Annotated in this window: 58 protein-coding genes, 1 pseudogene and 1 riboswitch (1 of these 60 running past the window's edge); of the genes and pseudogenes, 17 read left to right on the top strand and 42 right to left on the bottom strand. The window is 36.2% G+C overall.

Annotated elements, in window-relative coordinates:
• The 3 genes from ADJ83_RS13615 to ADJ83_RS13605 form a co-directional block, all read right to left on the bottom strand.
• On the bottom strand, positions 1-664 hold the 5' portion of the coding sequence (locus ADJ83_RS13615; protein WP_048717996.1) for a phage antirepressor KilAC domain-containing protein. The gene continues 89 nt to the left of window position 1, outside the view; only the first 664 of its 753 coding nucleotides appear in the window; the start codon lies at positions 662-664; its stop codon lies off the left edge, out of view.
• 385 nt (positions 665-1,049) lie between these two features.
• Complete coding sequence (locus tag ADJ83_RS13610; RefSeq protein WP_000658732.1) at positions 1,050-1,268, bottom strand: hypothetical protein; 219 nt, start codon at positions 1,266-1,268, stop codon at positions 1,050-1,052.
• A 25-nt stretch (positions 1,269-1,293) separates the two neighbouring features.
• Positions 1,294-2,007 carry a GAP family protein gene (locus tag ADJ83_RS13605; RefSeq protein WP_048717993.1) on the bottom strand — a complete coding sequence of 238 codons (714 nt, stop codon included), beginning with the start codon at positions 2,005-2,007 and terminating at the stop codon, positions 1,294-1,296.
• A gap of 103 nt (positions 2,008-2,110) precedes the next feature.
• Between ADJ83_RS13605 and ADJ83_RS13600 the strand changes: the two genes are divergently transcribed.
• The 4 genes from ADJ83_RS13600 to ADJ83_RS13585 all read left to right on the top strand — a co-directional run bounded on the left by ADJ83_RS13600 (position 2,111) and on the right by ADJ83_RS13585 (position 4,373).
• On the top strand, positions 2,111-2,710 hold the full coding sequence (locus ADJ83_RS13600; RefSeq protein WP_015926218.1) for a TetR/AcrR family transcriptional regulator: 600 nt from the start codon (positions 2,111-2,113) through the stop codon (positions 2,708-2,710).
• A 456-nt stretch (positions 2,711-3,166) separates the two neighbouring features.
• Positions 3,167-3,697: a TetR/AcrR family transcriptional regulator gene (locus ADJ83_RS13595; RefSeq protein ID WP_048717991.1), complete on the top strand. Its 531-nt coding sequence runs from the start codon at positions 3,167-3,169 to the stop codon at positions 3,695-3,697.
• Positions 3,698-3,701: 4 nt separating this feature from the next.
• Positions 3,702-4,016: a DMT family transporter gene (locus ADJ83_RS13590; RefSeq protein ID WP_048717989.1), complete on the top strand. Its 315-nt coding sequence runs from the start codon at positions 3,702-3,704 to the stop codon at positions 4,014-4,016.
• Positions 4,017-4,028: 12 nt separating this feature from the next.
• Positions 4,029-4,373: a DMT family transporter gene (locus ADJ83_RS13585; protein ID WP_082169273.1), complete on the top strand. Its 345-nt coding sequence runs from the start codon at positions 4,029-4,031 to the stop codon at positions 4,371-4,373.
• 193 nt (positions 4,374-4,566) lie between these two features.
• Here ADJ83_RS13585 and ADJ83_RS13580 read toward each other — a convergent pair whose 3' ends face one another.
• From ADJ83_RS13580 to rlmD, 14 genes are all read right to left on the bottom strand, one after another.
• Complete coding sequence (locus ADJ83_RS13580; protein WP_048717987.1) at positions 4,567-5,595, bottom strand: IS1595 family transposase; 1,029 nt, start codon at positions 5,593-5,595, stop codon at positions 4,567-4,569.
• A gap of 303 nt (positions 5,596-5,898) precedes the next feature.
• Positions 5,899-7,833, bottom strand: coding sequence for a DNA polymerase (locus ADJ83_RS13575; protein ID WP_048717986.1), 1,935 nt, complete (start codon positions 7,831-7,833; stop codon positions 5,899-5,901).
• A 72-nt stretch (positions 7,834-7,905) separates the two neighbouring features.
• Positions 7,906-8,454 (bottom strand): DUF2815 family protein, encoded by a 549-nt coding sequence (locus ADJ83_RS13570; RefSeq protein WP_001064737.1) that lies wholly within the window; start codon positions 8,452-8,454, stop codon positions 7,906-7,908.
• Positions 8,447-9,595 carry a DUF2800 domain-containing protein gene (locus ADJ83_RS13565; RefSeq protein ID WP_048717985.1) on the bottom strand — a complete coding sequence of 383 codons (1,149 nt, stop codon included), beginning with the start codon at positions 9,593-9,595 and terminating at the stop codon, positions 8,447-8,449. The genes ADJ83_RS13570 and ADJ83_RS13565 overlap by 8 nt, the downstream gene beginning before the upstream one ends.
• Positions 9,588-9,911 carry an rRNA biogenesis protein rrp5 gene (locus ADJ83_RS13560; protein WP_048717983.1) on the bottom strand — a complete coding sequence of 108 codons (324 nt, stop codon included), beginning with the start codon at positions 9,909-9,911 and terminating at the stop codon, positions 9,588-9,590. Before ADJ83_RS13560 ends, ADJ83_RS13565 begins: the two co-directional genes overlap by 8 nt.
• A complete protein-coding gene (locus ADJ83_RS13555; RefSeq protein ID WP_048717981.1) occupies positions 9,886-10,104 on the bottom strand; it encodes a hypothetical protein in 219 nt (72 codons plus the stop codon). The genes ADJ83_RS13560 and ADJ83_RS13555 overlap by 26 nt, the downstream gene beginning before the upstream one ends.
• A gap of 46 nt (positions 10,105-10,150) precedes the next feature.
• Positions 10,151-10,684, bottom strand: a complete 534-nt coding sequence (locus tag ADJ83_RS13550; RefSeq protein ID WP_239687080.1) for an RNA polymerase sigma factor — start codon at positions 10,682-10,684, stop codon at positions 10,151-10,153.
• A 472-nt stretch (positions 10,685-11,156) separates the two neighbouring features.
• Positions 11,157-13,025 carry a helix-turn-helix domain-containing protein gene (locus ADJ83_RS13545; protein ID WP_048717977.1) on the bottom strand — a complete coding sequence of 623 codons (1,869 nt, stop codon included), beginning with the start codon at positions 13,023-13,025 and terminating at the stop codon, positions 11,157-11,159.
• 17 nt (positions 13,026-13,042) lie between these two features.
• The gene (locus ADJ83_RS13540; RefSeq protein ID WP_048717975.1) at positions 13,043-14,503 is read right to left on the bottom strand and encodes an LlaJI family restriction endonuclease; all 1,461 of its coding nucleotides are present in this window, start codon (positions 14,501-14,503) and stop codon (positions 13,043-13,045) included.
• Positions 14,500-16,719 (bottom strand): AAA family ATPase, encoded by a 2,220-nt coding sequence (locus tag ADJ83_RS24420; RefSeq protein WP_053094372.1) that lies wholly within the window; start codon positions 16,717-16,719, stop codon positions 14,500-14,502. Before ADJ83_RS24420 ends, ADJ83_RS13540 begins: the two co-directional genes overlap by 4 nt.
• A complete protein-coding gene (locus ADJ83_RS13530; protein WP_048717973.1) occupies positions 16,706-17,794 on the bottom strand; it encodes a DNA cytosine methyltransferase in 1,089 nt (362 codons plus the stop codon). The genes ADJ83_RS24420 and ADJ83_RS13530 overlap by 14 nt, the downstream gene beginning before the upstream one ends.
• Positions 17,784-18,515: a DNA-methyltransferase gene (locus ADJ83_RS13525; protein WP_082169272.1), complete on the bottom strand. Its 732-nt coding sequence runs from the start codon at positions 18,513-18,515 to the stop codon at positions 17,784-17,786. The genes ADJ83_RS13530 and ADJ83_RS13525 overlap by 11 nt, the downstream gene beginning before the upstream one ends.
• Positions 18,516-18,535: 20 nt before the next feature.
• Positions 18,536-18,724, bottom strand: a complete 189-nt coding sequence (locus ADJ83_RS13520; RefSeq protein ID WP_035198876.1) for a helix-turn-helix domain-containing protein — start codon at positions 18,722-18,724, stop codon at positions 18,536-18,538.
• 414 nt (positions 18,725-19,138) lie between these two features.
• Positions 19,139-20,536, bottom strand: a complete 1,398-nt coding sequence (rlmD, locus tag ADJ83_RS13515; protein ID WP_048717971.1) for a 23S rRNA (uracil(1939)-C(5))-methyltransferase RlmD — start codon at positions 20,534-20,536, stop codon at positions 19,139-19,141.
• 268 nt (positions 20,537-20,804) lie between these two features.
• Between rlmD and ADJ83_RS25630 the strand changes: the two genes are divergently transcribed.
• Positions 20,805-20,945 (top strand): hypothetical protein, encoded by a 141-nt coding sequence (locus tag ADJ83_RS25630; RefSeq protein ID WP_155986746.1) that lies wholly within the window; start codon positions 20,805-20,807, stop codon positions 20,943-20,945.
• Positions 20,946-21,070: 125 nt separating this feature from the next.
• Here ADJ83_RS25630 and ADJ83_RS13510 read toward each other — a convergent pair whose 3' ends face one another.
• Positions 21,071-21,529 (bottom strand): RrF2 family transcriptional regulator, encoded by a 459-nt coding sequence (locus ADJ83_RS13510; RefSeq protein ID WP_031537450.1) that lies wholly within the window; start codon positions 21,527-21,529, stop codon positions 21,071-21,073.
• A gap of 170 nt (positions 21,530-21,699) precedes the next feature.
• On the opposite strand from ADJ83_RS13510, the gene hmpA reads away from it, so the two are divergent.
• Positions 21,700-22,908, top strand: a complete 1,209-nt coding sequence (gene hmpA, locus ADJ83_RS13505; RefSeq protein ID WP_031537449.1) for an NO-inducible flavohemoprotein — start codon at positions 21,700-21,702, stop codon at positions 22,906-22,908.
• An 87-nt stretch (positions 22,909-22,995) separates the two neighbouring features.
• On the opposite strand, the gene ADJ83_RS13500 is transcribed toward hmpA, so the two are convergent.
• From ADJ83_RS13500 to ADJ83_RS13475, 6 genes are all read right to left on the bottom strand, one after another.
• Positions 22,996-23,829, bottom strand: coding sequence for a YitT family protein (locus ADJ83_RS13500; protein WP_048718026.1), 834 nt, complete (start codon positions 23,827-23,829; stop codon positions 22,996-22,998).
• Positions 23,830-23,965: 136 nt separating this feature from the next.
• Positions 23,966-24,832: a DNA-3-methyladenine glycosylase family protein gene (locus ADJ83_RS13495; protein ID WP_031537446.1), complete on the bottom strand. Its 867-nt coding sequence runs from the start codon at positions 24,830-24,832 to the stop codon at positions 23,966-23,968.
• Between the two features lie 109 nt (positions 24,833-24,941).
• Complete coding sequence (pdaA, locus tag ADJ83_RS13490) at positions 24,942-25,691, bottom strand: delta-lactam-biosynthetic de-N-acetylase (RefSeq protein WP_081836630.1); 750 nt, start codon at positions 25,689-25,691, stop codon at positions 24,942-24,944.
• Positions 25,692-25,867: 176 nt separating this feature from the next.
• Complete coding sequence (locus ADJ83_RS13485; protein WP_048717969.1) at positions 25,868-27,409, bottom strand: fumarate hydratase; 1,542 nt, start codon at positions 27,407-27,409, stop codon at positions 25,868-25,870.
• 189 nt (positions 27,410-27,598) lie between these two features.
• Positions 27,599-27,784 (bottom strand): SE1561 family protein, encoded by a 186-nt coding sequence (locus ADJ83_RS13480; RefSeq protein WP_048717967.1) that lies wholly within the window; start codon positions 27,782-27,784, stop codon positions 27,599-27,601.
• Between the two features lie 210 nt (positions 27,785-27,994).
• Positions 27,995-28,480 carry a YtxH domain-containing protein gene (locus tag ADJ83_RS13475; RefSeq protein WP_048717965.1) on the bottom strand — a complete coding sequence of 162 codons (486 nt, stop codon included), beginning with the start codon at positions 28,478-28,480 and terminating at the stop codon, positions 27,995-27,997.
• 354 nt (positions 28,481-28,834) lie between these two features.
• Between ADJ83_RS13475 and yfkAB the strand changes: the two genes are divergently transcribed.
• A complete protein-coding gene (gene yfkAB / locus ADJ83_RS13470) occupies positions 28,835-29,956 on the top strand; it encodes a radical SAM/CxCxxxxC motif protein YfkAB (RefSeq protein ID WP_048718025.1) in 1,122 nt (373 codons plus the stop codon).
• Between the two features lie 210 nt (positions 29,957-30,166).
• On the opposite strand, the gene ADJ83_RS13465 is transcribed toward yfkAB, so the two are convergent.
• From ADJ83_RS13465 to cax, 3 genes are all read right to left on the bottom strand, one after another.
• Positions 30,167-30,991: a YfkD famly protein gene (locus tag ADJ83_RS13465; protein ID WP_048717963.1), complete on the bottom strand. Its 825-nt coding sequence runs from the start codon at positions 30,989-30,991 to the stop codon at positions 30,167-30,169.
• Positions 30,992-31,089: 98 nt separating this feature from the next.
• Positions 31,090-31,701 (bottom strand): YczE/YyaS/YitT family protein, encoded by a 612-nt coding sequence (locus tag ADJ83_RS13460; RefSeq protein ID WP_048717961.1) that lies wholly within the window; start codon positions 31,699-31,701, stop codon positions 31,090-31,092.
• Positions 31,702-32,115: 414 nt separating this feature from the next.
• A complete protein-coding gene (gene cax, locus ADJ83_RS13455) occupies positions 32,116-33,180 on the bottom strand; it encodes a calcium/proton exchanger (RefSeq protein ID WP_048717959.1) in 1,065 nt (354 codons plus the stop codon).
• A gap of 238 nt (positions 33,181-33,418) precedes the next feature.
• Here cax and ADJ83_RS13450 point away from each other — a divergent pair, with 238 nt between their 5' ends.
• Positions 33,419-34,594, top strand: coding sequence for an MFS transporter (locus ADJ83_RS13450; protein WP_048717958.1), 1,176 nt, complete (start codon positions 33,419-33,421; stop codon positions 34,592-34,594).
• A gap of 195 nt (positions 34,595-34,789) precedes the next feature.
• Positions 34,790-36,721, top strand: a complete 1,932-nt coding sequence (locus ADJ83_RS13445) for a heavy metal translocating P-type ATPase (RefSeq protein WP_048717956.1) — start codon at positions 34,790-34,792, stop codon at positions 36,719-36,721.
• A gap of 353 nt (positions 36,722-37,074) precedes the next feature.
• Here the strand turns inward: ADJ83_RS13445 and ADJ83_RS13440 are convergent, their stop codons facing one another.
• The 3 genes from ADJ83_RS13440 to ADJ83_RS13430 form a co-directional block, all read right to left on the bottom strand.
• Positions 37,075-37,896 (bottom strand): YihY/virulence factor BrkB family protein, encoded by an 822-nt coding sequence (locus tag ADJ83_RS13440; RefSeq protein ID WP_031537430.1) that lies wholly within the window; start codon positions 37,894-37,896, stop codon positions 37,075-37,077.
• A gap of 255 nt (positions 37,897-38,151) precedes the next feature.
• A complete protein-coding gene (locus ADJ83_RS13435; protein WP_031537428.1) occupies positions 38,152-38,526 on the bottom strand; it encodes a YtxH domain-containing protein in 375 nt (124 codons plus the stop codon).
• 52 nt (positions 38,527-38,578) lie between these two features.
• On the bottom strand, positions 38,579-39,052 hold the full coding sequence (locus tag ADJ83_RS13430; RefSeq protein ID WP_031537427.1) for a low molecular weight protein-tyrosine-phosphatase: 474 nt from the start codon (positions 39,050-39,052) through the stop codon (positions 38,579-38,581).
• Between the two features lie 154 nt (positions 39,053-39,206).
• Between ADJ83_RS13430 and ADJ83_RS13425 the strand changes: the two genes are divergently transcribed.
• Positions 39,207-39,431, top strand: a complete 225-nt coding sequence (locus tag ADJ83_RS13425) for a DUF1128 domain-containing protein (RefSeq protein ID WP_031537426.1) — start codon at positions 39,207-39,209, stop codon at positions 39,429-39,431.
• A gap of 124 nt (positions 39,432-39,555) precedes the next feature.
• Here ADJ83_RS13425 and map read toward each other — a convergent pair whose 3' ends face one another.
• The 3 genes from map to treR all read right to left on the bottom strand — a co-directional run bounded on the left by map (position 39,556) and on the right by treR (position 41,894).
• Positions 39,556-40,308 carry a type I methionyl aminopeptidase gene (map, locus tag ADJ83_RS13420; protein WP_048717953.1) on the bottom strand — a complete coding sequence of 251 codons (753 nt, stop codon included), beginning with the start codon at positions 40,306-40,308 and terminating at the stop codon, positions 39,556-39,558.
• 274 nt (positions 40,309-40,582) lie between these two features.
• The gene (locus ADJ83_RS13415; protein WP_048717951.1) at positions 40,583-41,101 is read right to left on the bottom strand and encodes a type 1 glutamine amidotransferase domain-containing protein; all 519 of its coding nucleotides are present in this window, start codon (positions 41,099-41,101) and stop codon (positions 40,583-40,585) included.
• A 76-nt stretch (positions 41,102-41,177) separates the two neighbouring features.
• On the bottom strand, positions 41,178-41,894 hold the full coding sequence (gene treR, locus ADJ83_RS13410; RefSeq protein WP_235248711.1) for a trehalose operon repressor: 717 nt from the start codon (positions 41,892-41,894) through the stop codon (positions 41,178-41,180).
• A 274-nt stretch (positions 41,895-42,168) separates the two neighbouring features.
• Between treR and ADJ83_RS13405 the strand changes: the two genes are divergently transcribed.
• Positions 42,169-42,492, top strand: a complete 324-nt coding sequence (locus tag ADJ83_RS13405; RefSeq protein WP_031537421.1) for a helix-turn-helix domain-containing protein — start codon at positions 42,169-42,171, stop codon at positions 42,490-42,492.
• 152 nt (positions 42,493-42,644) lie between these two features.
• Here the strand turns inward: ADJ83_RS13405 and ADJ83_RS24930 are convergent, their stop codons facing one another.
• Positions 42,645-42,794 (bottom strand): anti-repressor SinI family protein, encoded by a 150-nt coding sequence (locus tag ADJ83_RS24930; RefSeq protein WP_082138297.1) that lies wholly within the window; start codon positions 42,792-42,794, stop codon positions 42,645-42,647.
• A gap of 32 nt (positions 42,795-42,826) precedes the next feature.
• A riboswitch (cyclic di-GMP riboswitch) is annotated at positions 42,827-42,911 on the bottom strand.
• Positions 42,912-43,108: 197 nt separating this feature from the next.
• Positions 43,109-43,315, bottom strand: a complete 207-nt coding sequence (locus ADJ83_RS13400) for a hypothetical protein (protein WP_048717946.1) — start codon at positions 43,313-43,315, stop codon at positions 43,109-43,111.
• Between the two features lie 380 nt (positions 43,316-43,695).
• Between ADJ83_RS13400 and ADJ83_RS13395 the strand changes: the two genes are divergently transcribed.
• Complete coding sequence (locus tag ADJ83_RS13395) at positions 43,696-44,025, top strand: helix-turn-helix domain-containing protein (RefSeq protein ID WP_081836628.1); 330 nt, start codon at positions 43,696-43,698, stop codon at positions 44,023-44,025.
• A gap of 307 nt (positions 44,026-44,332) precedes the next feature.
• On the opposite strand, the gene ADJ83_RS13390 is transcribed toward ADJ83_RS13395, so the two are convergent.
• From ADJ83_RS13390 to ADJ83_RS13370, 5 genes are all read right to left on the bottom strand, one after another.
• Positions 44,333-45,244, bottom strand: a complete 912-nt coding sequence (locus ADJ83_RS13390; RefSeq protein ID WP_048717945.1) for a pseudouridine-5'-phosphate glycosidase — start codon at positions 45,242-45,244, stop codon at positions 44,333-44,335.
• A 13-nt stretch (positions 45,245-45,257) separates the two neighbouring features.
• Positions 45,258-46,361 carry a carbohydrate kinase gene (locus ADJ83_RS13385; RefSeq protein WP_048717944.1) on the bottom strand — a complete coding sequence of 368 codons (1,104 nt, stop codon included), beginning with the start codon at positions 46,359-46,361 and terminating at the stop codon, positions 45,258-45,260.
• Between the two features lie 208 nt (positions 46,362-46,569).
• Positions 46,570-47,370: a flagellar motor protein MotB gene (gene motB, locus ADJ83_RS13380; protein WP_048717943.1), complete on the bottom strand. Its 801-nt coding sequence runs from the start codon at positions 47,368-47,370 to the stop codon at positions 46,570-46,572.
• The gene (motA, locus tag ADJ83_RS13375; protein WP_048717941.1) at positions 47,363-48,163 is read right to left on the bottom strand and encodes a flagellar motor stator protein MotA; all 801 of its coding nucleotides are present in this window, start codon (positions 48,161-48,163) and stop codon (positions 47,363-47,365) included. The genes motB and motA overlap by 8 nt, the downstream gene beginning before the upstream one ends.
• A gap of 250 nt (positions 48,164-48,413) precedes the next feature.
• Positions 48,414-48,794 (bottom strand): DUF1992 domain-containing protein, encoded by a 381-nt coding sequence (locus ADJ83_RS13370; protein WP_048717939.1) that lies wholly within the window; start codon positions 48,792-48,794, stop codon positions 48,414-48,416.
• Positions 48,795-48,907: 113 nt separating this feature from the next.
• On the opposite strand from ADJ83_RS13370, the gene ADJ83_RS25850 reads away from it, so the two are divergent.
• From ADJ83_RS25850 to ADJ83_RS13355, 4 genes and pseudogenes are all read left to right on the top strand, one after another.
• On the top strand, positions 48,908-49,066 hold the full coding sequence (locus tag ADJ83_RS25850) for a hypothetical protein (protein ID WP_162837578.1): 159 nt from the start codon (positions 48,908-48,910) through the stop codon (positions 49,064-49,066).
• A 241-nt stretch (positions 49,067-49,307) separates the two neighbouring features.
• Positions 49,308-50,399: pseudogene (locus tag ADJ83_RS13365) on the top strand (DNA topoisomerase); the annotation flags it as partial.
• A gap of 698 nt (positions 50,400-51,097) precedes the next feature.
• Entirely contained in the window at positions 51,098-52,924 is a 1,827-nt protein-coding gene (gene ltrA / locus ADJ83_RS13360; RefSeq protein ID WP_031537410.1) for a group II intron reverse transcriptase/maturase, read from the top strand.
• A gap of 103 nt (positions 52,925-53,027) precedes the next feature.
• A complete protein-coding gene (locus ADJ83_RS13355; RefSeq protein ID WP_109769036.1) occupies positions 53,028-54,017 on the top strand; it encodes a DNA topoisomerase in 990 nt (329 codons plus the stop codon).
• A gap of 50 nt (positions 54,018-54,067) precedes the next feature.
• On the opposite strand, the gene pgmB is transcribed toward ADJ83_RS13355, so the two are convergent.
• The gene (gene pgmB, locus ADJ83_RS13350) at positions 54,068-54,733 is read right to left on the bottom strand and encodes a beta-phosphoglucomutase (protein ID WP_031537409.1); all 666 of its coding nucleotides are present in this window, start codon (positions 54,731-54,733) and stop codon (positions 54,068-54,070) included.
• Positions 54,734-54,946: 213 nt separating this feature from the next.
• On the opposite strand from pgmB, the gene ADJ83_RS13345 reads away from it, so the two are divergent.
• Positions 54,947-56,179: an aminopeptidase gene (locus ADJ83_RS13345; protein WP_048717937.1), complete on the top strand. Its 1,233-nt coding sequence runs from the start codon at positions 54,947-54,949 to the stop codon at positions 56,177-56,179.
• Between the two features lie 107 nt (positions 56,180-56,286).
• Here the strand turns inward: ADJ83_RS13345 and ADJ83_RS13340 are convergent, their stop codons facing one another.
• Complete coding sequence (locus ADJ83_RS13340; protein WP_048717935.1) at positions 56,287-57,405, bottom strand: DUF4309 domain-containing protein; 1,119 nt, start codon at positions 57,403-57,405, stop codon at positions 56,287-56,289.
• Between the last annotated feature and the right edge of the window lie 266 nt (positions 57,406-57,671).

The following is a 57,671-nucleotide window of genomic DNA, read 5'->3' as shown; positions in this document are numbered from 1 at the left end:
TATGGACTTTTGTATGCAGTTCACCGTTACTACCAATGTAGCTATGTGTCTTGGTGCTGGTATACCCTTTTTCTGCATACTTCTGATATAAAAGCCAGATACCACCTTGTTTAAATTGGATGCCCTTTTTATTAAGATAGCGGTTCATCCAAATAGCTGACTTGCCGTAATCTTTGGCAATTGCTGATGTAGAAATGAGGTCTTTGCAATTTAAAACCACATCATAATAGGAGACTTTTGGTTTCATTTCTGCAATTTGCTGATTCTGAACAGCAACCGTACCTTCAAGCACTTTATTTTGTTTCCTTACTTGAGTTAGCTGTTGATTGGCAATCTGTAGTGCCCTTGCCATGATTGCCTCTGGTGAATTCCATCTTCTTTCTATTTCAAGAAAGTATTGGCGACACTCTTTCCCTTTTGGAGTACGCTGTATCATGCATAGCTCTTTTGCCATGTCAATTGTTATTTGGTGGTCAACAGCTGGTCTTCCACCTGTACTTTCCGACAGAAATGTCGAAAAGTCCGTACCCTCCACAAATCCATACTCACACATTCTTGGAAACCATTTATCATAGGGTGTTTTCACTTCCAAAACTGCATGCAAATCACGGCCAAGCACTGTGGGGCGGTCATTTTCATAATTGATTCTTACTAATTCGTCCATACGAATTACCTCCTGCAATATAGTCAGAGAGGAAACCCCTCTACCTAATAGCCACAGGAGGTAATGAATGTTGAGGATTTTGAAAAAATAAATTATACATCCGGATTTTTGTTCGAAATTTGTGTATGTAAAATAGATTTAAAAGCTGATTCAGTAATTTTCTACTTTTACAAACGGACTAGATTGATGAACAAAAAATGGTAACGTAAACTGTAATAGGCCTATAGGATTTGGAGCTAATAAGAGAAGAGGAAAACAATCATTTTGGTATCATATTTTATCTATGACCTGGATGAGTAAGGTTGGTAGAGCCTCGAGGAGAATCAATTAAAATAAAAAATACAGAGCGAGAAATTCTCACTCTGTATTTTTTATTTTACATCATTCACTTATTGCTTTTACTTGATGTTATTTTACGAGTGGCTAAAGCTATGATTCCACCAACTGCAATAAATACAATGTCCAAAACGATTTCAAACCCTTGAAACGCATCAATATAATTTACTAAAAACCAACTTTTTCCCCCATTAGTCAAATGATTGATTAATCCGCCTATTCCCTGAATAATAAAAAGTAGACTGAGACCACTGATAATTTCTTTCATGATGAACACCTCTTTAATATTTTTTCTAATTTAATATGCCTCTAAGACCGATATTAAAAAAAACTGCACCTATGACTCCTGTCGCTACCAAGAGTGAAGAGATTGGAGCTTCATTTAATTTTGACCTGATTTTAATAAGAAATTGTTGCAATCTTTCTTTAAATATAATATTAACCCCTAACAGTAATAGAGAAGGAAGCACCATTACTAGATTGTATCCAATTATAATTAAGATAGCAGGTGTAGTCTCAATTGTTTGATGATTCATTAAAAAGATTGAATAAAAGTAAGGCAATGCCGTTACAAATTCAATTAGGAAAACAATGATTCCTAGTATAATCATCCCTTTAATTGTTGTATTTTTGGGGATAAATGAAATTAAACGTTTTTTTGTAGTCTCTTTTGGTTTACTGAAGCTTATTAGAACAAGAACTGCTCCAAGTAGGATATAAAACCAATTGATAAAGTCAAACTGAGACAATTGTTCTATTCTCTTCAATAATGAATTTCCACCAAAGTAGAGTAATAAACCCGTGATGAAATAGCCTAACTGCGTGATGAATAAAAACACAAATAAACGAGAAGATAACTGATTCGGTTGTGTCAGTAATAAATAGGCTGTTACAGTCAGTACACCGGGACTTAAAATATCAATTAAAGCACACAAAGAAATAATCAATAATGCTGAAGAAATGTCTAATGATGAAGAAGGCATCAATGCTTCAATAGTTTCGATCAAACAAACTAGTCCTCCTTTAAATGTTGTGGTATTATCTATTTAACACATCGTGCTATAAAAAGATAATAACACACTGTGCTAAATAAAGGAAGTGATTTTTATAATGCCAAAAATTGTTGATCATGATGAAAAGCGCAAACAAATTGCTGAGGCTGCATGGAATATTATTAGGAAAGAAGGGGTTGAGAAAGCGTCTATACGAAGAGTTGCAGCTGAGGCAGGGATGTCTTCTGGTGCGTTAAGACATTATTTTTCAACTCAAGATGAAATGTTATTATTTATTATGAATTACTACTTAGAAGAAGGGAAAAAACGTTCTCAAAATAAAGAATGGTCAGAAAACCCAGTGCAGGCAGTAGAAGAAGTTTTATTAGAGCTAGTACCAATAGATGAAGAAAAGAAAATTGAAACGAGTGTTTGGTGGATTCTTGCATTACGTTCACTTACAAGTGATACAATAAAGGACAAAAAAGATGAAATGACGGACGGTACATATGAATTAGCAAATTCAATGATTGAAATCTTAGCTCTAAAAGGCGTATTATCAGATTCAATGAATGCAGAATTAGAAAAGAGTAGGTTAACGGCATTAATAGAGGGATTGTCGATTCATGCTTTATTAAGACCTGATGTATACTCTCCAGAAAAGGTGAAGGAAGTTATTCGTTATCATTTAGAGACACTCTGCAATAAAATCAATTAAGCTAATCGGTCGATGTATCAATTATTGTCCCATTTGTTTTTAATAGATTTAGTCTTACCCCTTGATTTATTATTAACTTGGCTCTGTTAAATTTAATTGTTGTTTTTTAAATAAATAATTGGGGGAACTTGATTTATTGTGGTTCCCCCATTTTAGGTATAGTAAGAGAAATATGTATTTACAACAATAAGGAATATACACAATTTTATGCAAGATAGCGAAAATACCCATCAAGTACAAATACAGTTGCATCAACAATTTGAGCCATCTGTATAAAATACGGTATAAACAATGTTCACAAGAAAAGGCACGAAACGATGTTAAATCAACGTTCGTGCCTTTTTAAACTGTCCCTAAACTTTGATTTGGGAACGTTATTTTGAATACGGATGATTTAAAAGGCTTGAAAAAAGACCGTCCAGACGGTATTATAGAGATTGGAGAAGGAGGTTTTGTATGAGTCAAAAAGCAAAAGAAAAACGCGAAACACTAATAAATAGTGCAATTCAATTATTGCAAGAAGAAGGTGTAAATGCTCTAACACTTGATGCTGTTGCAAAAAAAGCGAACACAAGTAAGGGTGGGCTACTGTATCATTTTCCAAATAAACAAGCATTGATTGAAGGCATAGTGCAAGATATTTACGAAAAGTTTTCGGAGGAATTCTTTATTCTAGTTGAAAAAGAAACAAGAAATCGTTATACAAAAGCATTCATTGAGTTATGCTTCAATGATTTAAGTAAACACAGCGACTTATATGTTGGTTCGATGGAGGTACCATTTTTAGAAAATAAACAGGTGCAGGACATTTACCAAAACATCCTAGAACATTTGAAAAAAGATGAATTAGATGAGACAACAATCAATTTAATTCGTCTAACAATCGATGGTGTTTATTACAACAAATTTTCAACAATCGCACCCTTAACAGCGGTCGAAATGGATGAAATCAAGCAAAAATTATACCGTTTAGCAGAAGGAGAATAAGGAAATGACATATGTTTTATTAGGTATTGCAATTCTTTTTGAAGCCTTTGGAAGTGCGATGTTAAAAGTGACAAGTATGACAAAGAACTATGGTCCATACATTGGTGTTGCAGTTGGCTATGCAGCAGCGTTTTATTTTCTATCTTTAACTTTAAAAGAACTTGAGATTGGTGTAGCATATGCCATTTGGTCAGGGGTCGGTACAACTTTAGCTGCTACGATAGGTGTCGTCATATTTAAAGAAGGATTTGACAGAAAAAAACTAATTGGTATTGCAATCATCATTTTAGGTGTTGTACTGCTAAATTTAAGTAAGTAAGGGGTTGTATTCGTGGCAAAATATATATATTTAGTATTAGCGATTGTTACAGAGGTATTTGGCACAACAATGATGAAATATTCAGAAGGATTTACAGTCTTATTACCATCAATAGGCTCAGTTGCTGGTTATTTATTATCATTCACATTTTTAGGGTTAACCTTACGAGGAATGTCGCTAAGCGTTGCTTACTCGGTGTGGGCGGGTGTAGGTACAGCTCTTACAGCCTTTGTTGGATTCCTTATTTGGGATGAACCATTAGGATTGTTAAAGGTGTCTGCGATTCTACTAATTATCGTGGGCGTTGTGATTTTAAACTTTTCAAATCAAGAGGAACCAGTTGTAAAATCAAGTTAAATAAAAATCACAGTAGCACTCTACCTTTTGAAATTGAGAGCTATTGTGATATTTTTTTCTCGATGCATTACTAAAACACCTTCAAAAATATTCCCAAAGTGTCGTTTGTAAACTTTATTGTTTAACGTTGTAAATCCGCAAAAATTTGCCAGAACTCTATTTTGATTTAGTCACCCTAACAGTCAAATAAGCATTACATATTGAATTTCGATAGCCTTAAACTTCGATAGGTTTCTGTCATTTCAAAAACAAAGGATGTCAAAAGTAATTCTTTGATATTGTGTTTTGTACTTTCATTGCTATGACTATCTACTAATAAAAACCAAGCAAGGTAATTATCAAGGTATTTAGAAGCAACACCTTTAAAACGATGTATCCAATGTTTTAAACGTGAATGGAGTCCATTTACATTTTGGATATGGTATAAGCCTTTAATAACGTGTTTTCCATCGTCAGACTTAATGCGATAATGTTCTATCCCTCTTTCATCTGCATAGGTTTTATAGGCTCTCCAAGCGTCTGTTACAAGTACATTATTAGGTGTTAGTTTAGACCCAATCATACCATCAACTTTGGTTTTAACAACACGCCCCATACAGGCTACCTTTGAAACTGTTGCTTTTGTTCGGTCTCTAGCAACTAGAACACAGACTTGTTCCTTACTAACTCCTCTTAGTGTTGATTTACCGCCTCGCTTACGTGGTTTACGTTCACTAATGCCACGTTGACCTTTTTGAGAATACAAAAAATAAGTCTCGTCCACTTCAACGATACCATCAAATTGTTCAAAACCCATTTGTTTAAGAGCTGATAACAGCTTATGTCTCCAATAGAATAATGTAACCCAAGTAACGCCCACAATTTTTGCTGATTTACGCAAGGAATATCCTTTAAACATACATTCAACAAAAGTAATCCATTCATTACCTTTTCGAGTGCGATAAAGAATTGTATTTGTAGTATCCATAAACGTTTTACGACAAGCCTTACAGCGATATCGTTGGCGACCATTAACTTTACCGAATCGATTAATGTGTTCTGAAGTGCAATGAGGGCATTCAAAACCTTCTTTATAACGTACTTCCCGCATTTCATCGATTAAGCGACCATCAACAGTTAAAGAAGGTTCAACATAGTGTTTTACCCATTGAAACACTCGTTCTTTATCTGTATGCGATAATTTATCGATATGTTTTAATAAATTGCTAAACGCTTTACTCATCCTTTGGACCCTCCAAATAAGAATGTTTGTTCTTATTATAACTACTTTTTTGAAGGTAATCAATTTTCAACATCAACCTTTAACAGAGCCATTAACTTTATAGAGAGAGGAGTCAAAATCGGTTCTTTCACTATATTTCTTCAAGATTCGAATTTTAACCCTTTATTCCACAAAAATGGAGCGTTTATTAAACAAACAAGATAGCACGTACCGGTCATAAAATAAGTGCTATCCTGTTTTCATTATTTAAAAATTGAAGGTCTTTTAACCTCCTCCCACACGATTATCCGATTACCAATTAATTTAATCTTTTTGATAAAACTGACACTCATAGCCATCAGCACTGAGTAACAGACCATTCGCCCAGGTTGGTGTCCTTGCCATTTGCTCACAGACAGCAGAAATTGACATACCCATTTCCGCCTCGATGATAATTTCATCGTGTACATGGGCCACAATGGAACAATTCTTTAATGTCTGCATGGCATGACACAAAATGTCACGACTGATTGCTTGAACAATATTCTCTACAAATTTGGGACCGTAGCTTTCGATTCTTTCCCATTTCTTTGTCCCGCCGATACCTTCATAAGTAACTGACTCACCACCAAATACGTTCTCTCCCATACGAGGTTTTACATAGGAAAGCCGCCTGCCGGAAGGAAGGACAATAAAGAGCATTCCACTTTGATATATAAATTTAATACCGTGTGTTTCTGTAGGAGTTTTCTGCTTAACACAAGTTTTTACTGCTCGGTCAACATCCCACCACAGTTTTGTAATATTGGGATTGGATTGTCTCCAAGCCGTTACAAGAAGCTGAAGTTCCTCTTCTTCAATCCCCATCTCTAAAGCTCCCATTGATTTTAATGCCCCAACCGATCCGCCATAACCGAGAGCAAGTTCGGCAATTTTCCCTTTCTGACGAAGATGGCCATTCACACCATGCTTCTCAACAGGTACATTAAACATCTGAGAGGCACTGGCACAGTAGATGTCACCGCCGTTTTGGAATACATCTATTCTCCATTTTTCACTTGCAAGCCAAGCAATGACGCGAGCCTCAATCGCTGAAAAATCTGCCACAATGAACTTCATACCTTCTCGCGGTATAAAAGCAGTACGGATAAGTTCCGACAGTACCTCTGGGATTGAATCATAGAGTAAAGTAAGAGCATCAAAGTTTCCGCTTCGAACTAAAGCACGAGCCTGTTCCAAATCGGGCATATGGTTTTGGGGGAGATTTTGCAACTGAATCAGCCTGCCAGAGAATCTGCCGGTTCTGTTGGCTCCGTAAAACTGAAACATTCCTCTTGCACGACCGTCACTACATACCGCATTTTCCATTGCCGTGTATTTTTTCACCGATGATTTTGCAAGCTGCTGGCGAAGTTCCAAAACAGTGCCTAGTGGTTCAGGAGCCGTCTTTAACATCTCAGCAACCGCTTTTTTACCAAGGGTATCTGTTTCTAGCCCATTGTCGGCAAGCCAGTCTTTCATTTGTTGTACAGAGTTTGGATTCTCCAAATTAGTTATATCTTGCATCGTAGCCATTAGCTTTTCACGAGAATGTTCATCCATCTCTACAGCCTGTTTTACGAAAGTCATGTCAATGGCAATGCCACGATCATTGATTACCTGGTCGAGATGATATTCCTCCCAGATGTTCTCTGGTACTTGAAACTTGGATAATTTCTGTTGTATTGACATCTCGGATTCCACATCGCGAATGTTATATACTTTAAACCGCTCCCATTTATCCATGTCGTGTTCTGGTAAATTACGAACTCGACCACCATTAGATTTTGTAGGGGAGCAAGGTGTACAGAAATATTTGATGAGGTCTTTACCCTCTGTTAGCTTTTGTTTCTCCAAACCTAGAACTGCACCGACTCCCTCCAAAGAAAGAGGAAGTCCCATATATGCCGACCATATCATGGAACATTTCCAGGATGCGGGGTCAAGATATTCAGTAAGGTTAAGCCATTTTGATAGACACACACGCTCAAACATTGCATTGAAAGCCCACTTTGTAACGGAATCATCCATAAGTGCGTTTATAATTTCAGCTGGGATTTCCTCTCCGCAGGCAAGATCAACAACTTGTACTTCACCAGAATCTACCGAATAGCCAAATAGTAGAATTTCAAAATCATCACTCTCGGCATAACGGTAAACTCCAGACTTTTGAAGATTGGCACTACTAAATGTTTCAATATCAATAGAAATAGAATTCATGTATTACCGCCCCTTCCAATACAAACGAGGTGGCAGAAGAACAACCTCCACCACCTCGTTTGTATTTATTCTTTATGCTAGAAAATCATCATCTTCAATAGTTGTGAAGTCATCAGCTGCATTGGTTCTTCCGCCTAAAGGCTCTCCATCTCTTATCTTCTGGATGTTGCCAAGACCACATGCTACACCCTTATTGCCATTAGAGTTAAAAGCGTAGAAATTTAGGGATACTCTTGCATAACAACCGCTGTAAACCTCGTTACGATCCAGGATAGGTCTAACCGCTTTATCTACTATTTGGGGTGGAGTCTTGCTGTTGGCATTTACAAAGTAATGTCCTTTGTAAGCCTCGTCATCACGTTCTACGTCACCATCTCGAAGTGGCAGTTTAATAGCCGCCTTATTCGGCTTTTTACCACCAAACTTTGCAATGCCCTCTTCAATGGCTGCATCTACTGCTGCATTGATAGCATTGATGGTTTCCTTATCTGTTTTGGGAATCAATACGGATACGCTGTACTTTTCCGCTCCGCCATTGATGGATACCGGCTCCCAGCCGTGAAAGTAGCTAAGACGTGTGTTGACGCTTGTAACAACCTTAGTTCTGTTTTGATTATTCATATTCCAATTCCTCCGTTATTTCGTTAAATTCGTTTTTTACGTTTGATATATTCATAGCTGGCCGCTTATCCGAATTTGGAACCAGCATTGGCTTGCCCGGTGGTTTATGTATGAGACCACCGAGAATTTGCTCAAATTTCTTTTTACCCATCAGCTTCTGCATTTCCGTAAGGGTAATGAGACTCTGACGATAGATATCCTTATAGCCATTTGCCTTGGCTACTTCAGCCACAGCCTCTTCGTCTTTATATTTACGGATAGACCTGCCCTCGACTACCTTAAAACCGTGCCACTCTTTCCCGTGATTAACAGCAGCATCCGTGGCATAAGCAATGATTTCATTTGCCCACTTTGTAAGGTCAGACAGTTTAGAAAGAACTTCTTCAATTTCGGAGTCCAGAAGTAGGGGTGGCAGTTTAAACTCCATCTGTGCTAATTTCAGCTTTTCTTCAGCCCTTGCACGGCATTTAACAGCCGCTCGGCAGAAAGTACACCACTCACCGGTCAGATATTCACCTTCACCGTCATAGGCCTTTTTCGCCTTTGGTTTCAGTTCATTTTCTGCCCAGTCCTTTAATTCCTTTACCGGGATTGTCCATGTGCTGACATTTTCCCTGCGGGGTTGGAAGATGGTCATGGAAACCTCCTCGATATCGTACAAGCTATCGTAGATTTCTAAAGCACCAAGGGCATACAATTTCATCTGCGGGTTTTCCACTGCATCTACTAACACTCCCATGCCATACTTAAAATCGATAATATGAAGCTTTTTATCGCCAATAATGATGCAATCACCAGTTCCGAACCCCTGGGGTACATAGCAAGAAAAATCAAGACGTTGTTCAATAAGTATTAACGGGTCCGTACAGCTTTGTTTCGCCAGTTCAAGCTGCTCCATTACAAATTCCACATAGGCATCGCTGTGTTCTTCCATTTCATCAGAGTTATACACCGAGACTGGCCGTTTACTTCTCATGTGAAGTGCTTTTTTAAGTTTATGTTCACAGAGAGCATGAGCGGCGGTACCTTCAGCGGCTGCATTGGATTCACTATTTTCAAATTCCAGTTCCAATCTTGCAGAAGGAAGGCAATTAAGCCACCTATGGGACCCCGATGCGGAAAGTACTGCGTGATCACTCATTACCTAGTACCTCCTCATCTTTCAACATATCTGCATAATGTTTCGGGTCAACTTCGCTTAATTTAGAGCCACCGTATTTTTGGATGATTTCTCTCACTTGGTCAGTAAGACCAGCTTGACTCTTCTCAGCGAGTTTTGCTCTGACTTCCTCTAGAGTGATTTCCTTTTTCTTTGGTTCTGGCTCTTTTACAGTTGTGGTCGGTTCTTTTGCTTCGACAGGCTCACTACCCGCCATTGCATCAGCAACCGCTTGTATGCTGTCTGCCAAAGAGCGCATATCAGAAACCACATCAAGAAGTAGTTTGATTTTGCTCATGGTTTAATCCCCCCTCCTTAATCTCACTGATGGCGAGTTCCTGTACGGTGTCACCCGGAACAAGAATAGTCAGCTTCTGCTTATCACCAAGTAAGAAACGAAGGAAGCGCTCCCTTATGGTGACATTACGGCAAGTTACAATCCCGCCAGACTGTGGAGTTTTTGAAACACTGATTTTCAAGTTGTGTTTCATGTTCTTCACCTCTTTCCGAGAGCGTTTATGTACTGCCCTCTATCTATTAGCCGTGGCAAGAGGGGAAAGTTGAGGATTCTGGAAAAACTTTTTTTAAATTCTTCTTGGCTGTATTTAAACGGTGTGAAATGGCGCTTTTACTGACACCTTCACGCTCTGCATACTCAGTCATTGTCATGCCATCAAGATATACAGCAATAAAAGGTTCTGAATGTTTTGGCTTGAGAATGGAACGAATAATCTCACAGTAATATTCATAATCTTCCTTTTTAATTCGTGCCACTTCATGGGTATTATCGGGGAGATAGTCCATATGATCCGTTGCATCCTCGGATTCGTCGTCCTTACGGAATGGTTTTTTTGGCATCCCTCTATGTCTGTCAAATTTATGCCAGTTATTGTAGTCGGGCTTGTTAAAACGCTCGTCCATAATCTCCTGTGGTGAACGTCGAGTCACAGTTTCCTTATCTTCGGCACAGGACAGCCTGTCCTCATAGTCCATATCAATCATTACAGTGCAGTCCTCGTCTGGTACCTCCAAATAGGTAGGTTTGTTGTCGTACATAATTCTAATTTTCATTTTGCATCCTTTCCGCCGGACTGCATTGGCGGCAAAGGATACAAAAATAGGTCTGTGCCTCGAAGTACACAGACCCTTTGTCCTGAAAATGAGCGCAACAAGGTAAGGTACTTCTATTGCAACGCATAACAATCCTAAACGGACTGAAACGTAGCAATATGTATCCTTTGCCCTTATTGCAAATCAGGCATTTGATATTTTTTTGTAGACGAGGAATGGTCTAATTCTTGCTAACTACGAAGGACCTTTCCTTCATCTATCATTATTGTAGGTGAGAATTGGACAGCCTTGGCGGACACCTCATGCCCGTTAATTTCAGGCTCAAAATGACGCTTTTCCCAACAAAAACACCTAAAAACAACAATAAAAAAAGCCATACACAAACCCTTAAAAGGATTCATGTATGGCTTACTTAGTTAATAACTAAAAAGCGGACATCCTGTGTCCGCTTTTTCAAAAATATTATTGAATTTTATAATGGCTCTGCGCCATGTTCCTGTAAAAACGTTCTAATCTCATCCATCGATTTTGCATATAGGTGAGTTAATGCAAAGTTATACCAAATATGACTGTTATTATTGAAATTCAATGAAAATGGTGAGTTGCGAATTATATGACTGCTAATATTTGGCGGTAGATGAAGTCCAAGGCAAATCAATACAATGGAATTAATAGATCCCGGTTCCTCACCATTAACGATTCGTCTTATGGTACGCTCGTTGACCAATATTTTCTCTGCTAATTCTTTATAAGTTACTTTTTTCCACTCACGTACTATTTTGAGAGAGCTGGTATAGCTATTTGGCAATTCATTATAGATTCGCATTTCTTCAGCTATTGTTTCAGCTAGTAATTGGGCCTTCTTTTCTGGAGCCGCATACTCAAAACCATTACAATACTTTATATCAAAATCTATATTTGATGTCTTATCACGGTTGAGGAAACATTCAGTATAGTATCTTTCCCTACACCCGGATTTGACTGATAACTCGAAAACCAAGCAGCACTCTTCCATATGGGTTCGTGCGTAGTCAGTAAGTACCGTTTGTCCGAATATATCATGTGTTAAATATTTTGGATAGTTTAGCACAAAGTGAGAATCTACATATATATAACTTCCGTCTCTAACTAGAGCGGCCATTTCTGGATTGGTTATGCTTTGGATGGCAGCATCCTCGGCGCCTATAGAAAAGGTCTGATTTCTTTCAAGCGCACCCTTCTTAAATCTGTGTGGCTTGACGTAGCGACCATCTATATAAGTAAAAGTTCCGATTGCTTCCTCGTATCCAGCATCAATCATTCGAATTTTAGCTGCTGTCCGAGATACGCTGAAGAACGTTGCTAAGGCGTCAATAACTGGCTCCATTACATCTATAAGTTCAGATGTTCCCAGTTCTGAACTGAATTGCTTAATAAATTTGAACGCTTGGGTTTTAAACATAGCAAGTGGCATTTGTATCTTTGGGGCGAGGGCATTCGCCTGCCATTCCATCCAGTCAGTTGCATCTCTGGTATTGTCTTTTATACCTCCGACTACCTGACACTTGATTCGTGTGGCACTGCTATTATATAACCGTTCCAATTCAAATGCTTTTCTATGTTGGTCCCAATGAACACACTCATGCACAATAGTATTATTGACTGATCCCAGGTTACGAAGGAAGTAAGCTTTAGGATCCACGATTATTGTACGGCCACTCACATGGGTCTGTACCATTTCATCGCTATCTTCATCATAAAACTCTGCATCACAGTCGTGAAAGTATATCTGCCCAAAAACAGAGAAATCCTTTGTAATCTCTCTCATTTCTACTGTAAGGCCCATTTTTTCTGCCAACACCTGTGGCTCAACTGCCATTGGGTTTTTTAATGCTTCAGGGTAATGTCTTCTAAGGAAGTCTGTGGCAACAGATTCTAGTTGTTCCTTATGAATGATAGGGACAAGGGAGTCTGACATAGGTTTCGGCTGCTTATTTTTGCTAGTATACTCAGTTATACTAGAGATTGAAAAATCATCCAAATTGCAATCCAAATCTCCTGAGCATTCCAGCATAAACCATTGCCGACAATTTTCTGATTCATCATAACGATGATTTGATTCACGGACTTCGAATTCAGCTTCAACAGCAACATCAAATTCTATTTTCATGTCCGGTAAGTCATTAACAGATACGAACTTTACTTCTATATCTGATAACTCAATGCCGCCGATGTTTTGAACTCTGTATAGCCGTAAGTCTAAGCCATCGTAGTTTTCTTCGGTGAAATCCTGTATGGCAGCAAACATTTTATTATAGAATCTTTCTGCCACATATTCTTTAAATGAACGATTACCTGCCATACTCCCCCACATCCCCTTTATAAATGAAGTAAGCCTATATCCATTTTTTCATTTGCTAAATAGTGCGAGTATATCAATTCTGCGGGCAACTGTCTTATTTGTATATTCTGTAACCCGAGAGCATCTAACATTTCTATATTGACGTATCCCTTATTAATAATGCTATGTTGTTCGGTTGGCATCAAAAAGCAATTTTTAACATCTTGAATTCCATGATCATTAACAAAATTTTTATATGCCAACTGATATAGGTACTGCTTTGTAATATCACCAATTCCAGGTTGTCCCCGTAGTTCTTTTCCATGCTCAAGTTGAATATTATAATACTTAGCATCAAATATAATGAACTGATGTGAGTTATTCATCTTATGGATTGACACAAGGTCTGGGACGAGGGTTTCCCTAGCGGCCTTTTGAAATTCAGAACCATCTTGCTTATAACCATTCCACTTTGGCTTTTCTATTAATGAAATGAGCAGGTCATAAGGATTATATCCGTCAGATAACGAAATAGGCAGTGAACCTAGTGGAGTCTGTAATTGATTGTCCAGTACTTCCGCACACACCTTTTCCCATACTAAATTAAAACTGTTTGTACCAAACATAGTGAAACAATCAATTTCTGCAAGTGTGCTACTATGTGCAACATAGGCGTATAACGTCTTTAGTAATAACTGCTTTCTTGTATTAAACTGCAAATTCAATTCATTTTGTATGCGGTAAAGTATATAGTCTTTTTCTCCAAAGTCATCAAGTTCTTCATCGGACACTTCAACCGGCAGTATATCAAACAAATCCAATAAATCTGCATCTTTTAGTTCCCTAGAGCAAATACTTATAATAGATTCATGGAGTCTTTTAAAGTAATCAAAATCATCATTTATACGTTTTTGTGTAAACAGTTCTATGTAATATGGTCGATTATTACTGAGATAAGTAAAGGTCTCATTTATCGTCTTGTCCCACAGTATTTCACCCGAACCATTAGTTTCAATTATATCCTTTGTATTCGTATATGCACCATTTTCGTAGTAGTCATGTAGCAAGAAAATCATAACAGCAAGCAAGTTGAAAGCACTACTTTCACTGTTATCATTATACATACGAATGATTTGCTCTTTGGCATTATACTTTTCAAGAACTTTTATTATTGTTTTTAACTCAGTTAAGGGATCATTATTAGTTAAGATATATTTAGGATAGCATTTTAATACACAACCCCAAACGGTTATTACGCCAACGAAAGTAAACACATAAAGGTATTCGTTCTCACCAATTTCTACATCTGCAACTTCAATATCCTCTTCCAAAAGGTCTGACATATTTTTTTGAGAATCCGTAGCTTTAACAGCCTTTAGAACACCAAACTCTTTCAAACGCTTAATAATATCTACCGTTTTTTCTTCCGAGCATTGAAAGATGTCCTGTAATTCAGTTTGATTGTATCTTTTCTGTTCTCGGACAAACTTCGATATCATTCTGCACCGTCCCCTGTAAGGTTATTTGTAGGTGCAGTAGCAGGGAATTTATTGCTGATATTTTTGGCAAAGATAAATACACCCTTTTCCTCAAACTCTTTGCAAATAGAAGAGTATGTCGTCTTATCATTACAACCATCAAAAAGAGTCTGGCGTTTTTGCTTTGCTGCGTCATCAAATAAATACATGATAACTTTGCTCTTAAATGTGGCGATAAACTTTGTTGGGTCAATAGGCTCCGTTTCAGGAACGATTTTCCTTGACAGAAAATATGGGCCAAGCAACTTATCCTCATTCACTTTATATGAAAGAAGTTCAGTATTTATCGCTTTACGCAATTCATTCCACTCAACTATTCTCTTGTTTGCACCTTTACCTAGTTCAACAGTTTTACCTACAATTTTTTCTTCGCTATCATCAATACCTAAATAAGTGAAGTCCCATCTACGTTTGAATGCAGTATCCATAGGGAATACTCCTTGGTCAGCACTATTCATAGTTGCCCATATAAACATATTATCTGGAATTTTGATTTCAGAATACTCTTGTGGATTACCTCCTAATTCTTTAGCAAGATATTTTTTAATATCCTCAGATGTTTGAATAGCATATTCACTAACATTATCCTCATCACGGTCTAATAACTGAAATATATCACCAAATACAGCTGCAACATTCGCTCTGTTGATTTCTTCAACAATTAATAAAAATGGCTTAGGACTATCTGACTGAGCATTTTTAAGTGCTTTAACATACGTCCTCATAAATGGGCCAGGAACGTATTCATATGCAATTTCACTAGCAGGTTGTTTATTTGAAATCAGATTTACATATGGCCTAATCGCACGACCATGATTTCGTTCAACGCTATTATCACCACTAGCATCAGAGCCATCTTTTTTCTTAGTTTTAAACTTGTCATCACTATATAATCCTAGTAAAAGTGGTAAGCGAGTTAAATCGCCATCTTTAAATTTTTCATATAGCAAATCATATTTTTCTTGAGCCGTTTTATCATCCAACAGAACAGTTAAAACATCCCTCTCATCTTTGCTTCCAATCAGATTCTTTACTGAATCCACCATCGTAGGCTTGTAAGTTCCCACAAAGTTAGCATACGAATAGTCGGGATGGAAAGTCACACGCTCGTACTCGCCACCATTTTTAAGCAAGGTCTCCTTATCTCGATTTAAAGTATAACTTTTACCTGTTCCTGGAGCACCAAAGATAATTCTATTATGGTGGAAATCAGTTTGATATCCTGTTTTATATTTTATTAATTCAGCATTAGAAGAATCGGTAAGATAGTCATCATTGGATTCATGTGCAGCATCTGCCCCACTCTGTACTTCTTCATACTCATCAATTCCTACGATTTTTGTAGTACTTAGAGACAAGAATGTAGAAACACGTTTTTGATAATCGGCAAGGTTTAGATCCGGATCATTTGTAGAGGTAACTGTTCCACGCGAATAGTTCAAATATGGATTAGTTCCATCATTTAGCGAGGTTTTCAGAACTCGTAATGAACCCTTGGCTTCTTTATCACCATTAATGTCTACTGGTTCGGTGGTAGCTAAAAGTTTACGATAGATGCTATCTTGATTAAAAATTACATCTTGACCACTATCATCAAGTTTAAATACGGCTGTTTCTGACAAAGCCGTTAATACGGACTTAAGCAATTTATCTTCTCGTTCACTTGTGGCAACATTCAATCCCAACCAATTAAGCAAAACTTCCTTATATTTCTCCTCTGCCACAGCCATAGCTACATCAATAATATCCATATTCAAAGTAAAATGTATCTCTTTTGGATATCTCACACCACCTGTTCTCTCAGAACTAACAGGCTTAGTATTATCCTGAAAAACAATTTCGCCCAATTTCCAATACAGTTCAAACGCTACAATAAGAGCTTCCATTTGTGATTTTAATAGTTGATTGTTATTCACCGTTTGACGAAATTGATCATCCGAAACGCCATGAGCACTATACACTGGTGAAGAGTATGCAATAAGCTTATTCATGAGTTCATCCGAAATACGAATTGAATCACCATCTTGAACTGAATATTTTACTTCTGCCGGACGTCCTTCACTCTTCCAAATCAAAATAAAAAGGGCAAGTGTAGCTTTAACGTTGGGCAAAGATGACTTAATGCCAAGCTTTAAATCTATATCTTCATAAATTTCCATGTTTTCAGGCCTTTGCATATGCAGTATCCTCCTTATAGACTTCTATATCTTTCATAATAACCTGAGCAATGGCTTTAGCTAATAAAGGCGGAACAGCATTTCCTACCTGTTTCATTTGAGATCCTTTAGTACCAACAAAGTGAAAGGAGTCTGGGAAAGACTGTATGCGAGCCGCTTCACGAACAGTAATTGCACGATTCAAAAAAGGATGTGTAAACTTTCCTGATGATGGTGTATCAAACCGTGTCGTAATGGTAACAGATACTTCATTTTTTCTCATACGGGTCCAAGTACCACTATAAATAGATTTTGTTAAGTGCTCTTCTGGAAGAACCTCCTTGCCACTATTTGGTGGAATCAATGACAACCTTTCTAAAGCTAAAGCAGAATGATTAGTTGCAACGTGATTATATAAAATAGTTGATTCTTTTCTCAAAGTTTCTTGGTAAGAACTTTGTGGCGGGTTTCTATATTCTTGTTTTTCAGATCCCTCACCAGAATTCAAGTAAGCTAAATCACTTATTGCGTCCCATATTGTTACTTTACCTTCTTGTGGTGTTGGGAGTGAAGGGGCAACATCTCCTTGCTTACCAATAATTATCGCACGTCTTCTATTTTGTGGCACTCCATAATCTGACGCATTTAACACTCCCATGTTTAATTCGTAACCCATGTCATTAAAGAGTTTCTCTAGTTCCTTCTTAAAATACCCGCGTTCAGCAGTAAGTAAATTGGGGACATTTTCCATCACAAAGTACTTTGGTCGTACTTTCTCAACAACTCTCACAAAAGACTTAAAAAGGAAATTACGTTCATCATGAATTGTTTTTCTCTGACCCTTCTGCGAAAATCCTTGACATGGTGGCCCTCCGATAATCACGTCTATTTCCCCAAAATACCTTGAAAATGTTTTTTCAAAATCTACAGTTGTTATATCGGCCACTAACATATCCGTATTAGGATGGTTTATTTTATAGGCATCTGCTATTGAGACATCATATTCATTTGCAAATACTACATCAAATCCCATTTGTTCAAATCCCAAAGACATTCCTCCAACACCTGCAAATAAATCGATTACTTTAGGCTTCATTTTGCACCTCCTCGATACGCTTAGATGCAGCATTAAAATAATCTTTATCTAACTCAATTCCAATAAAGTTTCTATTATGTCTTTTCGCAGCTACTCCAGTTGTTCCGCTTCCCATAAATGGGTCCAAGACAGTATCACCCTCAATAGATAAAATTTCCACAAAATGTTCCATTAATTGTTCTGGCTTTTGAGTAGGGTGCTTGCCATATTTTTTCTCCCCATTCGGTGTAATTGAGGTTTCTATAAAATCATGGATTAAACGCCCTTCATTATTAAATGTACCTGTACGTGTTTTATATGTGAAGTATAGCCATGCTTCAGTTGAATTGACAAAATGGAGATTCATATTTCGTGGCATTGGATTTAACTTATGCCAAATACCTGTAGTCTTATAATAAAATCCACTTTTTTCTGCAAGCCTAATCAACGTTTCAACTTTAATAATTGCCATGAAGACAATCATAGAACCACCTTTTTTTAATACCCTAGCAGACTCCATAAAAAAGTTATCCATTGACTTTTGCCAATCATCAAAGTCAAGGTCATCCCAACCAGCTGCTCCAAAAAAGTTTTCTCTCATTTTTACAAGATTGGTATCTCTATTTTTCATAAAATTCCCTAAATTATATGGGGGATCGGTTATTATCAAATCAACAGATGCATCGTCTAGTTGCTTCATCGTTTCGATACAATCACCGTTGTATAAACGTATTTCTGCCATAAAGCTCTTCCTTCCAAAACTTATTCTATCGCACTTTTTCCACTCTTGACCCATTCATCAACTTCTGAAAGTTTAAACTTCCACTGCCGACCAATTTTATGAGCAGGGATATCAGTTTTTTTTATCCAATTTCGAATTGTATCTTTTGTAACCCCTAAATACTCAGAAATTTCCTCAAGGTTTGACCATTTTTCATTCATCTCATTCATTTCTTTCACCTCGGATATCAAACTGGTGATAATAATTATAGTAATCTATTATAACATAAAACCTATGAATATAAATATTTTAACATAAAATTGCAATATTAAATATGATTTAATGGTAATAGATATGAATTAGCGTTGATATATACTGTTTATATTAAATACTTATTATTTCAATTCCACCTATCATTTCGAACAGATATAGTTTGGACATTTGTTATTTATTACATCTATCCTATCTCCACACCCTACAAAATTATCCATCCTATCTCCTCAACCCTTTGCCCATTTCCACAGTCGATATGTTTCCTTAATAAATAAAAACAAGGGTTTTCGAGACTAAGAATATCCATCGCACAACTGGCAGAATGTTTCCCAATCTCGAAAACCCTTTATTTATCATTACTTTGAATAGCGCTATTTCTCCACCCTAGACATCAAGGCAACACACTCCACGTGCGCCGTATGCGGAAACATATCCACTGGCTGCAAATACTCCACCTTATACTCTTTAGACAAATAATCAATATCCTTCGCCAAAGTAGATGGGTTACAAGAAACATACACAAACTTCTTCGGTTTAACCTTTTTAATCGCATCTAATAACTTACGATCACAGCCTGTTCTCGGCGGATCGACTACAACCACATCAGGACGCCACCCTTCTTCTACCCACTTCGGCAGCCAGTGTTCTGCTGTTCCTGTTACATAGGTTGCGTTTTCGATACCGTGTTTATCTGCATTTTTTTGTGCATCTGTAATCGCAGCTTCGATCGTATCCATCCCTCGGACTTCGCTTGCGCCATCTGCTAGCCATAAGCCTATTGTTCCAACTCCGCAATACGCATCGGCAATCTTTTCTTTCCCTGTTAAAGCAGCTGCTTTTTTGACTTCATCATACAGCTTTACTGTTTGCATAGGATTCAATTGGAAGAACGCTCTTGCAGACAGCTCGAAGTTTAAATCTCCTAGTGTTTCTTGGATAACCTCTTCCCCACTTAAGTGAATTGTTTTTTCTCCAAAAATAAGGGAAGTTTTGTTGCCGTTTATGTTTTGGACTAATGATTTCACTTCTGGTAATCTTTTTTTGATTTCGGCCATCACTAGTTTTTTTCTTGGCATTTCTTTTTGCGTTGTAATCAGTACAACTTGAACCTCTCCAGATTCAAAGCCAGCACGCGTAACAATCGTACGAACGATTCCCTTTTGCTTGCGTTCGTCATAGATTGAAATTTGGAATTCTTCTAAGATTTTGCGAACTTCTTCTGATACTTTGTTCGTTAACGGATGTTGTACCATGCAATTCTGAATTGGAATTAGACGATGGGAATCAAGTCCGTATAGACCTGCAATGATTGCGCCATTTTTTTGCTGTCCCACTTGGAATTGGCTCTTATTGCGATAGTTCCATGGATCTTCCATTCCGATGGTTGGGCGAATATCTAATTTATCGATTTTCAGCTTTGTATGACGTTCTAATGATTGGATAACGATATCCCTTTTTTCCTGTAGCTGCTGGTCATAGGCTAAATGCTGAAGCTGGCATCCACCGCATTGCTCGTAAATGGGACATGGTGCCTGTACGCGAAAGGGGGAAGATTTTCTTATCTTCTTTACCTTTCCTTCCGAAAACTTAGGCTGAACCTTTGTTGCCTCCACTACTACTTCTTCTCCTGGAAGAGCACCTGGCACAAATACAACCTGTCTTTTAAAATAGCCGACTCCTTCGCCATTTATGCCTAATCGCTTGATTGTTAATGGAAAGGTTTGTCCTACCTTCAACTTTGCCATCGTGTTTTGCTGTTTATCTTTCATCTATAATAACTCCTATTATCTTCTATTAAAAATTTACTATTATCTTTCTTCATTCTGTCTTCTTCATATACTAATGCTTCTGCGATAAAATATCCAGTTTCTATTATGAGTAGATGTTGAAATAAATTCCCATCTAATAGAAAAAATACATTCCTTAGGTAAATAGCACTGCAAATAATTACATGATTTAGCACTGAGTTAATAGTAGGTTAATAATACTTTTGTAGACTAGGGTAGTACGAAAAATTACTTTGTTGAGGTGATTCTTTTGAATTTTAAAAAGTTAACATTTGGAATGATGACCGCTTTACTTTTCACAGGAATGTTAGTTGGCTGTTCTGACCAAAATGATGATCAAACAGAAGATAGGGAAACTGAAACACCAGCAGAGAATGAAACAGAAGAATAAGTAAAGAAATATAAAAAACGCAAAGAAGCTGATTTACCATTCCAGTTTCTTTGCGTTTTCTATTTGGATATTAATTGACTTGATAAATAGAAACGATAGAATACTCAGCAGAATAACACACAAATTCAATCTTCATCTGAACTTGTTTTTTGTTTCATGGCAAAATAGTCTTTTAGCATCACCTGATTTTCCGCTATATCTGCAAGTGTGTATTGGTCCAATACTTTGAAAAATTGTTCTAATGCATTGTTCAGGACATGTTTTAACGAACATACCGGCGTAATCACACATGCATTTTTATCCTCAAAGCATTCAACCAAATAAAAATTCTCTTCCGTTTTGCGAATAAGTTCTCCTATATTGATGTCAGCTGGATCCTTTGCTAAGCGAAAGCCACCGCTTCTGCCTCTAATTGTTTCGATATATCCTAGTTTTCCGAGATTGAAAATAATCTTCATTAAGTGATTTTTTGATATCTGATAAACTTCGGATATTTCTTTTATATTTGTAAGTTTGGACGTTTCTTGTGTTGCCAAATAGATTAATACTCTCAAAGAGTAATCAGAATAATTAGTTAACCGCATAACTCTATCTCCTTTTGTTATTTTTACGGTTTTGATAGTGAAAATGTGAACATTTTGTTAAACATGTTAAAAACAGTGAAAAAGATGTATTTAAAATCTTGCTTTTATGTTGACAGACTTTTATCATAAAAGATGTATTTAAAATATTACTTTAAAAGAAGGTTATAAAAATGCTATCACAAAAAACAATGGAGATTATTAAATCTACTGTACCAGTATTACAAGTCCATGGTACACAAATAACTACTGTTTTCTACAAAAATATGTTTTCGGCTCATCCTGAACTTCTGAATATTTTCAACCATGCTAATCAAGCAAAGGGACGTCAACAAACCGCTCTCGCTAATACCGTATTAGCAGCAGCACAAAATATTGATCGACTCGAGACCATTATACCAGTTGTCAAACAAATCGCCCACAAACACCGCAGTTTAATGATTAAAGCAGAGCATTATCCAATTGTTGGTGAATTTCTATTAAAAGCAATCAAGGAAGTTCTAGGGGATGCTGCTACTGATGAGATTATCCAAGCTTGGGCTGATGCATATGGTGCAATTGCACAAGTATTTATTGATATTGAAAAACAAATGTATGAAGAAAGTGCTACTAAAAGTGGTGGTTGGTCTGATTATAAGGAATTTAAAATTATCAAAAAGGTAAAAGAAAGTGATGTGATTACTTCCTTTTACCTAGCTCCAGCAGACGGAAGCTCTTTACCAGCCTATGAAGCAGGTCAATATATTACAATCCGTTTATCAATTCCTGGAGAGAAATTCTTATTTAATCGCCAATATAGCTTATCAAGTGCAAGTAATAAAGAATATTTCCGAATCTCTGTCAAAAAAGAAGCGTCAGTAGAAAATCCGGATGGAAAAGTATCTAATTATCTACATAGTGATATAAATGTAGATGATACGTTAGAAGTTACTGTACCTGCTGGCGATTTTACGCTAATAAAAGAAGAAAGCCCTATTGTTTTTATCAGTGGTGGTGTTGGTATTACACCATTTATGAGTATGGTAGCAACAATTGCCGAAGAGCAGCCAAATAGAAAGGTAAACTTTATCCATTCTGCAAGAAACGGCGCTATCCAAGCATTTAATGAGGAGTTAATCAGTATAAAAGATAGAATCACTAACTTCCAGCTTTCTTATATTTACGAAAATCCAACAGAGAAGGATAAATTAAATCCTTTCTTTAAGAAGGCTGGCTACATTGACTCAGAATGGCTAAAAGAAAGTGCAATCGTTGCAGAAGGGGATTACTATGTTTGTGGACCAGTTCCATTTTTACAGACAGTAGTAAAAGGCTTGAAAGACAATGGTATCGATGATGCGCATATTCATTATGAATTCTTTGGACCATCATTAAAATTATAAGCTAGTTCATATAAAAGCGAATGTGTTTTAATTAAAAACGCAAAAAAGGAAAGCCGAGTTTTTTTCACAACTAGCTTTCCTTTTCTATTAATGAATATCCCGTTTTTTAAAGTTTCCGCCCTTTACTTCTGAAACATCGTAAATAGCGACAAACGCTTTAGGATCTAATTCATGTATTATTTCCTTCATTTTTCTTTCTTCCATGCGGCTGACTACACAGGTGATTTCTTTAAATTGTTCGTTAGAATATCCGCCTTCCGCAAGCGTATAGGTAGCACTACGTCCTAAGCGATCACGAATCGTTTCTACCATTATTTCCGGCTCTTCTGTAATAATTTTAAATGTCTTTGATCCACTTAAACCTTCTTCTACAATATGGATTACTTTAGAGGCAATGAAGTATGCGATAGCGGATAAAATAGCTCCTTGGAGGCCAAATACCGTAGACACGAAAATAAAAACAAACATATTTAAAAATAAGATTAAATCACTTGTTCCAAATGGTAATTTTCTTGAAAGCAATACAGCTAACATATCAATTCCATCTAATGCCCCACCGTTACGTAAGGCTAAACCCATTCCAAAACCGATGATAATCCCACCAACAACCGTTATCAGAAGGGTATCTCCTTCAATTATTGTTGGAACATGATGCATTAAACTTGTACTGACAGCTAAAGATAGTATGCCGATAACGGAATATACAGCAAAACTTTTCCCTATCTGTTTATATCCTAAAAATATAAAGGGAATATTTAATATTCCAATTAAAATCCCGAGGGGAAATCCAGTTAACTGAGAACCAACGATACTTAAACCTGTAACTCCTCCATCAGAGACTGCATTTGGAATAAGGACTGCTTCTAGTCCATACCCTGTGATAATTCCACCAATTATCACTAATAGTGCTCGTGAAGCCATAAGAAGCTTCTTTTGTTTTTTCTGTGTTTTCTTCTGCAATTTACTTTCCTCGTTTCAAACTATTTAAATAATCAGCTTATTTAGCTTATATTTTACCATAATTACTATTATTAAACGACTAAAGGAAATTCACTCCCTATTCAATACTTCTCCACAAATAAAGGGAAGCATAGCTTAAATATGGATGCCATTTTGGAAGCATTGCCTCCATTTCCTCTTTTGTTGGTTTTTGTTCTAATTTTAAGAGTTTCTTGATGGCATTTTGAATACCGATATCTGCTAGGGGAAAAAGATTATTTCTCCCTAAACCAAATAGCAATACATTCTGAATTGTCCATTGACCAATACCCCGATAACGTAGGAGTTCTGCCATAATTTCTTCATCCGACTTTTCATATAGGCTGTCTATATGTAAATTACCTTTCTGAATTTCTTTTGATAGATCTATAATATACTCTGCTTTTCTCGTACTAAATGAAAGGGCTCGCAATTCTTCCACGGTCAATCTTGCTACCGTTTCAGGCAATGGATAAAACCAAACACCATTTTTTTCAATCCCAAAAGTAGTAACAAATCTTTGTGTTAAAGTAAATGCGAATTTAAGGTTCAGCTGTTGATGAATGATACATTTCACAAGACTATTATATGGGTGAAAATCCAACACAATTGGCGTGCCATAATGCTCTTCAAAAATTTGCTTTAAATTTGTTTTTTGAAAATGTTCATGAATGGCTTGCAAGGATACATCCCATCTGAAAATTCTACAGATTTCTCTCTTAATGAGCTCATGTATGGATGTGTCCACCTCATCAAGCTCTACCAGAAAGGTTGGGTTATCCGTTGTTCCAGTTGCTTGTACTTTCACTACAATCGGTTTTTTATGTATACGAATTGGTACTTTGACCCATCTTTCTTCCTTGTTCAGGACATGCAATGGGTCCAATGCTAGCCGACTTAATACCAAATCAAAATTATATGGTCCTGGAATGTTAATTGTATGCAAATAGCATCACCTGTTCTCATTTTACTTTTATTATAGCATAATTAGAGGTGTACAAATCCATTGAAAAGCCCAAATGGAGGGGAGCTCTATTCGGGCGGGGAAACACTATTTAATGGAATATTCCTTCATCCATTTCTCTTTTCATTGTTAAATCATCTAAGCTTTTAAACGTATAGCCTCTTTTTTTCAAGTCCTTAATTGCTTGTTCCAATGCATCTGCATTATCTTTCGAGACAGTATGAAGCAATAAAATACAGCCCGGATGAACTTGTTTCATAATATTATCATAGCTATATTGCCAGCCTTTTTGCTGATCTGTCTTCCAATCCACAAAAGCAAGGGACCAGAATACTTGCGTGTAGCCAAGTTCTTTCGCAAGCTTTAATGTTCTCTCACTAAAAATCCCACGGGGAGGTCGTAAATAGGTCATCCCTTTTTTCCCTGTTAGTGCCTCTGTCTCTGTTACCACTGATTCAAGCTCCTGTTTTAGCTTTTCATCACTTACTTGTGTAAAATCTGGGTGATGGTAAGAATGGTTGCCAATAATATGTCCTTCTGCTGCCATTCTTTTTACAAGATCAGGAGCACTTTTCAAATAATGACCTGTTACAAAAAAGGTTGCTGGCACTTTTTCCTTTTTTAATATATCTAGTATCTTACCTGTATAACCATTTTCATAACCATTATCAAAGGTTAAGTAAAGTACCTTCTTTTCGCTTGTATCTTTATAGTAAGCACCATATTTTTCAAGTAATTCATCTAATTCTTTTCCCGCTTCTGCCGGCTGCTCATTTACCCCTTTTTTAAATCCCCAGCTTAGCGGTTTATTGGATACATTCGCTAAAACAGGAAGTGACATGAAACAAAGAGCAGAAAAGAAAATAAACGTTTTGATGGCCAATTTCAATGAAATTCCTCCTTTGCCTTACATTCCTTTTGTTATTTTCTGTAGGCTGGAGGAATTCATTCTTGGTAATAAAAAACAACGAAATGGTAGAGAAAAAACAGCTAATATACAGCCGTTTTTCTCAAAATTTATTTATATACACGCTCTTTAAATTGTGCTAATTTTTCTAAGGAAGACATTTCAATATCTTTATGCAGTGAATTGCCATGGGCATCCATAGTAACTACGGCTTTAAATCCTTCTACCTTTAAATGCCACATTGCTTCTGGTATGCCAAATTGCATAAGATCTACCCCTTCTACTGACTTGATGCAATCTGCATAGTATTGAGCCGCTCCTCCAATGGCATTTAAATAGACGCCGCCATGTTCTTCTAACGCCTTTAATGTTTTTGCCCCCATACCGCCTTTTCCGATAACGGCTCGTATGCCAAATTTTTTCATGATGTCCCCTTGATAAGGCTCTTCTCGAATACTCGTTGTCGGTCCAGCTGCTTTAACCTGCCAATTTCCATCCTTATCTTTTAGCATTACTGGTCCACAATGGTATATAATTTGCCCATTTAAATCAATTGGCGCATCATTTGTACTTAAATACTTATGAATAGCATCTCTGCCTGTATACATCATGCCCGTAATTTCAACTACGTCTCCAACTTTCAATTGACGGATAGCCTCTTCACTGATTGGTGCCTGGAGTGTAATAACTTCCTCTGTAGCAGCTGCTTCATCCTGCTCATCAGCTTCTGCCTTAAAGTTAATTTTATCCCCTTCTTGGTATTGCCATTCCTTGATTTCACCTGTATCAGGACTTACAGAAATCGCTAATCTGCGGAATGCCCAGCAATTATAAGCAACAGATACAAAGAAACTTGCAGGAATCCGGTTCATCACACCAATTTTACAGCCTAAAAGTGTTGTTTCCCCGCCAAATCCCATTGTACCTATCCCTAATTTATTGGCATTTTCCATTATATAGTCTTCAAGTTCTGCTAATTCTGGAATATCGTTTGTATCATCTACTGAGCGAAAAAGCTGTTCCTTCGCTAAATCATAGCCAGCAGAGCGGTCTCCACCAATTCCCACACCAATGAAACCAGCACTGCATCCTTGCCCTTGTGCCTGATAAATAGAATGTAGAATACATTTACGGATTCCGTCTAAATCGCGTCCAGCTCTACCTAAACCTTCTAATTCACTAGGAAGACTGTATTGAATATTTTTATTTTCACAGCCGCCACCTTTTAAAATTAAACGAATATCGATATAATCCTTTTCCCATTGTTCAAACTTAATGACAGGTGTACCTGCCCCTAAATTATTTCCACTGTTCTCCCCTGTAAGAGAATCAACAGAATTCGGTCTAAGCTTACCATTTTTTGTGGCAAGCTCCATGCTTTCGTATATAGCTGCTTTTATTTCCAGCTGATTGACATCAATTGGTGTCTTAATTTTAAAAGTTGGCAACCCTGTATCTTGGCATATAGGTGAGACTTCCTTATCTGCCATACCAATATTTTGCGTAATTGTTGCTAAGCTCATCGCAGAACGTGTTCCAGCATTTTCTGACGCTGTAGCTTTTGCAATCGCCCGTCGCACATCTTTTGGAAGATTGGTCGATGTTTCTACAATTAAATCGTAAATGCTCTTCTTCAGATTTTCAAAATACATGCTTCTCCCCCTCATTTGAAAAGCGCAAGGAATCCTTGCAAATTTTATTATTGCATTCAAATAACTCCCTATAAAAAATTATACTCTTCTCTCCTGCAATAGAGAAGTAATTTGCAATCGTTTACATAAATATTCCAAAAATCTCTATTAAAAATGCTTGGATGAATTTTTCATCCAAGCAGCTCTTTATTACATATCTCTATGCCTAAATTCATTACATTTCGATTCAATTTCGTCTATCATTTCAATTAAACGATCAATATCTTCTAATTCTGCTTCTTCTGGATCAATCGCATCTAGTACATCCATAAACATATTTAATCTTGTCTTTAAAAAAGTAACTTGCTCATTTTTATCAGTAATAGAACTACCCAATGTATTCTCTCCTTTCAAAACTACCTAATAATCGTATCGAATTTTCTCCCATTCGGCAACCTTTCCTTATTATAGCTTTACACATGTGTTATCTTTCTACACCGTTATTCCATTGTTTTACTAGTTGCTGCAATTAAACTAACGACTAAAAGGAGCATCTAGCAAAACAATCTAGATGCTCCTTTCCCTATATGCGCTATTTGATGTTGCTTATGAAAGTACTGTGTCTGTTTTCATCACTTCTTTATCTGCTGTAGCAGGAAGCTGTGGCTTTTCTTCTAAATCGGATGATTCAATAATTTGATCTTTTGTCGTGATGATTTTCTTTGTAATGCGTTTATACTGGTTCATTGTTTGAAAATAAAGCTGTTTGAAATCATCTGAAATCTCTTTTAAATCCTTTGATCGTTCTTTTAAGGTAGATTGAATCTGCTTGTACAATCCTTGGGTCTCTGTCGCAATATCCTTCATTGCATCAGCAGAAATACTCATTCTTTCCTTACAATTGCTCTTGAACTCATCAGGATTTTCTTTATAGCTTTGAACAAAACGAGTGCCTGTGTCCTTAAGATGTTCTACCCTCTGCATTGTTCTTCTTCTTGTGGCTGGATCTATCAGAGAAACCGTGACACCAATGACACTTCCAATTACTAAGCCTGTTACTATTTTATTTCCTTGCTTTGTTGCATTAGACATATCATTCATCTCCCTTCTTCTCATTATTCGTTTCTTTTCCCCTACAAGCAGCATTTAAAACAAGGATGTTTCTAAAAAATTGTTGTTTTTTTAATAGTAGGAAAAATAAAGAAGCCGGAATACACGTAGACTCTAGTGGAATCAACACGAACCCCACGGAAAGTGAATCTACTCCGGCTGAGGGCGATAGGAGCAAACTTTACGAAAAAAGGGCCTAAAACAAAAACATTTGACAGATAGGATTTTTCCTTTAATAATGACAAGGGGCCAGATGGCAAGATAATGATAAAAATCGCATTCTATACCTTAATTGCACATAGATATAGTTTAACTATTTTTTTAAAGGAGCTTAAAATGATTACAGAAAAAAATATAATTACTCCAAGCATTGACCCTTGGGAAGCTTATATGGATATGGAGCAGCATGGAAAATTAACTTTATCCAATATTGAATTCACCACAACCACCTTATGTAATATGCGCTGTGAACATTGCGCTGTTGGTTATACGCTTCAGCCCAAAGATCCGAATGCCTTGCCAATTGATTTATTGCTGAAAAAACTGGATGAAATTCCTCATTTGCGTTCCCTTAGTATTACAGGCGGAGAACCAATGATGAGTAGAAAATCTGTGGAAAATTATGTCGTGCCGCTTTTTAAATATGCACACAGTCGTGGCGTAAAGACACAGTTGAATTCCAATCTAACACTAGGACTTGATCGTTATGAACCTGTAATTCCTTACTTAGATGTATTGCATATCTCCCACAACTGGGGAACAGAAGAGGAATTTGCAGAACGCGGATTTGCCATGATGGCACGCAAGCCAACGTATGAGCAAAGAGGTAAACTATTTAACAACATTATTACAAACAGTAGAGCATTAGTAGAAGCAGGCGTCGTTGTTTCGGCAGAGACGATGCTTAATAAACGTACCCTCCCATATTTAGAGCATATCCACCGACAAATTGTCGAAGAAATGAAATGTCAAAGGCACGAGATTCACCCAATGTACCCATCAGATTTTGCTTCTGCTCTAGAAACTTTGTCATTAAATGAAATTAGAGACAGCATCAACCATCTTTTAGATATTCGTGATGAAAATGTGTGGATGCTATTTGGTACACTTCCATTTTATCCTTGTAACAAGAAGGAAGAAGACTTACAGCTCTTAAATCGCCTCTATTCCAGTAAAAATGTAACGGTCCGCAATGATCCAGACGGTCGTTCTCGCTTAAATGTCAATATTTTTACCGGCGACGTTATTGTGACAGACTTCGGCGATACGCCAGCACTTGGAAATATCCAACAAGATAATTTAGAGGATATTTTTCAAAAATGGCTGTCTACTGATTTAGCCAGCTCATTAAATTGCCATTGCCCTGCTGTCAAATGCCTCGGTCCAAACGTACTTGTAAAAAATAGCTATTATCAAGATGTTGATTTTACTACGAGAAAAGCATTAATTAGTAGATAAAGGAAATCAGTGCTCATTTTTGAAAGAATGGGCACTTTTTTAATTAGTTTTGAGTATGTAACAGCTTTTTGAAAACTACTCTCTGCTCTTCCTGTTGCTTTTTTGGCGTTCTTCCTCCATCAAAACTACTTCCCCCCCACCATTCATTCCAAAATCTCCCCCCCCATAAAAAAAGACTGACAACCAATAGTCAGCCTTTTCTTTCCCTATTTATTTCGGTCTTTCGCTCGCCAAAAATCCAAAGGAAACATGATCCTGTACTGGAATCCATGCACCAATTCCTTGAGAAGTTACATTCTTAACGACTATTGATTTCTTGCTTCCTTTAAGCATGATATAAACTTCTCCATATGTCACTTTCCCTTTTTCATTGACAGCAGGAGCATATCCATATAAATATCCCAGTCTTTTAGGAGGAATATTATAAACTTGATCCTTCTTAGTCCCTGTACCAATTACTGTTTCAAAAGCAAGAGATAATCCTGAATTCTGTGTTGCTTTCACAAGCATCATTTTCTTTACTTGCTCCGCATTAGGCACCTTGGCAGTTAATCCACCTCTTATTGTTTTCTGTGATTCTTGTACATAATGGATTTGATATGGGGACTTGCCACCACGGTTATCGTAAAAATTAGTATTTATTTTTTGATACTCCCAATTCGGTGCTGTCTCTGTTGATTCATAGTTAAGGGGCCATTGTCCTAAATATACAATCGCTTTATAGCCGAGAGCAAATGGCGTACTATTCACCGTGGACTCATTCAGCATCCGGATTAAATCTGGATTGTCGATTTTCACCTTAGAAGAATTAATAAGTTTTTGCGTTAATTCACTAGGCTGTAGCTTAGGCACATCCTGAGTCGGATTAGGATACGTATTTTCCTTTGTTATATTCATAACAGAATTGGGTATGGTAATAATTTTGGATTTCGATAGACTTTCCTCTTTTTCTTTCTCTTTTGCTTTTTCCGCATAAGTTAACATTGGAAGCATTAAGAAAAAAGATAAAAGCACAATCATAATTTTCTTATACATAGCAAGTGAACTCCCTTCAAATAATCATCCATAACTATGATTATTTTTTTCGGAGTTCGCCTAGATTATCCATTATTACATTATTTTTTTTCTAACTTCTATTTCACTACAAATTTCCCTGTTAATTTTGAGCAATAATGATGGAAAAATTGGATGGAAGGACCGAGTCCAAAAGCAATAATGAGGGTACCAAGTCCAATTGGGCCATTTACTAAAAAGGCTAACAATAACGCAAGTATTTCTCCAATTAACTTGGCTGTCATAAGATTTACGCCAAATCTTTCTTGAATAGTAACCATAAAATGATCGATTGGATTTAATGGAAATTCCGATTGTAAATAGAGAGCTATGCCTAAACCAATAATAATTAATCCTGTAATAAGTAAAAGTAATTGGCTCGCAAATATAAAATAATGAAGCTGATTGACGAGATGTGCCATCCAGAAATCAACAAAAAAACCTAAAATAAATACCGTTGCAAGTGATAATAAATTGGGCTTTTTGCGTAAAAGAAAAGCATTAACGAATATAAGGACGATTCCTACAATAACAATCCAGCTTCCTATAGTAAGTCCCACTAGATGAGATAGTCCTACATTGAGTGCATCCCAAGGACCTGCTCCTAGGTTTGCCTTAATAGTCAACGTAGCCCCAAATGCTAATATAAAAAGCCCACCAACATAGATAGTGCTTCGAAAAAACCATGACATTCCCCTTTTTACTCCTTCCTCATACATGCTTTTATCGTTACTTTCATACATATGCATAAGAAATAAGAAACTTGTCCAAAATTCGCAAAATAAAATAATCAGAATATTTACATTTCTTTATTTTCACGGTATAATAAAGGCATCAAATAAAAGGAGGGTAGCTATTAGGATCGCTTGTATTTTAGTAAAGGAGGAAAATAAAAACCTTTGAATATTCATCAATCAGAATTTTATTCAACAATAAAAGGAAAAGAGGTTGGTGATCCGATGGAAGCGACATGATAGATTCCCTATACATCATTTAAATCTACAAATACTTAAAAAAGACTAATATGTATAAATAAGAGGTGAAATTTACACAAGAAAGCCTAGCTGCTGTAAAGAAAGCGGCTAGGCCTCGTTATTTCTCCTACTTTAAAGCAAATAAAATCCTATTCCCATAATCGCATAAGCAGCTAATAATGTTGCTCCCTCAAACCAGTTCGTTTCTCCGTCATTCGAAATACTCACCATTAATAACACCGCTGTTACCATACTAATAAGTTCTGGCAGGGTAAATACTAGTGACATTCCGCTCGGGAAAAATAAAGAGATCAGCACTAATAATGGAGCAACAAACATGGCAATTTGCAGCGTCGATCCTATTGCGATTTCCACAGCAATATCCATTTTGTTCTTATAAGCCATTACAACCGCTGAAGCATGTTCTGCTGCATTTCCAACGATAGCAACAATGATAATTCCGATAAATAACTCTGACCATCCAAAGGACTCTGCTACTACTTCAAAGGTATGTACTAAGTTTTCTGACACATAAGCAACAGCAAGTGTTGCGATTGCTAAAATGGTGATGCTTTTTTTCACAGACCATTCTGGAGTTTCCTCATGACCATGCTCCGTTTCACCATTCTTTTCAACTTGATAAACTCCACGATGGGTTACAAGTTTAAAGAATAATGCACCTAAATATAATAAAATCAAAATAATAGCTATTCCAATACTCAAAGAAAGTGTTTTTCCTTCATTCATATTCATCGTAAATACTTCTGGAATAACAAATGCAACGATTACCGCAAAAATTAATAGACCAGAATTGTGACGAGCGTCAAAAACGTTAAATTGCTGTCTCTTATACTTTAATCCCCCGATAAAGAAGGACAAGCCTGCTACAAGCAATAAATTCCCTAAAACGGATCCAGTTAAGGATGCCAACACTACTTCTGTTAAACCTTCACGTAATGCAAATATAGCAATGATTAATTCTACTGCATTACCAAAGGTTGCATTTAATAATCCGCCAATTCGAGGACCAGCAACAATCGCTAAGCTTTCTGTCGCTCTTCCCATAAAACTAGATAAAGCAATAATTGTAAGACAGTAAATAACAAACATAACAATGCTTGACCAATGGAGTAACGTACCAATAATCGATAATGGAACCCCAATAAAAGCTGCAATCGTAAATATTTTATTAACCATTTTTTCGCTTCCTTTCTTCTATCACTTTCATATAATTTCCCATCTAACTGGTGGCTAAACTTATTATACAGCTACTTTGCCCAAATATAACCAATTCTCTTGAAAATGTTTCTTCCTTTCTTTTCGCAATTACCTTTCTTATTCCCCAAAAAAAATCTATTGCAATCCTGTTCAATCCCATTTAACATCTTTTAGGGAGACTAAATATTAACAACAGGTAAATCATGGGGAGAATAATATGAACAGTAAAAAATTTGCAGTACTAATTAGCATTGTCAGTATTTCTGGATTTAGTCAAGGAATGCTGCTTCCATTAATAGCAGTCATTTTTGAAAATGATGGTCTTTCTTCTAGTTTAAATGGCTTAAATGCAGTGGGACTCTATATAGGGATTCTTCTGATTTCTCCGTTTATGGAATATCCATTGCGTAAATATGGCTATAAACCTGTAATTGTTTTCGGCGGCTTGATTGTCATCCTTTCATTAGCCCTTTTTCCACTATGGAAGACCTTTTGGTTTTGGTTCCTCCTTCGTTTATGTATCGGAATTGGTGACCACGCCCTTCATTTCGCTACACAAACTTGGATAACGACAGCATCACCTATAGAAAAACGGGGACGAAATATTTCTCTATATGGGGTTTTCTTTGGTATAGGATTCGCAGTGGGACCATTATTAACACCTTTAATCAAAATTAATGAATCCCTTCCTTTCATTCTTTCATCCATTATGTGCTTTATCGCATGGATCTTTATTTTATGGATTAAAAATGATTTTCCAGAGCAAACGGTAGAAACTAATTCCTTTATCGATACGATGAAACGCTTTTCCAGTGCTCTGAAGTATGCCTGGATTGCCTTTCTTCCACCGCTTGCCTATGGATTTTTGGAATCAAGCTTAAATTCAAGTTTTCCAGTGTATGGTTTGAGAATCGAATTGACAGTTGTCCAAATTTCGTTTTTACTTACTGCCTTTTCCATCGGTGCAATAGTCTTTCAGCTTCCTTTAGGAATGATTAGCGATAAGTTCGGTAGAAGACAGACACTTATAACCATTTTATTTATCGGCACTGTCTGCTTTTCTTTTGCCAGCATCCTGGAGACTTATTTAATCGGTTTAATTATCTGTCTTTTCCTTGCTGGAATGGCAGTCGGCTCTACCTTTTCTTTAGGAATTAGCTATATGACTGACTTAGTTCCATCCAATCTACTGCCTACTGGAAATCTTCTATGCGGTATGGCCTTTAGTGTCGGTAGTTTAATTGGCCCTTATTTAGGAGGAGTATTTATTCAATATTTCCAGCATATTAGCTATTTTGTAGTGATAGCTACCATCTTATTAGCTGTTTGCTTGGTGATTTTTATCTTTGGAAAAAAAGAAAGAAAAAACCATCGTTTGGCAGAAGCAAAATGATGTTCAGCACATACGATATATGGTAGGATAAAGACATACAACTAAATATCAAAGAATTATTTCTATTTGTTTTTTCTGCTGTCACCTTTTTAGGTGGCAGCTTTCGTGTTTTTTAAGGGTATTGAACTTGATTCTCTCTCTCAATAAGAGATAAAGAAATCAAAAATATTTAGTTATTTAAAGGAGGAAATGAAAATGTCCACAGAAACTGAATTAAAATCCTTCGTACAATCAACTTTAGAAGTGAAGCCATCTTTATTTGCAAAGCTAGCTCCCCATCTCGAACTTATTGCTGCTGGGACAAGTGGAATTTTTATTTTGATAGGATGGATCTTAAACCACTTGGATTATTCGCATCTATCTATCGCTTTATACTTGCTCGCTTTTGTGATTGGTGGTTATGCCAAAGCAAAGGAAGGTATCGAAGAGACAATTGCAAATAAAGAATTAAATGTGGAAATGTTGATGATCTTTGCAGCGATTGGCTCATGTCTTATCGGCTATTGGGCAGAAGGAGCCATACTAATCTTTATCTTTGCTGTAAGCGGTGCGTTAGAGACATATACAATGAATAAAAGCAACAAGGAAATATCTGCGCTCATGAATTTACAGCCTGAGGAAGCAGTAAAAATACATCCTGATGGTCGCGAAGAAATAGTTCCTGTTTCCTCTCTTACCGTCTCAGACACTATTTTAATTAAACCAGGTGAAAGAATCCCGGTTGATGGTAAAATTGCGAAAGGAACAACTGCCATAGATGAAGCAGCCATTACAGGCGAATCGATTCCGTTAACAAAGGAAATAAATGATGAGGTGTTTGCAGGTACGGTAAATTTAAGTGGATCTATTACTGTGATACTTACAAAACATGCAGATGAAACACTATTCCAAAAGATTATTACATTAATTCAATCTGCTCAAAGTGAAAAGTCGCCTTCTCAAGCATTTATCGAAAAATTTGAAGGCGCCTATGTCAAAATAGTGTTGTCAATTGTTGTCCTACTTACGTTCCTTCCTCATTTTTTTCTAGGTTGGTCTTGGAATGAAACGTTCTACCGAGCAATGATTTTCTTAGTTGTAGCATCACCTTGTGCATTAGTGGCAAGCATTATGCCAGCTACCCTTGCTGCGATATCAAACGGAGCAAGAGCAGGAATCCTTTTTAAAGGTGGGGTTCATCTAGAAAATCTTGGCCATGTAAGAGCAATCGCTTTTGATAAAACAGGAACGTTAACAAAAGGGATGCCTGTCGTAACAAATGTGATTGTTCATGACGAATATTCAGAAAAAGAAATTATCCAATTAACAGCTAGCATTGAAAGCCATTCGAACCACCCTTTAGCAAAAGCAATTGTTCGATACGCTGAGCAGAAATATAAAGAACCTTTAAAACAGCCTGAAAGCATTCAGGATAATTCCGGCTGGGGTGTTACTGCAAAAATGGATAATGCAGAATGGCGAATAGGGAAAGCTGCTTTTGTAGGAGAAAAAGAAGCAAAAAATTTCCAGAATGAAATATTTAATCAGTTATCAGAAGAAGGAAAAACCGCTGTATTTGTCCAGCGAAATGACGAAATAATAGCGTTGATTGCCTTAAAGGATATAGTCCGAAAAGAGTCGAAAAAAGCAATTGAACACTTAAAGCAAAACGGTATTTATACTGTTATGATTACAGGAGATAGCGAAAAAACGGCCAAAGCCATTTCCAACGAAAGCAATGTTAATGAATATATTGCTGAATGCCTACCAGAAAAGAAGGTAACTTCCATTAAAGAGTTGAAAGAGAAATATGGTATCGTTGCAATGGTAGGAGATGGAATTAATGATGCGCCAGCGCTTGCAACAGCAAATGTAGGGATTGCGATGGGAGAAGGAACAGATGTTGCCTTAGAGACCGCAGATGTCGTATTAATGAAAAATGATTTACCACGTATTGCAGAAGCGATTCATCTATCCAAACGAATGAATCGAATTATTAAACAGAATATTATCTTCTCTATCTCTGTTATCATGCTTCTTATCGTTTCGAACTTCTTACAAGTCGTTGCCCTTCCTTTTGGAGTGATTGGACATGAAGGAAGTACAATCTTGGTTATTTTGAATAGCTTGCGGTTGTTAAAAAGTTAATACAAACAGCTCTAAAGAGACGAATTTCAATATGGATTCGATGGAGCAAAATTCATCAGAACGATACCCTTAAGGCTCTTCTTATAATACTTTAAAGAAAAGTTCCGCCTGTTAATCTAAAAGAACTCCCATCATAGTGAATACTATAATGGGAGTTCTTTTAGTTAGTGATAGCCGTTTTGCCCGTTGGCAGATCCAGATGTTTTATGCTTCGGCTTGCTTTTTCCTTTTTGTTTAGTACCGCCATCTTTTTTTGTATGCTTTGTCATTCTAAGTTCCCCCTTATTTAATGTTTTCCCCTCTAATAGTTTGTTCCGATTGCCTCCTTTTATAAAGGTAAAAAACGGATACCATTAACAAGGCTCTTTCTTTCTCTCGGTGAAGTAGGCATTAATTTCGCCACCTAATATAATGATGATTCCTGTTATATAAAACCAAATCATTAGAACAATAATCGTTCCAATACTTCCATATGTCGCCGAATAATTACTAAAGTTACCTACATAATAGGAAAACGCTAAAGAAGCAAGAACCCAACCAATCGCTGCGAAAATGGCTCCGGGAATAGCAGAAATACATCTAAGTCTCTTATTGGGAGCAACCCAATAAAGAGCAAGAAACACAATAAATAAAATGATTGGAGAAGCAAGAAACCTTAATGTGTTCCACATCGATAAGAATTCTTCTGTTAAGTCAAATTGGGAAAATAAAAACATCCCTATTTGTTCTCCAAACACAGGTAACAGTAAAGCTACTACCACTACTGCAATCATCCCAAGCGTCAATAAAATAGACATTCCCCTTGCAACAATAAAAGATCTAGTTTCTTCGACATCATAGGCTTTATTTAGTGCCTTTACGATAGCATTTAATCCATTAGAAGCAGACCATATTGTTGCAATAATACCGAATGATAAAAGACTAACATTTCTACTCAACACTTGATCGATATTTGTTTCAATCGTATCCATGATATCTCCAGGTGCAAAACCATCGACTACTCCTAATAAGTCTTCCTTTGATATCGGTAGATAGGGTAGGAGCGTCATAACAAAAATAAGTAACGGAAAAATAGATAAGAGAAAATAATAGGATAACTGTGCTGCAAGATCAAATACACTATCTTGTTGGATTTTCTTGATGAGAACCTTTATAAATGGAATGACCTCTCCCATACAAAATCACCGTCCTAACAGTTCTTTTATGTATGTCTATTGCCCTTTACAGCCCTATTAAAACATATGGCACTGATAAAAAAAGGCATCTATTAAGGAGAAAAGGAAGAAAAACTGGGCAAACATACAGGCCTAAATGATAGATTGAAATAGCGATTTCCCTATCATTTAGGCACATCTAAACCTTTTCCCTCGAGTATTACTCCCCTTATATTTTAGTAACAAATGCAAGGAGGAGAACAATTCTCTAAAATATTATCTTCTTTCTGATCCTGTCTCAGGTATATAGTTAATGCTAGAAACAAGCTTTCTTTCCTGATTTCTCGTGTCACCATTGAAAAATGCTTCCTTCGTATCGTGAATGATGCCTGCTACTACTGGTGTTATCCCTTTTAATTCTTCCAATTGCTTCTTTACAAAAACTGCATCATCCGAAATTTTCACAGCTGTTCTTTTTATTTTTTCCGCAGTACTATTAAGGCTAGTTGTCATATGCTCATAATCCGTTACCACATCTTTTGCATGCTGCATATTCGTAACGGCATTTTGCCTTGTATGCTTGTCCAATAGACTTATGGCTGTTCCAATAAGGCTCCCGATAAAAAGTCCTTTTGATATACTCATTTTCATCCACTAGTTCCACCCTTCTTTTTTTAATCAATGAAGGATGGAATTGATTTGATTACAAGCCATACTTATTTTTTATATCTTGTAACAAACCTTCACAGCCATCCTTCACTAACGCAAAAACTTCTTCAAAATTGCCCGTATAATACGGATCTGGTACTTCTTTTCCCACAGCATGGTGCGTATAATCCATTAATAGTCGAACCTTTGTATAATCTAACATTTCATTTAGCTTTCTAATGTTTGCAATATTACTGTTATCCATTGCAATTAGATAATCATAATCTTCTAAATCCTTTTCCTCTAATTGACGAGCAAATATGCCCGTATCCTTAATTTTATTTACTTTTAAGATATCTCTTGTTCCATGATGAGGCGGATTTCCAATATGCCATCCGCCTGTTCCAGCTGAATCGCAAACAATCTTTTCTTGTAATCCTTCTTTTTCCACTAAATCACGAAATACAGCCTCAGCCATTGGGGAGCGACAAATATTTCCTAAGCAAATAAATAAAACACGTACTTTCATTTTTATTTTCCTCCATTTTTGTATTTACATACTTGATTACTTTTAAAGTAATTATAACCAATCTATTTTGGCGATTAATACTCTATATTGACATTTCTATGTTTGCATGAAAAGATGAATAGAACAACTTTATTGTCCAAGAAAGGGGAAAGGTATGAATTTAGATAATAAAACGACAGAAAACGTAAATTTCATGATTGAAAAAATAAAAGAAAAGCTAAAGGTTTTAAACATCGGCGCCATTAAATCCACTCATTTTGATGAAGATCTTTATGATGAAATTAAAGAAATTTATGAACATGTCATGAAAAGAGATTCTTTTAGTCCAAATGAAATGCAGGCAATTGCTGAAGAATTAGGAAACTTGCGTAAGCAATAATTTACCTATAAAGAAAACAATAATCAGTGGACACATCTCACTGATTATTGTTTTTAGCCAGTTCATTTTAACTCACAAGAGATTAACAATTGTTTTTTGCCTTCTCATATGTAGCTTTTACAGATCAAGCATCTTGATCTGTAAGTATCACAGGTCCTTCTTTTGTAATGGCAATCGTATGTTCATATTGTGCAGAGTGCTTGCCATCCATCGTCCTTGCTGTCCAGCCATTGTTATCCATTTTCATTTTATAATCACCAATATTGACCATAGGTTCGATTGTGAATACCATGCCTTCTTTTATACGTGGCCCTTTTCCCGCTAACCCGAAATGAGGAACTTCTGGTTTTTCATGAATTACTTTTCCAATGCCATGGCCGATAAAGTCTCGTACAACAGAAAGTCCTTGTTCCTCTACATACTGTTGAATTGCGAATCCAATATCTCCGATTCGATTTCCTGGTTTTGCTTGTTCAATCCCTATATACAATGCCTTTTTTGTTACATCCATTAATTTCTGTAGCTCTGCTGATACTTCTCCAACCGCATATGTCCATGCGGAATCGGCCAATGCTCCATTATAATTAACAACCATGTCAATTGTTACAATATCCCCTTTTTTCAGTGGTTCTTTCCTTGGAAAGCCATGACAAATCTCGTCATTTATACTTGCACAAGTTGCATATGCGTAATCACGATACCCTTTTTGCTCAGGCGTTGCCCCTTTTTCCGCTAAATATTCTTCTACCTTTTGATCAATTTCAAAAGTAGTAATTCCTGGTCTTACAAGCTTAGCAATCATTTTATGACAACCAACCAGAATCTCGCCTGCCTTCTTCATTTGTTCTATTTCTCGTTTCGATTTTAAAACAATCATTTTCAATCCTTCTTTCTATCTAAAGTTACCGCTAAGGATTAAAAGTTAGGGTTTTATCTATTTCCCCTAATATATCCTCTTCCTATTTGCGGTTTTATTAAGCATGCTACTTATAAGTGAGAATGTAATTTACTGCAAAGGAGACAAAAGTACAATGGTTCTCCTTAAGGTTAACACAAAAAAAGAGCCTATACCTACTCCAACTCATGATAAAAGATTATATTCTCCCTATCATGAAAAGGTGTACGTATAGACCCTGCCTATCTTACTTTCCTTATTTATTTAAAAGCTTTAGAGACTCTCTAGTAAATGCTGGTATATCCTCTGGCGTTCTACTTGTCACTAATTGATCGCCACACACGACTACTTCTTCATCCTTAAAGGTTGCACCTGCATACTCCATGTCCACTTTAATGGATTTATAGCCAGTAGCATTTCTACCCTCTAACGTTTTTGCTGTAATAAGCAATTGTGGGCCATGACAGATTGCAAAGACTGGTTTCTTTGCATCCATAAACGCTTTAGTAAAGGCCACTACTTGATCATCTGCCCGAAGCTGATCAGGAGAAAAGCCACCTGGGATAAATAAAGCATCGAATTCATCTGGAGTCACATCTGCAATCCCCTTATCAATTTTTACCGTCGCTTCTTTTTGTTTTCCTTCTACTGTTTTACCAGCTTCCAATTCAATTGTTACTACTTCATGTCCAGCTTCCTTATATGCCTTAGCTGGTTCTGTGTACTCAGAATCCTCAAACATATCAGTAATTAAAGTAGCAATTTTCTTACTCATATATAGCATCTCCTTTTCTTATTTTCTATAAGTAACATTCCCCATAGATAGAAAATAAAACATGCTATCGTTATTTTTATGCTTCATTTCTCCTTGCAAAATCAACAAAGCGAAACTTATCTGGTCGATGTCGGGACTCTGTAAATTGAAATAAAGTGGCATTTTCAAAATAGATATAGTTCTTTACAACAACAATGGAATGAAATCCTTCTAAATCAAGCAAATTATAGTCCTCTTCTGTCGGTTCTTCTACTGTAAATTCTTTTTTAGCAAAACTAATTTTTAAGTTCAATTCCTTCTCTATATAATCAAAAATAGAGCTTCTACATATTTCTTCCGTTAATCCTGGCACATACTTCTGAACGATATAATCTTTATCTAGAATAATCCGTTCCTGATTAATTTCTCTAACTCGAAAAACTTCCCATATCGAATCTTCTTTCTTAAGCTGCATCTCTTTTTGTAAAAGAGAGGATGGCTGTGTATTCAAAAAGCGCTCAATAATCGTTACAGAGGATTGTCCCATTTTATCGGCTAACTCCTTAAAGCTAACCAATCCCGAAATGGGAAATTGTAACTTTTCTAAATCAAGAACTAAGGAACCCTTCCCTCTGAGCTTTTGGATATATCCTTTTTGAGATAATATATTTAAAGCCTTACGAATGGTTTCTCTAGATGTATTGTATTGCTCTGCTAATTCATTTTCAGATGGTAAAATAGTATCTGGCGGGTACTTCCCATTTCTTATCGCAGCTTCAAGCTCCTCAAATATCATATAATATTTATTCAACACGCAATTCACCAACATTTTCAAATTATTCGTTACCATTCTACTCTTTTTCAGACAAATTGTCTAAAAAGGATTGAAAAACAAATAAAAAAATGTTTCATTTTATGTAGGAAAGGGTAAATACTACAAGATATATTTCAATATTTTGAACAAATAATGAAATTAACCTTTCTATTTAAGCATAGTGGATAGAACAATTCGTTCTTTATATGGAACTTTTCATCTATAAATGCTATGATAAATATACATACCCTTAAGAGTGAAAGTGAGTGAGCGTATGATTGGGGATCGCGTAAAGCAGCTACGTTTAGAGAAAAGAATGTCCTTATCGGAATTAGCAGAACAAGCAGGAGTCGCAAAATCATATTTAAGTTCCTTAGAAAGAAATTTACAATCCAATCCATCGATTCAATTTTTAGAAAAAATTGCAGCTGTTTTCAATATACCAGTTGATCATTTGATAAATGACCATCAAAACAAGGATGACTTAGATTCAGAATGGTTAAAAATTGTAAAAGAGGCTATGGATTCTGGTGTATCGAAAAAAGAATTTCGTGAGTTTTTGGAATTTAATAGATGGAGACTGGAACAAAAAAAATAATTCCATGCCTAAAAGGGTATACAGACATGCAGATTCGAAAGAGGTTTTTCTACATTGAATTTCTCATAATTAGCTCATTATACTAATTGTGAGAAATTCAACGTAGACATTTTTTTGCCTTTAACATTATAAATCTACTTCTATACAAATGATCATTTAGGATTTTCCTGAATTAAGTAATCCTTCTCACTTCGCAGAAATTCTCTTACTTCTTGCAAATTCATTCCAATATTTTTGGCTTCATTAATTAATTGAATCCATTCTGAATCCAATTCTTCGGTAAAAAGTTGACTATTAATCACTTAATTCTTCCTCCCCAAAAATACATTTGTATTTTGGCAGTCCGGCCATCATTGTTTAAAACATTAGATCCGTGACTTTGCGTCCCAAACTTTCGTATTGGTTTGCCCTTAACATCATAATGGTTTCACTTGTCCTTTACTGTTTTATCATTATAGCGTTTTTTACATTTAAAAGATGCAGTAATTTGTCATAAAATTAGGACAAATTACTAAAAGATTTCTTGCTGTTTCTACAAAAAATGTTATCTTCCTCGAATTTTATCGAAATAATCAAGACAAACGCATTTTACATTTTATTTAGCCTGCATTACTAGTTATTGTGACTTTCTATCATAGTATTGTGTTGTATAGCTTTTTATCACTTTTTTAAACGAATAATTAATATGAATTTGTTCATATGTAATCGCGTCAAAAAAAGGATATTCCGTTAAATCATTTTGGCATATAGGACAAATCCATTTTCCTAGTTCACTACTACTAAATGATGGTCTAAAGCATTTATCACAATTTTTCCTATACATTTTTCACCCTCTTTTATTCATTTAGCTTTATAAAGGGAAACTTTCATCACTGGAGTTTTGCTATCAATCCCTACTGAAGGTTAGTGGAACGTGCGGTTTTTAGGGACCGTTATAACGAACTCCTTACGTCATTGTTGTTGTCGTATAATCGATTAGTTCTATAAATATCTAAACCGTTCTTATTAAAGAACTTTTTTATTAGTATAGTGCAAATCTATCATTTTCAAAAATTCCAAAAACAGCCATTATTTCTTTTTAACGAACAAAAATCGTTCGTTTTCTTGAAATATCTCCCGTTTCCTAGCTTTTTTGTATTTTTTATTGAACGATACGTTCGTTATAATGAAATTGTACTTCTATATGTAGTAAGGAGAATATTCATGTTGGTTGGAATAAAGATAAAGAAGCTAAGATTAAAAAGAGGTTATTCTATCAATGAACTTTCCGATAGATCCGGTGTCTCTAAATCCTACTTAAGTTATATTGAAAGGGGCATTCAAAAAAACCCCTCCCTTCAAGTGCTGACGAAACTCGCTCACACCCTTGATACTAATGTAGAAGAACTACTAGACAATAACAATACTGTTATAGACGGAATAGATGAAGACTGGATGAGTTTAGTAGAAGAAGCTATAGAGGACGGGGTTACCAAAGAAGATTTTGCCGGTATTCTTGAATACGTTAAGTTCAAAAAAAGACAAAAAGACTAGTAACGCGAAATACTCAATCAAATTAGCGCAGGTACCACATGGAATGAGCTTCGGCTTTATAGAAGAAGAAGCTCATTTCTAATAAAGTGCAACTAACCAACAAGTGGCCTTTTCTTCTAACCTCACTATTGATTAGTGGCACCATTCAGAAATTAACTGACGGTGAATCTCCACCTATCTTCCTCATATTCTTATAAGCAACGGGTGGAGAGTCTTACTGGAGTGTAAACATGGGATAAAAATAGACTAGTTAAAGCAGAATTAGCATCCGATTTTAGGCTGCATTCTACTTTGACTAGTCCTTGGATTATTTATTTAACTCGACTGCTATTCTAGAACCAACTTCTGCGTTATTTTTAACTAATGCAATATTAGCTACTAAGCTTGTCCCCTCTGTTAGCTCTTTTACTCTACTTAATAGAAATGGAGTTACCCTTTTACCAGTAATATTATTCTCTTTCGCTTCTTGCAATGCTTTTTCAATAATATCCGTAATATATTTTTCCTCAAGAGCATCTTTTTCTGGAATTGGATTAGCAATTACAACCCCGCCATCTAGTCCTAACTCCCATTTTGTTTGAATCATATCTGCTGCTTCCTTTGCAGTTTCTACAGAAAAATTCACTTCAAATGGACTAGTTCTTGTATAAAAGGCTGGTAGAGACTTTGTGCCAAAACCAACAACCGGTACACCATATGTTTCTAGATACTCTAACGTTAAACCAATATCTAAAATTGATTTTGCACCAGCACATACAACTGCTACACTTGTTTTAGCAAGCTCTTGTAAGTCTGCAGAAATATCCATTGTTTGTTCAGCTTCTCTGTGAACCCCACCAATTCCGCCTGTTACAAACACTTTGATTCCTGCCAGTTCTGCGCAAATCATGGTAGCAGCAACCGTTGTTGCACCATTTTTCTTGCCAGCAATCAGATAGGGTAAATCGCGTCTGCTTGCTTTTTCAATATTGTCACTTTTAGCTAAAAATTCAATCTCATCCTCGGATAAACCAATTTTAATTTTTCCTTCTATAATGGCAATTGTTGCAGGTACTGCCCCATTTTTACGAATAATATCTTCTACTTCTTTAGCTGTTTCTACGTTTTGAGGATAAGGCATACCGTGTGATATAATAGTCGATTCTAATGCGACAATCGGTTGATTGTTTTTCTTTGCTTCCAATACTTCTTTTGAAAATTCTAGCCATTCTGTTTTCATGTTCATGCTCCTTTTAACGAAAGTATTTTCCGAAAATTTCTTGTAACTTTTTATTATTTAATAAAGGGTTTACTGTCTGATTTGATTGAAGTGTTATGATGGAGCAAGCAATTCCAATTTTGCATGCATTTTCTGTGTTTAGCCCTTTAATATGCGAATACATGATACCTGAAACGAGTGAATCTCCCGCTCCTGTTACATCAATCACTTCTGCTTCTGGAGTTAAAATAACCCCTGCCTCACCAAGTTTTGTAAAATAAATTAGCCCTTTATCTCCCCGAGTTATAACGACCTTTTCTACACCCTTGGCAATAATTTTTTCGGCAGCCTTAAAGAAATCTCCCTCTTCTTTAATTTTCATTCCAGTAAGTACTTCGGCTTCATCACTATTTGCAATAAGCCATGTTACTCCTTGTAAATTATCGGGCAATTTTTTGACCTTAGGTGCAGATACAGGGGTAATACATAATGCCATATTTTCTTGTCTACATCGAACAATAATATGCTCTAATACATCTCCTGAAAAATTAGTATCTAATATGACTAATTCCGATGTTGCTATATAGCCCCATTTTTTATCAATTGTATCTTTATCAATGCTGTCATAGATAGACATATCCGCTAAAGCCACAGCAAGCTCACCATCTGAATCTAACAGCGCTGTATAGGTACCCGTTCTATTTAGATTAGACAACAGAGAAGGAGTGATATCCGCATAATGCTTCGTAGTATCTAATAACCATTCCCCTTCATGATCCTCTCCTACAATAGTGAATAAAGAGGTATCGATACCCAGTCTACCTAAATTCTCTGCAATATTTCTTGCTACTCCTCCAGGTGACTGACTTGTTGAGGCTGGATTGGATGTTCCATACTGAATCGTCTCATCTGCTTGAACCTTACGATCAATATTGGCTCCGCCTATACAAATAACTTCTTTCTTTTTCGGTAATACATAAGCTCTTCCAAGTAATTTTCCTTCTTTTGTTAAAGAAGAAATATATCCTGCCACAGCAGAACGGGACAACCCCAGTTTCTCAGCTAATTCATTTTGCGTAACAAAGGGATTTTCTTTAATTAGCCGAAGGATGTACATCTCTTTACCATTCACTTCCATTTCCCCCTCAGGTTAAAGTGAAACTAACAATAATATAATGTGTAAAAACTTGTACTCTTACCTAACAAAACTTTTGTTTATATTATAAACTTTTGTTTATAGAAAGACAATAATTTATTCATCCCTGCAAAAATTTTATCTATTCGTCTTATAACGAGCATCCTTCTTTCTAATTTTAAAAAAAAAGCAACAGAAAGACTATCATTCGTTAGTCTTCTGTTGCTATTCGTGGTTGAATTAAAATATCCACTCTTCTATTTTGTGCTCTTCCTTCAGCAGTCTTGTTACTGGCAATCGGTTGAAACTCGCCGTACCCTTTAGCACTAAATGATTTCGGATCAAGTTTTTTATTTTCAAGGAGTAATTTCATGAAATTTAACGCTCTCGTTACACTTAGTTCCCAGTTTGAATCATAACGAGAATTACTAATTGGAACATTATCTGTATGTCCACTTATGATTATACTCCTTGGCGGATCCATCACCAGTAAGTTGGCAATTTCAGTAACGACTGTTCTATCCTTACTTCTTACATCTGCACTACCTGAAGCAAATAAGACATTATCTCTAATCAATACATGCAAGCCTTCCCCAGTAAGCTCTGTATCAAGCTTATTTCCTAATTTATTCTCATCAATATAAGCATTTACCTTTTTCTGAATATCTTCCAATTCCTTTTGATCTTGCTGTTTCTTTAATTCCTTCAGTTCCTCTTCCGTGAGCTCCTTTGATTCTTCCTCTTTTTCTTTATCACCTATATTTATATCTGATTCATTCTCCTCCAGGTATGGTGTGGGACTAGGATATTCAAAGAAACCTGTCCCCCCCTGTAATTCTCTATTAAATGCATCTGCTATTGCGGAGAATTTTTTTGCATCGACAGAACTCATTCCATATAATACGATAAACAAAGCTAACAATAAGGTCAGAATATCTGCGTACGGAACCAACCAAGTTTCATCTATATGTTCATCATGATGAACTTTCTTTTTTTTCTTCTTCTTACTCATTCGCATTCACACTACTTTCGTTTTCCTCCAGAAATTTTCTTCTTTCTGAAACTGGTAAATACGATGCTAGTTTCTGTTCAATTACTCTAGGTGCTTCTCCCTCTAAAATGGAGAGAACTCCTTCTATCATTAAATATTTTTGGCTTGCTTCCATTTGTGATTTTCTTTTCAACTTATTGGCAAATGGATGCCATAAAACGTATCCTGTAAAAATTCCCATTAGAGTAGCGACAAACGCAGCACTAATAGCATGTCCAAGTGCTTCGGCATCTGACATATTGCCCAATGCCGCAATAAGTCCAATAACTGCACCTAATACTCCTAATGTAGGGGCATAAGTTCCCGCTTGTGTAAAAATTTGTGATCCAGTGCGATGTCTTTCTTCCATCGCCTCTATTTCTTCTGTTAATACATCTCTAATATACTCTGCACTTTGTCCGTCAACAGATAAAGATAAGCCATTTTTCAAAAATGGATCTTCAATATCATCTGTTTTGGCTTCTAAAGCAAGTAAACCTTCTTTTCTAGCTAATTGTGCCCACTCTGAAAACAAACGGATTAACTCTTTCGTATCCTGTATTCTTTGTTCCTTAAACAGGATACCAAATAACTTTGGAACTCGTTTAATTTCAGAAGCTGGAAAGGCAATAACTACTGCCGCAACTGTACCGACTAAAATAATGAGAATAGCCGCTGGGTTCAATAATACGATTGGGCTAACTCCTTTAAAAACCATCCCTACTCCAACAGCAATAATGGCAAGTATAATTCCTATCAAGGATGTTTTATCCATCTTGTTCACCTATCTTATTCCAAAATTTCGTTTCTAAGTCTTATCCTTTTTTTCGACAAATCTCCTCTTTTTTTTAGTTTTATTTTATGTAAATTTTGTTAACTTCTTGATTTATGCCAATAGTCCTGTTTTTTTCAAAAAAAAGGGCGATGTTTTATCCCCTAGTGTTAATCATTCTATCCTTTTAAAAGATAAAAATCGAATAAGCAGTCAATCTTACGACGTAAGCCAAAAAACTATACCCAAAGACTTACTGAGGAAATAACCGTTCCTCAACCTTCTTCTGATAATTAGAAAAATGCTTTGAATGATTAGTCCCTGTTCGCTCTTTCATCATTTTATTAAATCTCCATAATTTTTCATTATATTTTCTTTGCAAATCCACTTTCTCTTCTTCTGTTTCACAAGAACGGATTAAATCTTCCATTGACAACAATTCCTGCCTAATCTTATCTTCCTCTAAAGAATATCCGGCATTTCTCAATACGCGATAAGCCATTCGCAATTCTTCTGGTACGGAGGCTAAGCTATCTTTTGGAAGTGGTTTACCGAACCCAGGAAGATTGTTAAACTCACCATTTTGGTACGCTTTTTTAATTTTGTCTTCTGAAACAAGAAACGAAAAATCCATTCCCATCCCCTCCTGTTTTATATACCTAGTTTCATTATATATTTTTCCATTCCCTTTCGTATAGGATAGACCATTTTTATGAAAAATAGAAAGGTAAGAAAGGGGTGTTATCAATGGCACGTGGAGAACATTTTAATCATAAAAAGAAACATCATCCTGGACCGCTTCCAAAAGACACAAGAAAGCATACACATACAGAGGATGCTCCTGGAGATGAAGAATTTATTGTAACACAAGAAGCATTTAAGAATCGAATCGAAGAAGAAGAGTAAGACAAATCAACATACGGCGTTCAAAAAAAGAGAATGGACGCCGTTCCTCATATTTCCTATAAACTAAAGCACAGCCCCTCTCATTCAACACTATATCCTATTACCAGCCTCAACTCATGTTATACTAGAATGTATCGTATTATTCTTAAGAAGCTTTTCCTTAAGTTGAATAAACAGAAATCAACCAACTTTTATTTAAGATCAAGAAACGGCCCAAAATTTTTTGTTAGAAGGTGTTTAAATGAAGTCACTTGTTTTATGTGAAAAACCGAGTGTTGCGAGAGAAATTGCAAGAGTACTTGGCTGCAATAAATCAAATAAAAGCTATTTAGAATCAGATAAGTATATTGTTACTTGGGCTTTAGGCCACTTAATTGAATTAAAAATGCCAGAGCACTATGATCCTAAATATAAAAATTGGAATCTAGATGATTTGCCAATAATTCCACAGAAGATGGAATTAAAGGTCATGAAACAAACAAGTCATCAATACAAAGCCATTGAACAATTAGCAAAAAGAAAAGAGATTAAAGAATGCATTATCGCAACCGATGCAGGACGAGAAGGAGAATTAGTTGCAAGGTGGATATTAGAAAAAATCCGTTTTAACAAACCAACGCAGCGCTTATGGATTTCGTCTCAAACCGACCGTGCAATAAAAGATGGATTTAAGCAGTTAAAACCAGGGAAGGAATTTGATCGCTTATACCAATCAGCTGTATGTAGAGCTCAAGCTGATTGGCTAATTGGATTAAATGTTTCAAGAGCCTTAACTACTAAGTTCAATGACCCATTGTCTGCTGGTCGAGTTCAAACACCAACCCTCTCCATGGTTCTAGAAAGAGAAAAAGAGATTCAATCCTTTGTTCCGAAAGAATATTGGACCATCACTGCAAACGTAGACTCACTGCAAGCAAAATACGAAAATAACCAGGAGCGAAGAATCTTTTCTAAAGAAAAAGCAGAAGAGATTGTGGCTAAGTCAAAGGGAAAGCCAGCTACAGTAGAATCCCTTATTATAAAAGAAAAAACAGAACATCAACCATTGCCTTACGATTTAACCGAGTTGCAGCGTGATGCAAATAGACGATTTGGCTTTTCTGCTAAAAAGACGCTAAATGTATTGCAAAAGCTATATGAACAGCATAAACTAGTAACCTATCCTAGAACGGACTCACGTTACTTAACAACAGATATGAAGGCTACCATGCTTGATCGCTTAGAAAGTATTGCTGGCGCATTTAAAGAAGAGGTGCAACCGGTCTTACGTAATAAAGGAAAAATCGAGGCAAATAATGTGTTCAATAACAATAAAGTTTCTGATCACCATGCCAGTGCGACACGTTAACCTGAAATTCTGATAGAAATATCAGTTGGGATGGTTTAGTAGAAAACTGAAGAATCCTTGAGGGGAATGAAAGCCGTCATGCTGTGCTGAAACCCTCACACTAATACTCCCCTAAGCAGGGAAGCAGACTATGGTGGAACTGTTTAAAGCGGGGTGAAGTCGGCGAAAGTGAACAGGAATTAAGAACTGTCACTTAGAGTAGTCGGGTGGTTGTAATATATGGTGAGAATGTGTTTATACACTGACGAACCTCTGAATGTACGAGTCTATAGGTGGTTACGGTATCTGTGATGATAACGTAGTACCAATTTGGTACGTTAGCGGAGTTGAGTAAGAATTGGCGTTATGAAAGACTCTATACCGAGCGAATGACGGTATTAAGCTAACAGGCTCAAAGGAGGCACCTAAGTATTGCGTTAACGGGAATCTTTGGAACGTGGGAAGCCAAGAACTGTATCTGTCATGACAGAAACTCATAGTCGAGGACAGTTGTAGACGAAAAGCCAGATGAAGCTACTTAATCTTGGTGAAAGTAGTGCCACAGTACCGATGAAGCAGTGATAATAAGCTGTAGAGGGATAGGCACAAGTCAAGTAAGGACAAGTTGATTGATTCAAACTATGACTCTGTTTTTCGGGTAAGACAGGGAAAGCAACATCCTTCAAAGGAGTTGTCCCAACAGAGTGGCGAACAAATACAGGTATAATGATTACTATGAGATGACACAAGTCTTTGATGACTTGTATCAAAAATCGAAAAACAACTTTTCGTTTCGTAATCTAATGGACACCATCTCCAGTGAAAATAATATTCGATTGGCATTTAGAATGATAAAAACTAACACTGGAAGTCAAACAGCGGGTGTTGACAACATTACAATTAAAGACATTAAAGACAAGGGTTTGGACTCTTATATTAAAATGGTTCAAGCAAAGTTAAATAACTACAAGCCTGATACTGTTAAAAGAGTCTATATTCCAAAAGCAGATGGTAAGAAAAGACCATTAGGGATACCGACAATGGTGGATAGATTGGTACAACAGAGTATTCGACAAGTCCTTGAGCCAATATGTGAGGCAAAATTTCATCCGCATAGCTATGGTTTCCGACCAAACAGAAGTACCAAACATGCAATATCTCGTATGATGTCCTTAATCAATATCGGAAAAATGTACTATACAGTGGATATTGATATAAAAGGATTCTTTGATAATGTAAATCATACAAAGTTGGTTAAACAAATGTATGCATTAGGTATTCAAGATAGGAAACTAATTAGCATAATCAAAGCGATGCTAAAAGCCCCCATACAAGGAGAAGGAATACCAAAGAAAGGAACTCCACAGGGAGGCATTTTATCCCCTCTGCTATCAAACATTGTCCTTAATGAACTTGATTGGTGGATTTCATCACAATGGGAAACTTTTAAAACTATAAAAAAGTACAAGACTTATGCAAGTCAGTACAATCAACAAAAGAAAACAAACTTGAAACAAATGTACATTGTGAGATACGCCGATGACTTCAAAATAATGTGTAGAAATTACAACACTGCCAAAAGAATTTATACCGCTGTAAAAGAGTGGTTGAATATCAGATTAAAGTTAGAAATAAGTGAAGAGAAATCAAAAATTATTAATCTGCGTAAAAATTACTCAGATTTCTTAGGAGTCAAAATAAAAGCCGTCAAAAAGGGAAAAACATTCGGAGGATATGTAGCACAATCTCACATTTCAGGCAAAGCAATGAAACGAATGAGCGATGAAATCCGAAGTCAGGTTGAGCTAATTGCTAAACAACCTGAATCTTCCCATGTGACTAAGCTGAATAGCATGATTTTAGGTTGGCATGAGTATTATAGCTGTGCTACCTATGCTAATATTGACTTCTCTAAATTAGCTTTCTCTTTGGATAAGTTTATGCTCCACAAACTAAGAAATGTAGCGAACTATGGAACACCTAAACGTAGCGAAATATCGCCTTTGTATAAGAAATTCTATGGAAATTCGAAAGCAAAAACGTGGAAGATTCACAAGGTTTTCATCTATCCAATCGACCATGTTCAACACAAACCAGTTATGAATTTCAGCCAAGACATATGTGATTACACCCAAGAGGGGCGAAACAAATCCTCTAAGAAATTGGAAAACAGCACTAATAATAACATCATTCAACTCATGAAAAATTATAATCCATATGAAACGGCTGAATACAACGACAATAGAATTTCAAGAGCTTCCATGACAAAAATGAAATGTGAAGTAACAAAAATTGAACTTGCTATAGACACGCTACATTGTCATCACGTCATACCAAGAGAACTTGGGGGAACAGATGGCTACCAAAACCTTAGAATTGTTCATAAAGATGTCCATAAACTTATTCATGCAATTAAACCCGAAACAATAGAAAAGTACAGCAATCTCATTGAAGATAAAAAAGCTCTTAACAAGCTAAATAAACTTCGAACTCAATGTAGTCTTGAACCGATCAATCTTGTAACTACTTGATGGAACGCCGTATGAGGGGAAACTTTCACGTACGGTGTGGAGGAGGGGAAAATGAGTACACTTAACGGATAATGCCGAAGTAGAAAGTTACCTATTCCTATTCATTCCAACGGAACAGCCCGTTTTTTTAAATCGTTTAGATAATGAGGAAGTAAAAATTTATGATTTAATCGTAAAAAGATTTTTGACATTATTTTATCCAAAATACAAATATGAAACGATTTCTACTATGTTAGACATCAATGGAGAAACATTTGTTGCTCAAGAAACGAATGTATTGGATTTAGGCTTTAAAGCTTTAGATAACCGTAAAACAGATTCTGACAAAAAGATTCAGCTTCAAAAAGGAAAAAAGTTAACAGTACAATCCGTGATAATGGAGCAAAAATTCACAGAAGCTCCATCACGCTTTACGGAAGCTGATATTCTAGGGAAAATGGAGAAATTTGGGCTTGGAACACCTGCTACACGTGCAGAAATTATTGAAAGACTCCTTTCCTCTGAAGTGTTGGAAAGACAAAACGGAAAATTACATTCTACTTCTAAAGGGAAACAATTGATTAATCTTGTTAACGATGATTTGACTACTCCTGACTTGACAGCGAAGTGGGAAAATGAGTTAGAGGATATAGCAAAGGGAAAAGCAAATGCTCAACAGTTTATGGAGCAAATCAAGGATCAAACCAAACGATTTGTCCGTGAAATTAAACATAGTGATAAATCATATAAAATGCAAAATTTAACGGGCTCCAAGTGTCCTGAGTGTGGTTCCTTCTTGAAGGAAAAGAATACAAAAAACGGAAAAATTCTTGTATGCTCCAGTCTAGAGTGTTCTTTCAGTAAAAGAAAGGATCCTAAGCTATCAAATAAACGCTGTCCGCAATGCCATAAGAAAATGGAGATTCATAACGGAGTGGCAGGAACCTATTTCCAATGCAGAAACTGTAACGTTGTAGAAAAAGCGACAGATCGTAAAAAAACGATAAATAAAAGAGAAGAACGAAAATTAGTTCAAAAATATAGCAAAGACGAAAGCTTTGGAAACAGTTTAGGTGACTTATTGAAAGCCGCTATGAAGAAAGACGAAGATTAAATAGTAAAATCCAAACAATCATACGATACATATGATTGTTTGGATTTTTTCTATCTATTATGGAACTTTTCTAATAAAGTATTAGCTTTTAATTCCAAGGTAGAGGAAACTCGCCAATTTGCTTTCTCAAATACTTCTCCCTCCCCAATACCAACAGCAAACATAGGTGTTTGCAATATTCCGCTCAAGCCTGCTTGCCCATCCTCTATTGCAGCACAATTAGCATAATCAACCCCTAAACAATCCGCAGCTGCTAAAAATATTTCTGGATCAGGCTTTCCTTTTGTTAGAGAATGAGGATCTACGATGCATTCGAACCAGTTTCTAATTCCAAAGCGATCCAAAAGATACGGAGCATTGGAACTAGAGGACGCAATTCCAAATTTTATCCCGGCATCCTTCAATTCTTTTAGAAACACATACATTCCTGGCAACATATTTTCAACAGTAAATTCACTAATTAATTCTTTATAATAATCACTTTTCTGATTTCCTAGCGCTTCTTTTTCTGATTCTGAAAAAACATTATTTGTTCTTGCCACTAAATCATCAATCAGAATCTTTCTTGGTACACCCTGATACCTTAAATTATCCTCTTTTGTAAATGGGACTCCGATTTTCATCGCCATTCTTTTCGTTGCTTCGTAATAGTGAGGGACAGTATCTGCTATGACACCATCAAAGTCAAAGATAACTGCCTGTAATTTATTAGCCATATAATCCTCCTTGAATAATCGTCACGTCTATTCTAACAAAAAATACAGCCTAGTTGTCACGCTCCTCTAAATACCATCAATTATTATCCTAATGTTACGATCAATCAGTTTATTTCTTATTCTAAAAAAGCTACAATAGAAGCAGCATCCATTCCATCCTTGGGATTTATGCTCATACATAGAGCTAATAGCTTATAGAAAAGGAGAATGAAAATGAGTACATTTCAAGAAAATCTTCAGAAATATGCTGAACTTGCAGTAAAGGTCGGCGTTAATATCCAAAACGGACAAACACTTGTTATCAATACATCTATTGAAGCTGCTGAATTTGTTCGTTTAGTAGTGAAAGAGGCATACCAAATCGGTGCAAAAAATGTCGTTGTTAACTGGGGTGATGATGTCGTTACTCGCACAAAATTTGAATTGGCACCAGACGAAGCATTCACCGAATATCCCGAATGGAGAGCAAAAGAGACAATTGCACTTGCGGAAGAAGGAGCAGCCTTCATGTCTGTTGTATCTTCAAGTCCAGACCTTTTAAAAGGGATTCCTTCTGAAAGAATCAGCAATTTCCAAAAAGCTTCTGGCACCGCTTTAAGCCAGTTCCGAAAATATGTACAGTCCGATAAAGTAAGCTGGACAGTAATTGCTGTGCCTTCAAAGGCATGGGCAAATCTTGTTTTCCCTGACGCTCCAGAAGATTCTAGAGTAGAATTACTTTGGGATGCTATTTTCAAAGCAATCAGAGTGGATCAGGAAAATCCAATCCAAGCTTGGCAAGAACATGACAAAACACTTCATACAAAAGTAGATTACTTAAATGAGAAAGCATATGAAAAGCTTCATTACACAGCTCCAGGTACAGATTTAACCATCGAGCTTCCAAAAGGACATCTATGGTGTGGAGCAGGCTCTATCAATGAAAAAGGTTTTGAATTCATGGCAAATATGCCGACAGAAGAAGTTTTCACCGTTCCTCATAAAACAGGTGTAAATGGAACTGTATCAAGTACAAAACCATTAAGCTATGGTGGTAATATTATTAATAATTTCTCTGTTACGTTTAAAGATGGACGTATTGTGGATGTGAAGGCTGAGGAAGGAGAAGAAATTCTTCGCCAGTTAGTAGAAACAGATGAAGGCTCTCATTATCTTGGAGAGGTTGCTTTAGTGCCACATCGTTCTCCAATATCACAATCTAATATTCTATACTACAATACATTATTCGATGAAAATGCATCAAACCACTTAGCAATTGGAAGTGCCTATGCATTCTGTATTGAAGGTGGGAAAAAGATGTCTAGCGAAGAATTAGCAGAAAAAGGACTTAACGAGAGCATTACACATGTCGACTTTATGATTGGTTCAGACAAAATGAACATTGATGGTATTACAGCAGATGGTACTGTAGAAGCCGTGTTCCGTAATGGTGATTGGGCTTTTTAAGCACCAGCCTCCCGAAAAAAATAGAATGAAATAAAGGATGCCTCATGGATTGGTTACGATTTATAGCCATTCCATGAGGCATCCTTATTTTTGCTTCGATAAAAACCCTATTTTACTAATCGAATCGATTTAATCTTTTGCGATAAATCTAATTGGATTAGTAGCTTATAATTTCCTGCTAAGTATGTCGCAACATACCCATCATCTTTTGTAACATATTCCTCAGGCTTCCCTAATGTATCTTGAATGGCCTGCACCGATTCTTTTAATCGAATTCCAGGGATTGAAATGGAGGTAACAAGTTCTGTTCTCTTATCATAGTAATATGTCACCTCTGGAAGATCTAATTGATTGTATTTCTGATTATAATCAGCATCCGTATAATTCGAGTTTATTTTCTTTATCTCTTTTATATTAGTACCAATTGGATATTGAGCACCTATTAACATACCTTGTTCCGCTAAATTTAGTAAACTTGTCGTAACACTTAAATTTTTATATGGAAAATAAAACTCTTCCTGTTCAAGCCAATTTTTAATGATTTTCTTATTCTCAATTGAAGTTCCATCCACTTTTAATAATTTCCCAGTAGTTGGCTCAAGCATCCATGTATCAAATTCCATTATTTCATTATCTTTTTTTCTTAATGTCTGTATATAGTTTTGTTGAATATTTTTGATATTTTTACTGTATATTTTCATTCCATAATCTGTCAAAACATCCAATTTCTCTTCATGAATAGTATAGAAATAAGCCATTACTTTATCTGCTTCTTCCCCTTGAAAAACAGCAGCAATATTTTGCTGATTAACAAGAAATGTTCCAATGTTTTTTTGGGACAAATTAAAAGTCATCGGATTTGGTAATTCCAGCTCTTGTTTCACCACCTCATTTCCGTACTCTTTTGTCCATAAATAAAAGGAAAAGTCTCCGGTTACAATCGTATCATCTTTTTTTCCAAACTCATTATCTTCGACTTGCTGATACTTCCTTTCCCCTTCTCCTACAATAAATACCTGATACGCTTTCTCTTTGACTTTCATATCTATTTCAAAATAAGCATTTTCTTCTACCCACTGTAAATCTTTCTTAATAACGACATGTTTTTTGTCCATCTCGTTCTTTTGTTTTTCTGCTAAATAGGAATTCACCATGGAAGCCACTAAAATTCCTGCAATTATCATTATCCCTACCCATAATAACCAGATATATTTATTTCTTTTCATTATATTTCTCCTATTTTTCAAACACATCTATTCTCTCTATTTGGAGAATAAATATCTCGATTACGGTAAATTATTGCCTTTATCATTAAAGAAAATGGCACTCTCACCATAAGTTATTTTATTTAAGGCTAACAAAAAATAGTACTCACATTTTGTTTAAGCCTGACACATACCTATTTATAGTACCAAATTGCTCTCCAATCTACAAATCTAGCTTTTTCCAAGATTGAGTCAAGTTTTTGTGGGAGTTTTTTTTAGCTCCCTTT

The organism is Bacillus sp. 522_BSPC (genome assembly GCF_001076885.1).
GTDB lineage: Bacteria > Bacillota > Bacilli > Bacillales > Cytobacillaceae > Niallia > Niallia hominis.
This window is presented reverse-complemented; position numbering and strand designations above follow the sequence as displayed.

Excerpts from the sequence above, each read along its gene's own strand:
- ADJ83_RS13610 (WP_000658732.1), bottom strand. The coding sequence starts at position 1,268 with ATGAAAGAAATTATCAGTGGTCTCAGTCTACTTTTTATTATTCAGGGA.
- ADJ83_RS13600 (WP_015926218.1), top strand. The coding sequence starts at position 2,111 with ATGCCAAAAATTGTTGATCATGATGAAAAGCGCAAACAAATTGCTGAG.
- ADJ83_RS13595 (WP_048717991.1), top strand. The coding sequence starts at position 3,167 with ATGAGTCAAAAAGCAAAAGAAAAACGCGAAACACTAATAAATAGTGCA.
- ADJ83_RS13590 (WP_048717989.1), top strand. The coding sequence starts at position 3,702 with ATGACATATGTTTTATTAGGTATTGCAATTCTTTTTGAAGCCTTTGGA.
- ADJ83_RS13580 (WP_048717987.1), bottom strand. The coding sequence starts at position 5,595 with ATGAGTAAAGCGTTTAGCAATTTATTAAAACATATCGATAAATTATCG.
- ADJ83_RS13575 (WP_048717986.1), bottom strand. The coding sequence starts at position 7,833 with ATGAATTCTATTTCTATTGATATTGAAACATTTAGTAGTGCCAATCTT.
- ADJ83_RS13570 (WP_001064737.1), bottom strand. The coding sequence starts at position 8,454 with ATGAATAATCAAAACAGAACTAAGGTTGTTACAAGCGTCAACACACGT.
- ADJ83_RS13565 (WP_048717985.1), bottom strand. The coding sequence starts at position 9,595 with ATGAGTGATCACGCAGTACTTTCCGCATCGGGGTCCCATAGGTGGCTT.
- ADJ83_RS13560 (WP_048717983.1), bottom strand. The coding sequence starts at position 9,911 with ATGAGCAAAATCAAACTACTTCTTGATGTGGTTTCTGATATGCGCTCT.
- ADJ83_RS13555 (WP_048717981.1), bottom strand. The coding sequence starts at position 10,104 with ATGAAACACAACTTGAAAATCAGTGTTTCAAAAACTCCACAGTCTGGC.
- ADJ83_RS13550 (WP_239687080.1), bottom strand. The coding sequence starts at position 10,684 with ATGAAAATTAGAATTATGTACGACAACAAACCTACCTATTTGGAGGTA.
- ADJ83_RS13545 (WP_048717977.1), bottom strand. The coding sequence starts at position 13,025 with ATGGCAGGTAATCGTTCATTTAAAGAATATGTGGCAGAAAGATTCTAT.
- ADJ83_RS13540 (WP_048717975.1), bottom strand. The coding sequence starts at position 14,503 with ATGATATCGAAGTTTGTCCGAGAACAGAAAAGATACAATCAAACTGAA.
- ADJ83_RS24420 (WP_053094372.1), bottom strand. The coding sequence starts at position 16,719 with ATGCAAAGGCCTGAAAACATGGAAATTTATGAAGATATAGATTTAAAG.
- ADJ83_RS13530 (WP_048717973.1), bottom strand. The coding sequence starts at position 17,794 with ATGAAGCCTAAAGTAATCGATTTATTTGCAGGTGTTGGAGGAATGTCT.
- ADJ83_RS13525 (WP_082169272.1), bottom strand. The coding sequence starts at position 18,515 with ATGGCAGAAATACGTTTATACAACGGTGATTGTATCGAAACGATGAAG.
- ADJ83_RS13520 (WP_035198876.1), bottom strand. The coding sequence starts at position 18,724 with ATGAATGAGATGAATGAAAAATGGTCAAACCTTGAGGAAATTTCTGAG.
- rlmD (WP_048717971.1), bottom strand. The coding sequence starts at position 20,536 with ATGAAAGATAAACAGCAAAACACGATGGCAAAGTTGAAGGTAGGACAA.
- ADJ83_RS13510 (WP_031537450.1), bottom strand. The coding sequence starts at position 21,529 with ATGCGGTTAACTAATTATTCTGATTACTCTTTGAGAGTATTAATCTAT.
- hmpA (WP_031537449.1), top strand. The coding sequence starts at position 21,700 with ATGCTATCACAAAAAACAATGGAGATTATTAAATCTACTGTACCAGTA.
- ADJ83_RS13500 (WP_048718026.1), bottom strand. The coding sequence starts at position 23,829 with ATGGCTTCACGAGCACTATTAGTGATAATTGGTGGAATTATCACAGGG.
- pdaA (WP_081836630.1), bottom strand. The coding sequence starts at position 25,691 with ATGTCACTTCCTGTTTTAGCGAATGTATCCAATAAACCGCTAAGCTGG.
- ADJ83_RS13485 (WP_048717969.1), bottom strand. The coding sequence starts at position 27,409 with ATGTATTTTGAAAATCTGAAGAAGAGCATTTACGATTTAATTGTAGAA.
- ADJ83_RS13475 (WP_048717965.1), bottom strand. The coding sequence starts at position 28,480 with ATGTCTAATGCAACAAAGCAAGGAAATAAAATAGTAACAGGCTTAGTA.
- yfkAB (WP_048718025.1), top strand. The coding sequence starts at position 28,835 with ATGATTACAGAAAAAAATATAATTACTCCAAGCATTGACCCTTGGGAA.
- ADJ83_RS13465 (WP_048717963.1), bottom strand. The coding sequence starts at position 30,991 with ATGTATAAGAAAATTATGATTGTGCTTTTATCTTTTTTCTTAATGCTT.
- ADJ83_RS13460 (WP_048717961.1), bottom strand. The coding sequence starts at position 31,701 with ATGTCATGGTTTTTTCGAAGCACTATCTATGTTGGTGGGCTTTTTATA.
- cax (WP_048717959.1), bottom strand. The coding sequence starts at position 33,180 with ATGGTTAATAAAATATTTACGATTGCAGCTTTTATTGGGGTTCCATTA.
- ADJ83_RS13450 (WP_048717958.1), top strand. The coding sequence starts at position 33,419 with ATGAACAGTAAAAAATTTGCAGTACTAATTAGCATTGTCAGTATTTCT.
- ADJ83_RS13445 (WP_048717956.1), top strand. The coding sequence starts at position 34,790 with ATGTCCACAGAAACTGAATTAAAATCCTTCGTACAATCAACTTTAGAA.
- ADJ83_RS13440 (WP_031537430.1), bottom strand. The coding sequence starts at position 37,896 with ATGGGAGAGGTCATTCCATTTATAAAGGTTCTCATCAAGAAAATCCAA.
- ADJ83_RS13435 (WP_031537428.1), bottom strand. The coding sequence starts at position 38,526 with ATGAAAATGAGTATATCAAAAGGACTTTTTATCGGGAGCCTTATTGGA.
- ADJ83_RS13430 (WP_031537427.1), bottom strand. The coding sequence starts at position 39,052 with ATGAAAGTACGTGTTTTATTTATTTGCTTAGGAAATATTTGTCGCTCC.
- ADJ83_RS13425 (WP_031537426.1), top strand. The coding sequence starts at position 39,207 with ATGAATTTAGATAATAAAACGACAGAAAACGTAAATTTCATGATTGAA.
- map (WP_048717953.1), bottom strand. The coding sequence starts at position 40,308 with ATGATTGTTTTAAAATCGAAACGAGAAATAGAACAAATGAAGAAGGCA.
- ADJ83_RS13415 (WP_048717951.1), bottom strand. The coding sequence starts at position 41,101 with ATGAGTAAGAAAATTGCTACTTTAATTACTGATATGTTTGAGGATTCT.
- ADJ83_RS13405 (WP_031537421.1), top strand. The coding sequence starts at position 42,169 with ATGATTGGGGATCGCGTAAAGCAGCTACGTTTAGAGAAAAGAATGTCC.
- ADJ83_RS13400 (WP_048717946.1), bottom strand. The coding sequence starts at position 43,315 with ATGTATAGGAAAAATTGTGATAAATGCTTTAGACCATCATTTAGTAGT.
- ADJ83_RS13395 (WP_081836628.1), top strand. The coding sequence starts at position 43,696 with ATGTTGGTTGGAATAAAGATAAAGAAGCTAAGATTAAAAAGAGGTTAT.
- ADJ83_RS13390 (WP_048717945.1), bottom strand. The coding sequence starts at position 45,244 with ATGAAAACAGAATGGCTAGAATTTTCAAAAGAAGTATTGGAAGCAAAG.
- ADJ83_RS13385 (WP_048717944.1), bottom strand. The coding sequence starts at position 46,361 with ATGGAAGTGAATGGTAAAGAGATGTACATCCTTCGGCTAATTAAAGAA.
- motB (WP_048717943.1), bottom strand. The coding sequence starts at position 47,370 with ATGAGTAAGAAGAAGAAAAAAAAGAAAGTTCATCATGATGAACATATA.
- motA (WP_048717941.1), bottom strand. The coding sequence starts at position 48,163 with ATGGATAAAACATCCTTGATAGGAATTATACTTGCCATTATTGCTGTT.
- ADJ83_RS13370 (WP_048717939.1), bottom strand. The coding sequence starts at position 48,794 with ATGGATTTTTCGTTTCTTGTTTCAGAAGACAAAATTAAAAAAGCGTAC.
- ADJ83_RS25850 (WP_162837578.1), top strand. The coding sequence starts at position 48,908 with ATGGCACGTGGAGAACATTTTAATCATAAAAAGAAACATCATCCTGGA.
- pgmB (WP_031537409.1), bottom strand. The coding sequence starts at position 54,733 with ATGGCTAATAAATTACAGGCAGTTATCTTTGACTTTGATGGTGTCATA.
- ADJ83_RS13345 (WP_048717937.1), top strand. The coding sequence starts at position 54,947 with ATGAGTACATTTCAAGAAAATCTTCAGAAATATGCTGAACTTGCAGTA.
- ADJ83_RS13340 (WP_048717935.1), bottom strand. The coding sequence starts at position 57,405 with ATGAAAAGAAATAAATATATCTGGTTATTATGGGTAGGGATAATGATA.